Source organism: Methanoregula sp. (assembly GCF_050010295.1).
Taxonomy (GTDB): domain Archaea; phylum Halobacteriota; class Methanomicrobia; order Methanomicrobiales; family Methanospirillaceae; genus Methanoregula.
On sequence record NZ_JBEKLH010000015.1, the window covers coordinates 1 to 41,475 of the forward strand.

43 protein-coding genes and 1 rRNA gene are annotated in these 41,475 nt (G+C 57.8%); 23 read left to right on the forward strand and 21 right to left on the reverse strand.

All coding sequences use genetic code 11. The annotated features are described in order from the left end of the window. A 16S ribosomal RNA gene (locus ABSB80_RS12895) occupies positions 1–1,360 on the reverse strand; the annotation flags it as partial. A 909-nt stretch (positions 1,361–2,269) separates the two neighbouring features. Then, entirely contained in the window at positions 2,270–2,686 is a 417-nt protein-coding gene (locus ABSB80_RS12900; protein WP_428371039.1) for a hypothetical protein, read from the reverse strand. A 417-nt stretch (positions 2,687–3,103) separates the two neighbouring features. On the opposite strand from ABSB80_RS12900, the gene ABSB80_RS12905 reads away from it, so the two are divergent. Next, the gene (locus ABSB80_RS12905; protein WP_428371040.1) at positions 3,104–3,841 is read left to right on the forward strand and encodes a hypothetical protein; all 738 of its coding nucleotides are present in this window, start codon (positions 3,104–3,106) and stop codon (positions 3,839–3,841) included. A gap of 832 nt (positions 3,842–4,673) precedes the next feature. Next, a complete protein-coding gene (locus tag ABSB80_RS12910; RefSeq protein WP_428371041.1) occupies positions 4,674–5,177 on the forward strand; it encodes a YegP family protein in 504 nt (167 codons plus the stop codon). Between the two features lie 43 nt (positions 5,178–5,220). Here ABSB80_RS12910 and ABSB80_RS12915 read toward each other — a convergent pair whose 3' ends face one another. Beyond that, positions 5,221–5,556 (reverse strand): DUF7557 family protein, encoded by a 336-nt coding sequence (locus tag ABSB80_RS12915; RefSeq protein ID WP_428371042.1) that lies wholly within the window; start codon positions 5,554–5,556, stop codon positions 5,221–5,223. A 60-nt stretch (positions 5,557–5,616) separates the two neighbouring features. On the opposite strand from ABSB80_RS12915, the gene ABSB80_RS12920 reads away from it, so the two are divergent. Genes ABSB80_RS12920 through ABSB80_RS12930 form a run of 3 tightly spaced genes read left to right on the forward strand, consistent with a single transcriptional unit; the run spans position 5,617 to position 8,126 of the window. Then, positions 5,617–6,102, forward strand: coding sequence for a GNAT family N-acetyltransferase (locus ABSB80_RS12920; protein ID WP_428371043.1), 486 nt, complete (start codon positions 5,617–5,619; stop codon positions 6,100–6,102). Next, entirely contained in the window at positions 6,099–6,659 is a 561-nt protein-coding gene (locus tag ABSB80_RS12925; RefSeq protein WP_428371044.1) for a cysteine hydrolase family protein, read from the forward strand. The genes ABSB80_RS12920 and ABSB80_RS12925 overlap by 4 nt, the downstream gene beginning before the upstream one ends. Before the next feature lie 36 nt (positions 6,660–6,695). Beyond that, positions 6,696–8,126, forward strand: coding sequence for a glycosyl hydrolase family 18 protein (locus ABSB80_RS12930; protein ID WP_428371045.1), 1,431 nt, complete (start codon positions 6,696–6,698; stop codon positions 8,124–8,126). A gap of 235 nt (positions 8,127–8,361) precedes the next feature. Here the strand turns inward: ABSB80_RS12930 and ABSB80_RS12935 are convergent, their stop codons facing one another. The 3 genes from ABSB80_RS12935 to ABSB80_RS12945 are packed head-to-tail and all read right to left on the reverse strand — an operon-like array spanning position 8,362 to position 13,282. Then, positions 8,362–9,291 (reverse strand): segregation/condensation protein A, encoded by a 930-nt coding sequence (locus tag ABSB80_RS12935; protein ID WP_428371046.1) that lies wholly within the window; start codon positions 9,289–9,291, stop codon positions 8,362–8,364. Continuing rightward, a complete protein-coding gene (gene smc, locus ABSB80_RS12940; protein ID WP_428371047.1) occupies positions 9,278–12,727 on the reverse strand; it encodes a chromosome segregation protein SMC in 3,450 nt (1,149 codons plus the stop codon). Before smc ends, ABSB80_RS12935 begins: the two co-directional genes overlap by 14 nt. Positions 12,728–12,739: 12 nt before the next feature. Continuing rightward, entirely contained in the window at positions 12,740–13,282 is a 543-nt protein-coding gene (locus tag ABSB80_RS12945; protein ID WP_428371048.1) for a DUF7518 family protein, read from the reverse strand. 415 nt (positions 13,283–13,697) lie between these two features. Here ABSB80_RS12945 and glyA point away from each other — a divergent pair, with 415 nt between their 5' ends. The 4 genes from glyA to cofE are packed head-to-tail and all read left to right on the forward strand — an operon-like array spanning position 13,698 to position 17,371. Beyond that, on the forward strand, positions 13,698–14,936 hold the full coding sequence (gene glyA / locus ABSB80_RS12950; protein ID WP_428371049.1) for a serine hydroxymethyltransferase: 1,239 nt from the start codon (positions 13,698–13,700) through the stop codon (positions 14,934–14,936). Between the two features lie 19 nt (positions 14,937–14,955). Beyond that, positions 14,956–15,804, forward strand: coding sequence for a bifunctional methylenetetrahydrofolate dehydrogenase/methenyltetrahydrofolate cyclohydrolase FolD (gene folD, locus ABSB80_RS12955; protein WP_428371050.1), 849 nt, complete (start codon positions 14,956–14,958; stop codon positions 15,802–15,804). Next, positions 15,786–16,598, forward strand: coding sequence for a dihydropteroate synthase (gene folP / locus ABSB80_RS12960; protein WP_428371051.1), 813 nt, complete (start codon positions 15,786–15,788; stop codon positions 16,596–16,598). Before folD ends, folP begins: the two co-directional genes overlap by 19 nt. After that, positions 16,595–17,371, forward strand: coding sequence for a coenzyme F420-0:L-glutamate ligase (gene cofE, locus ABSB80_RS12965; protein ID WP_428371052.1), 777 nt, complete (start codon positions 16,595–16,597; stop codon positions 17,369–17,371). The genes folP and cofE overlap by 4 nt, the downstream gene beginning before the upstream one ends. Positions 17,372–17,855: 484 nt before the next feature. Here the strand turns inward: cofE and ABSB80_RS12970 are convergent, their stop codons facing one another. After that, complete coding sequence (locus ABSB80_RS12970) at positions 17,856–18,062, reverse strand: hypothetical protein (protein ID WP_428371053.1); 207 nt, start codon at positions 18,060–18,062, stop codon at positions 17,856–17,858. Positions 18,063–18,133: 71 nt separating this feature from the next. On the opposite strand from ABSB80_RS12970, the gene ABSB80_RS12975 reads away from it, so the two are divergent. From ABSB80_RS12975 to ABSB80_RS12985, 3 genes are read left to right on the forward strand one after another with little or no spacing between them, the layout of a single operon-like run. Beyond that, positions 18,134–20,116: a cation:proton antiporter domain-containing protein gene (locus ABSB80_RS12975; protein WP_428371054.1), complete on the forward strand. Its 1,983-nt coding sequence runs from the start codon at positions 18,134–18,136 to the stop codon at positions 20,114–20,116. Next, a complete protein-coding gene (locus ABSB80_RS12980) occupies positions 20,116–20,703 on the forward strand; it encodes an MFS transporter (RefSeq protein WP_428371055.1) in 588 nt (195 codons plus the stop codon). The genes ABSB80_RS12975 and ABSB80_RS12980 overlap by 1 nt, the downstream gene beginning before the upstream one ends. Before the next feature lie 25 nt (positions 20,704–20,728). Next, positions 20,729–21,154, forward strand: a complete 426-nt coding sequence (locus ABSB80_RS12985; RefSeq protein ID WP_428371056.1) for a universal stress protein — start codon at positions 20,729–20,731, stop codon at positions 21,152–21,154. A gap of 15 nt (positions 21,155–21,169) precedes the next feature. Here the strand turns inward: ABSB80_RS12985 and ABSB80_RS12990 are convergent, their stop codons facing one another. The 4 genes from ABSB80_RS12990 to ABSB80_RS13005 form a co-directional block, all read right to left on the reverse strand. After that, complete coding sequence (locus ABSB80_RS12990) at positions 21,170–21,565, reverse strand: hypothetical protein (protein ID WP_428371057.1); 396 nt, start codon at positions 21,563–21,565, stop codon at positions 21,170–21,172. Positions 21,566–21,696: 131 nt separating this feature from the next. Then, entirely contained in the window at positions 21,697–22,407 is a 711-nt protein-coding gene (locus tag ABSB80_RS12995) for a ribonuclease III family protein (RefSeq protein ID WP_428371058.1), read from the reverse strand. Between the two features lie 32 nt (positions 22,408–22,439). Continuing rightward, a complete protein-coding gene (gene cofC / locus ABSB80_RS13000) occupies positions 22,440–23,066 on the reverse strand; it encodes a 2-phospho-L-lactate guanylyltransferase (RefSeq protein WP_428371059.1) in 627 nt (208 codons plus the stop codon). A 107-nt stretch (positions 23,067–23,173) separates the two neighbouring features. Further along, complete coding sequence (locus ABSB80_RS13005; protein WP_428371060.1) at positions 23,174–23,938, reverse strand: sensor histidine kinase; 765 nt, start codon at positions 23,936–23,938, stop codon at positions 23,174–23,176. Between the two features lie 166 nt (positions 23,939–24,104). On the opposite strand from ABSB80_RS13005, the gene cofG reads away from it, so the two are divergent. From cofG to ABSB80_RS13025, 4 genes are all read left to right on the forward strand, one after another. After that, entirely contained in the window at positions 24,105–25,094 is a 990-nt protein-coding gene (cofG, locus tag ABSB80_RS13010; protein WP_428371061.1) for a 7,8-didemethyl-8-hydroxy-5-deazariboflavin synthase CofG, read from the forward strand. Further along, the gene (purC, locus tag ABSB80_RS13015; RefSeq protein ID WP_428371062.1) at positions 25,091–25,852 is read left to right on the forward strand and encodes a phosphoribosylaminoimidazolesuccinocarboxamide synthase; all 762 of its coding nucleotides are present in this window, start codon (positions 25,091–25,093) and stop codon (positions 25,850–25,852) included. Before cofG ends, purC begins: the two co-directional genes overlap by 4 nt. A 142-nt stretch (positions 25,853–25,994) precedes the next feature. Then, the gene (locus tag ABSB80_RS13020; RefSeq protein WP_428371063.1) at positions 25,995–26,282 is read left to right on the forward strand and encodes a ferredoxin-thioredoxin reductase catalytic domain-containing protein; all 288 of its coding nucleotides are present in this window, start codon (positions 25,995–25,997) and stop codon (positions 26,280–26,282) included. A 24-nt stretch (positions 26,283–26,306) separates the two neighbouring features. Next, the gene (locus ABSB80_RS13025) at positions 26,307–26,831 is read left to right on the forward strand and encodes a DNA-deoxyinosine glycosylase (protein WP_428371064.1); all 525 of its coding nucleotides are present in this window, start codon (positions 26,307–26,309) and stop codon (positions 26,829–26,831) included. Positions 26,832–26,838: 7 nt separating this feature from the next. On the opposite strand, the gene ABSB80_RS13030 is transcribed toward ABSB80_RS13025, so the two are convergent. The 4 genes from ABSB80_RS13030 to ABSB80_RS13045 form a co-directional block, all read right to left on the reverse strand. After that, the gene (locus ABSB80_RS13030) at positions 26,839–28,500 is read right to left on the reverse strand and encodes an ABC1 kinase family protein (protein WP_428371065.1); all 1,662 of its coding nucleotides are present in this window, start codon (positions 28,498–28,500) and stop codon (positions 26,839–26,841) included. A 99-nt stretch (positions 28,501–28,599) separates the two neighbouring features. Beyond that, the gene (locus tag ABSB80_RS13035; RefSeq protein ID WP_428371066.1) at positions 28,600–29,034 is read right to left on the reverse strand and encodes a hypothetical protein; all 435 of its coding nucleotides are present in this window, start codon (positions 29,032–29,034) and stop codon (positions 28,600–28,602) included. Next, positions 29,034–30,095: a hypothetical protein gene (locus ABSB80_RS13040; RefSeq protein ID WP_428371067.1), complete on the reverse strand. Its 1,062-nt coding sequence runs from the start codon at positions 30,093–30,095 to the stop codon at positions 29,034–29,036. Before ABSB80_RS13040 ends, ABSB80_RS13035 begins: the two co-directional genes overlap by 1 nt. Before the next feature lie 148 nt (positions 30,096–30,243). After that, complete coding sequence (locus ABSB80_RS13045; RefSeq protein ID WP_428371068.1) at positions 30,244–31,488, reverse strand: DNA methyltransferase; 1,245 nt, start codon at positions 31,486–31,488, stop codon at positions 30,244–30,246. A 107-nt stretch (positions 31,489–31,595) separates the two neighbouring features. Between ABSB80_RS13045 and ABSB80_RS13050 the strand changes: the two genes are divergently transcribed. After that, a complete protein-coding gene (locus ABSB80_RS13050) occupies positions 31,596–32,384 on the forward strand; it encodes a SagB/ThcOx family dehydrogenase (RefSeq protein ID WP_428371069.1) in 789 nt (262 codons plus the stop codon). On the opposite strand, the gene ABSB80_RS13055 is transcribed toward ABSB80_RS13050, so the two are convergent. Continuing rightward, positions 32,381–32,917, reverse strand: a complete 537-nt coding sequence (locus ABSB80_RS13055; RefSeq protein WP_428371070.1) for a GNAT family N-acetyltransferase — start codon at positions 32,915–32,917, stop codon at positions 32,381–32,383. The two genes, ABSB80_RS13050 and ABSB80_RS13055, sit on opposite strands and share 4 nt — an antisense overlap. Before the next feature lie 33 nt (positions 32,918–32,950). Here ABSB80_RS13055 and ABSB80_RS13060 point away from each other — a divergent pair, with 33 nt between their 5' ends. Genes ABSB80_RS13060 through ABSB80_RS13070 form a run of 3 tightly spaced genes read left to right on the forward strand, consistent with a single transcriptional unit; the run spans position 32,951 to position 34,357 of the window. Beyond that, a complete protein-coding gene (locus tag ABSB80_RS13060) occupies positions 32,951–33,226 on the forward strand; it encodes a UbiA prenyltransferase family protein (protein ID WP_428371071.1) in 276 nt (91 codons plus the stop codon). Between the two features lie 46 nt (positions 33,227–33,272). Continuing rightward, positions 33,273–33,923, forward strand: a complete 651-nt coding sequence (locus ABSB80_RS13065; RefSeq protein WP_428371072.1) for a flavodoxin family protein — start codon at positions 33,273–33,275, stop codon at positions 33,921–33,923. Positions 33,924–33,958: 35 nt separating this feature from the next. Next, complete coding sequence (locus ABSB80_RS13070; protein ID WP_428371073.1) at positions 33,959–34,357, forward strand: GNAT family N-acetyltransferase; 399 nt, start codon at positions 33,959–33,961, stop codon at positions 34,355–34,357. 185 nt (positions 34,358–34,542) lie between these two features. Here the strand turns inward: ABSB80_RS13070 and ABSB80_RS13075 are convergent, their stop codons facing one another. From ABSB80_RS13075 to ABSB80_RS13090, 4 genes are read right to left on the reverse strand one after another with little or no spacing between them, the layout of a single operon-like run. After that, positions 34,543–35,214, reverse strand: coding sequence for a M48 family metallopeptidase (locus ABSB80_RS13075; protein WP_428371081.1), 672 nt, complete (start codon positions 35,212–35,214; stop codon positions 34,543–34,545). 58 nt (positions 35,215–35,272) lie between these two features. Next, positions 35,273–35,968, reverse strand: a complete 696-nt coding sequence (locus ABSB80_RS13080; protein WP_428371074.1) for an ABC transporter ATP-binding protein — start codon at positions 35,966–35,968, stop codon at positions 35,273–35,275. Between the two features lie 4 nt (positions 35,969–35,972). Further along, on the reverse strand, positions 35,973–37,187 hold the full coding sequence (locus ABSB80_RS13085) for an ABC transporter permease (protein WP_428371075.1): 1,215 nt from the start codon (positions 37,185–37,187) through the stop codon (positions 35,973–35,975). After that, a complete protein-coding gene (locus ABSB80_RS13090; RefSeq protein ID WP_428371076.1) occupies positions 37,169–38,491 on the reverse strand; it encodes a COG1361 S-layer family protein in 1,323 nt (440 codons plus the stop codon). Before ABSB80_RS13090 ends, ABSB80_RS13085 begins: the two co-directional genes overlap by 19 nt. A 143-nt stretch (positions 38,492–38,634) precedes the next feature. On the opposite strand from ABSB80_RS13090, the gene ABSB80_RS13095 reads away from it, so the two are divergent. Then, positions 38,635–39,228: a TetR/AcrR family transcriptional regulator gene (locus ABSB80_RS13095; protein ID WP_428371077.1), complete on the forward strand. Its 594-nt coding sequence runs from the start codon at positions 38,635–38,637 to the stop codon at positions 39,226–39,228. Between the two features lie 116 nt (positions 39,229–39,344). Here the strand turns inward: ABSB80_RS13095 and ABSB80_RS13100 are convergent, their stop codons facing one another. Next, positions 39,345–40,271 (reverse strand): cation diffusion facilitator family transporter, encoded by a 927-nt coding sequence (locus ABSB80_RS13100; protein ID WP_428371078.1) that lies wholly within the window; start codon positions 40,269–40,271, stop codon positions 39,345–39,347. A 699-nt stretch (positions 40,272–40,970) separates the two neighbouring features. Between ABSB80_RS13100 and ABSB80_RS13105 the strand changes: the two genes are divergently transcribed. Continuing rightward, a complete protein-coding gene (locus ABSB80_RS13105; protein WP_428371079.1) occupies positions 40,971–41,240 on the forward strand; it encodes a hypothetical protein in 270 nt (89 codons plus the stop codon). After that, positions 41,237–41,475 (forward strand): hypothetical protein (locus tag ABSB80_RS13110; protein WP_428371080.1); only part of this gene is annotated, 239 nt, incomplete at its 3' end. The genes ABSB80_RS13105 and ABSB80_RS13110, both read left to right, overlap by 4 nt.

Sequence of the window (41,475 nt, forward strand, 5' to 3'; positions counted from 1 at the left end):
TCATCAAGACCTCACTCGGGTGGTTTGACGGGCGGTGTGTGCAAGGAGCAGGGACATATTCACCGTGCCATTTTGAGACACGATTACTACGGATTCCAGCTTCATGTGGGCGAGTTGCAGCCCACAATCCGAACTAAGGATGGGTTTAGGAGATTGCCTTCACCTTTCGGTGTCGATACCCATTGTCCCACCCATTGTAGCCCGCGTGTAGCCCGGACAATTCGGGGCATGCTGACCTACCGTTGCCCATTCCTTCCTCCTCTTTAGCAGAGGCGGTCCCAACAGTGTCCCCTCCATCCCGGAGGACGAGCTGGCAACTGTTGGCGTGGGTCTCGCTCGTTGCCTGACTTAACAGGATGCTTCACAGTACGAACTGACGACGGCCATGCACCTCCTCTCAGCTAGTCAAGTAGAGTCTTCAGCCCGACTATCATTCAGCTGTCTTGTCCGGTGAGTTTCCCGGCGTTGAGTCCGATTAAACCGCAGGCTCCACCCGTTGTGGTGCTCCCCCGCCAATTCCTTTAAGTTTCAGCCTTGCGACCGTACTTCCCAGGCGGCACGTTTCACGATTTCTCTTCGGCACCTCGGTGACTCGTGGTCACCGATACACCTAACGCGCATCGTTTACAGCTGGGACTACCCGGGTATCTAATCCGGTTTGCTCCCCCAGCTTTCGTCCCTCACTGTCGGAGCCGTTCTGGTGAGACGCCTTCGCCACAGGTGGTCCCCCAAGGATTACAGGATTTCACTCCTACCCCTGGAGTACCTCTCACCTCTCCCGGTCCCTAGTCTGCCAGTATCCCTGAGACGCCTTCCGGTTAAGCCGGAAGATTTCCCCAGAGACTTAACAGACCAGCTACGAACGCTTTAAGCCCAGTAATAGTGGCCACCACTCGAGCCGCCGGTATTACCGCGGCGGCTGGCACCGGTCTTGCCCGGCCCTTTCTTCACCTGTTATTTAAACAGATGGACAGCCCGATTTAACGGGCACTCGGAGTTCCCTTATCACGGTTTCCCGCATTGTAAAGTTTTCGCGCCTGCTGCGCCCCGTAGGGCCTGGATTCGTGTCTCAGAATCCATCTCCGGGCTCTTGCTCCCACAACCCGTACCGATTACAGGCTTGTTGGGCCGTTACCCCAACAACAACCTAATCGGCCGCAGACCCATCCTACGGCGGCGGACCTTTCGACTACAGAGCATTCCAGCTTCCATAGTCTATGGGGTATTATCCCCAGTTTCCCGGGGTTATCCCCCTCCGTAGGGTAGATTGTCCACGTGTTACTGAGCAGTATGCCGAGGTCTTGGAATTAGCGGTTACTAAACAAATTTCCGCATTGCCAGTATCAACGTCAGAACCAACACCGGTCATGCCGGGTATCGTTGGATCTCCATCAAAGAAAATTTGTGTTACGCTTCGTCGTGTTGTTTGATTGAACACGGGCTCATAACATATGTTTCAAGGCTATTTATACCTTGTTACCTGAGCCATTCCCGTCGGAACCAACGCCGTGAAAACCGGCTTAGTTGGTTCTTCATAAAGGATGCCTGATTGGGTGAACATCGTCGTGATTTTTCACGCGTTCACGGGCTTACAATGTAGGTTACAGGATTATTTATACCTTGTTGCCTATCTTGTATTTTCCGTCGGAGCCGGCACCGGTCCCTTGCGGGGCGGTCTTCGTCGGTTTGTCATCAGATTTTGCAGGACATATTATAGGAGAGCCGGACACTTAAACATTCTCTCTGGCGTCCCGCCGGTATCACCTGCCGGATCTATCGACCCGGAAATATACCCGGGCCGGATAGAGCAGGAATGGCTCCTGAACTTTTCTTTTGGGGTGATTTTGGGAGATTCCGTACATTTTTCCGGTCCGGCTGGTTGGCTCAGCCTGAGTTCCCGGAAATGGCTGATTGTTTCGAGAAATGCTCAGAGCGCGGAGCGGGAAAGATCCTTGTTCGATGGTACGCACGAAAGATGTGGTGGTTGGGAGTGGGGGCGGTGCCCGCAGGAGGGCAGGGTAACAGGCATCACTTGCTGTGGAAACATTAGCCAAATACTAGAGTCGGAATCCGGCTCTGCTGTTGTCGAAGGATTACGAGGATCACCGCCATAATCTGGCAGATAAAGAAAGTGATATGACGAGACCCGACAAGGAATATTATGAAGCCAGTCCAGTAGCAAGAAGGCGAAGTATCGTCGCCTTCTGCAATGCTGTTGAAAAAAAACTCAACAGGCTTCCGGAACCCGGAAAAATTGATTATTAATATGTTAACCCGACAGCTCAACTTTTGAGAGAAATGTTAAAAGATATCCAACGATTGTCCCTAATAGAAAAGTCAGTGAACCTCCGTCAAGCTTTCCACTTTGCACTAATTGAGAAGCTGACCAAATAATCGCACCAAGCAGCAATATAACAATTAAAATTCGAATAACAGAATATTTAAGCGTCGTTATTTGGGATTTAACCATCGCAGTCGCGGCGGAATCAATGATTTCTTTGGCCGCTTTTGCTAATTTCTCTACACCTTCCGGATTCTTTAAAGCATCCGACCAAAAGGAGGGACGATCATAAGCTTGCTCTTTGAGAGCAATTAACGCGTCATATTCTTGCCTGCTAATTGTAACTTTGTCATCCTCACAAGGCGTCGTCTCTCCTTCTTCAGGATGATCGGCAGTTTCGGACATAATACATCCATTATATTGGCACACGTTTAATTTTACCGTCCTGAAACCCCGGTACATCGATTTCCGGAACCCGGAAAATATCCATATTATAGAAATTTTACAAAAGACGAGTTATTACCACTAAATATTTACTATTTATAAATATAATAGTGAATCGTGAAATCTCAATTGGAAGTTAATTCAGAGGAGCAAGACGTTATAATACAACGTGTTTTAGGGAAAAATCCAGTTTTTTTTATTCTTGTCTCTTTACTTGGGTTATCAGCCGCCATCTATTCAATATATTCAACATATTCAGCAAACACCTTATCTCTCACAGAATTTATTTATTTTATTTTTTTGAATACACTATTAGACGTTCGCAATCCATGTTTATTATTATTAATTTTGATCTCGGTTTTTTTGTATTATAAATGGATGGGTTATGATTCGCCACTGAGATTGCTCGGAGTAAATTTCGCCTTTTTCGTATATATCGGATTTATTTTTTTAATATCTGCATCAGTTATGTTGTCCTTACCCCCTTCAGAACCTGGTGTTGTGAATGTAAATTCTACTTCGTTGACTGAAATTAACTTTCATTATTCAAATACAACAGATCCACACAATTTCACTCTAATATCATCATATAATTTTTCAAATATTACTAAAAGCGAAGGAGAGAATAACTTAATTAATAATAGTTCTTCCTCTGTAAATGAAGGTATAAAGAAATTAAATAGTGGAATATTTGGCAATGGGATAGGAATAATTGCAGTGGCATTAGCGTTAATTGGATTAGGCATATCAAGTTACGACAAAATTCAAACATCGAGAATGGAAGAGGAAATTTTATTACGTCAACAAAAAAAGGAATATCTCCTAAAAAAATACAAACCATCTCTCATCCCGGTCCAGATCAAAGCTCTTGGAATGATTTGGATATTAGGAGCAGTTGTGATTGATTTCATTCTTGGTTTGTCCATTGGTTATTTTAACTTTTTACCTTTCTTATCAGCAATTTCTTTAATGTTTTCCGGGGTTCTGATTGAAATTTTTGGATTAATATTGTTATTATATGCAATTTTAAAATCCAAAGAACACCCATTAGAATTAGAACCCTACACGTTTGACGAATTAATTCAAAAGATCAATGATGAGTCGAGATTAAAATAGGAATAAATTCTTCTATTTGGCACTATAGGAAGCACCGATAATGTTCACTCATTTTGGTTTAGAACCATATATTTGGACATCAGTTTTAGGAAATCTACAAATAAAGTTAGTACGAGAATCGAAGAAATGGTGGTGAAGGTGATGTTCCCGATATTTTGCTATTCTCTTTTTTTCAAAAAGCTTCCCTTCAATTTGACGAAATAACTTTCAGAATGGTAGAAGCGATTGCAATTCTAAAAGGGCTTTTTCCGGATAAAAATGGATTGGGCATCATTCTGATAACTGATTCAAGCCTGCATACCAGGTAGGACACTCATCTAATCCCAAGATCGGGGGTGCGTGCTAATTGATTGAGGGTCCCATTTTTTTGTGCCCGACCCCCCCCTCACAATTTTAGTTGTTACAAACCAGGTTCAGTGAATTATTACCGTCGTTATTTTCAGGAAAAACGCAGGTAAAAATCGTACCGGAAACAATGGGAGGTTGGAGGGGTCGGACAACTTTTTTCTACTTGAACGTCCCTTAAGGCGCGTACCATCCCCCACACTAATCCTGTCATGCGCCAAATTTTAACGACAGTAATCTGGAAGAACTTGAGGTATGGATAAACTATGAATGCGGTTGGGTGTGATACGATTTTTTGCTGTCAGACCCCCTCCTGCTCCCGTATAACCAACCACCAAGGATTTATCGGGACCTCTCATTTGTTAATTATGGAACGAACACCTGCCACTCCCCCCATTATCACTCCCGGATGGGATACCGGGCATCGCGGAATGAGACCAGTTCAATGCCGGGACTGCGGCTGTGCTCCGGCCAATTGAGGTATACCATGGCAGTTTTCAAGGAAAAAACCGGAACAAAAAGTGCCACCCGGCACCTGAAAAACCCGCTCCCGGATGCTACAGCGTTCGATGCCGTCGTCCAGTCGCTCGTCATGAAGAATCCGCTCGGGTGCACGTCCTATATGAAGGCGAAAAAGAACCATCGGCCGGTTGAGAGAGTGCGGGAGATGTATACCGCGAAATTCGTGTATAAGAATAATAACGGAAAGCGGATCGGCACTGGCCTGGACATGTACAACTCCATTGAAGGATACGAGAATGGTATTGCCGCCGTCATCTCGAACATGGCAAACCTCGCGGCGCATGGAGGGAAAGTCCGGCATATTCCGGATGCCGATCTCTTCTCCGTCACGCTGAAATGCCATGATCCGGAACTGGGGATGTACTTCCTGAGTATCGCCCGCGACCGGGTGACATTGTCATCCTATAGTGATGAAAGGATCCGGAAATGGGTCGAGATGTGGGCAGACGGAGTGCCAGCGTTGAAGTGATAAGAATCTCAAAAGAGGGTATTGGCTAAAGTCCGCAAACCCCTCATTTAACCCCATATTCTTTCATGATCCTTGATTCCGGAATGAGCCTTCCCCGTTTCACGTCTTCAAGGGCTTCTTCCAACCCTTGAATCGCTTCTTCGCTGAGAGGTTCATCATCAATTGCTAAAGATACAAGGCGGCCGATGACGTCGTTATACGATTCTTTCGGGTGGCATTTCAGCTCATCCAGCTGGCTTTTGATATCTTTCCGGATGTCAATCGTTGTCCCGGCCTGCATAGTAGTAGATTTTGCACCCAGAAAACATAAACCGGATTGTTCTGCCACATGAGAATTCAAGCAATCAGATGATGGAAGGGTATGGGAATTCGTTCTCATACCGGAGTACTACCTATAAAAAATCGAAAATCATACGATTTCCAGACAGGTTCGTGATTAATGCTCACCCTCCGCCCCATAACCAGCGACGACATCGCCATCATCCGGGGATGGCCTCCCTACCCTCAGGAATTCCGGGATCTCGACTACGCTCTCCGGGAGGGTGGCTGGCTCGATGAGTACCACCAAAAGACCGGCGCGGATATCCTCATTGCCGACGATGACGGGGAGATGACCGGTTTTTCGATCATCGCACGGGAACCCGGCGGCAGTGCGGAGTTCCGGATCGCGCTTCACCCGGAGAAACTTGGGCAGGGCATAGGAAAGACCATCGTGCACCTTTCCCTTGCATACGGGTTTTCCGATATCGCAACCACCACCATCCGGCTCATCGTAAGAAAGAATAACCCGCGTGCAAAAAGACTGTATGAGCAGCTGCATTTCCGGCAGACCGGTGGGTGCATGGAAGAGATCCAGGGAAAACCCGTGGAGTTCGATCGGATGGAAATTGACAGGAATACATTTTTTGAGGTGGATATGAGATGAAGGAAGCATTACTGGTTATCGACGTCCAGAACGAGTATTTCTCCGGGAAACTGCCGGTCACCTACCCGCAGGGGAGTCTGGTCAATATCCTGCAGGCCATGGATGCCGCACGCGCTGCGGAGGTCCCGGTTGTTGTCATCCAGCACGCCAGCCATGCACCGGACGCTGCAACGTTCCGGCACGGGACCTATGGCTGGGAACTCCATCCTGACGTGAAGAAACGGCCCCACGATCTGCTGATCGAGAAAACCCTGCCGGGGAGTTTCACCGGTACCGCCCTCGACACTTGGCTCAGGAATCGTGGCATCAGCTCGCTGACTATTGCCGGCTACATGACCCAGATGTGCTGCGACACGACCGCACGGCAGGCATTCCATAACGGGTACGGCGTAAAATTCCTTTCGGACGCGACCGGGACGCTGAACGTCACCAACCAGGCCGGGACGATCCGCGATGCCGACCTGCACCGTGCAGTTCTCGTGACCCAGCAGATGCGGTTTTCGCAGGTCATGACGACCGCGGAGTGGATCCGGTCATTGAATCTCGTATACAGTTAGCGGGCAGGGCAGAAAGAGAAATATCCCGGACAACGAATGAAGATTATGCACCGGAAACGAATCTGCCCTCCAGACCGTTTCCTCCTGATTACTATAGTTTTCCTGATCGGATGCTTTACCATAGCCGCTTTCCCGGCAGCGGCAGAATCGGACGGCAGTATCCGGATTTATTCGAATCCTCCCGGCAGCGGCGCATGCCTTGACAGCACCGATAGCTCCGGGAACTGCATAGCATTCGACAGCAGCGGGTTTACTGAATTCTACAATATCGCCGGGGGCAGTTCTCATACCGTTTCCGTCTTCCTTGACGGCTACCAGACTTTCACAACGACGGTCTATGTACCGGAGGGCCAGGAGGTTGAGGTACATGCCGAGCTGCAACCGATGCTGTCTGCAACAACCTCCCCCACCCAGACGCCGGCGACCACAACGACCCCGGATTTCCTGCAGGGCCTCATCACCGCGATCCGGAACCTCTTCTCCGGTGGCAGTTCCGGCAACACCAATAGCCAGTCTCAGGCCGGGAGTTCCGGGACCCCAGGAAGCGGGAGCGGAACCTTTTCCGGAACTGCGACTACCCTTCCGACGCCCGCAATCCCGGGAGAGGGGCCGAGGGTGATCGCCGCCTACTTCTATCTCTTCGACCCTGCCTACGATGCCGCGATCTCGGTGCAGGACCAGATCCCTTGGAAGAAGGTCAACCGCGTCTATATCGGTTTTGCCACGGTCCGGGACGGCGTACTGGCCGATTTACCGGCTGGCAGCTCGGCAGAAGAGACCGCACAGCGTGAGGTAAACGAGGCAAAGATCCGGAATGTCATCGCATTGTGCCGGCAGGGCAACCCGGAGGCCGAGATCTTCATCACATCCAATTTCGGGGAGGGCATGGACGACCAGTACCTCCAGGCGGCACAGGATCCCCGGAAATTCGCCGACAGCGTCGTTACTTACCTGAAGGAGTACGGCCTCGACGGCTACGACATGGACTGGGAGAGCCGTCAGATCGACGACTACGCCCCCCAGCTGACCTCGCTCCTCTCGACATGCCACGCCACCTTTGCAGCGGCAGGGAACAACCCGCACGGCCGGCCTTTCGGGCTGACCCACACGGTCTGGCCCGGGGTCGAGTCGGCGCAGACGGTTGCCGGCCTGAAAGACAGCGTAGACCAGATCAATATCATGTCGTACGGGCCCGGGGACACGTATGACCTCGCATCCTGTGCAGATACGTATTACCAGGCCGGATTCCCCTACGGGAAGATGATCGGGGGCGTAGAGAGCGAATCCGGGTATCCCGAGAGCGGCGGACCGGATACCCAGGCATCAGTGGCCGCGAAATGTGCCTACGTAAAGGAGAACAACCTGGCCGGCCTGTTCGAGTGGCGCATGGACAATGATATGCGGATAAACGATGGCCCGCCGACATTCCAGGTGACGGGATGGATGAGCGATTGCCTGGCGGGGTGATTCCAGATTATCATGATGGGGGTTGAGACCCCCATACCCCCGGTAGTGATGAACGCCGCCGCCCCCGCGGGGCGCCCCCCGCGGCGGTTCAACCTCCCAGCCCCGCCGTGCCTCGGAGAGGCCCTGAGGCGGGGAACTCTCACAAATAAAAAACGGGTCTCCCGTTTTTCGGGTTCCTGGAGTGAACTCAATAGTTTATGCCCGTTTCTACAGATTATCGAAAAAACCACTCATATTATTCCGCAGCAGACCCGTGGCTGGATTCCCCTTCCACCCGGCATATCTGCACAAAGATATCCCCGAAGAACTCCTCCTGCCGCAACGAGCACCGCCCGTCCAGCGCGAGGAACAGGAGCGGGATGTACACTTCGGGAATCCCCCACTCCATCTGCCGGCACAACTCCGCGAGGGTCATCTCCTCGTCGATCTCCAGCCCTTCGAGATATTCCGCGAGCCGCACCATGGACGACTCCTGGAACCCTTCTTCGTGGGCGATGCTGACGACATCGTCCGCATCGATCAGGAACGCCTCGCCCGGGTCCGCAGCCATCCGGCGCCGCCGGCGCTCTTCCTTTTCGATATTTTTCAGCTCGGTGATGAGCTCGAAGAGCGTGATCGGACTCTTGCGCATGTTCTTCCGGTCGAGGCGGCGCTGGATCTCGTGCTCAAGCCGCTCGATAGGGCCGAGCCTGCCGCCATAATCCATATCCTCCGGCAGGCCGCCCCCGAAGTCATCGCCGAACAGGTCGTCCCCGTCACCGTCGCCTTCGTCTTCAGGAGCTTCCACGACCACGAGCTGCTCCGATTTCAGCCGCACGAGGGTTGCGGCATAGAAGAGCGTCCGTCCCGAGAGCTGGAGGTTCAGCTCCCGCCGCCGCTCCAGCTCGTTGAGGAAGCGGTCGGTAACCTCGATGATATCGATGTTCCAGGGATCGATCTCGCCCCGCTCCGCCAAGCCGACAAGGATCTCGACCGGGTCCTCGACAATCCCTTCGGTCCGGGGGAGATCCGCAGTGCTCCCGCCCGCCGGGACCGCCCCGTCTGTCGGGCCGTGCTCCGGTTGAGGGGGAGCAGCCGGCGTACCCTGCTCGCCGTTTCCTGCATCACCGGTATGGAGATCCGGGTTATTCCCCTTCCCCGCTGCCGGAGGTTCATCCGCCGGCATTGGCCTTTACCCCGGTAACGAGCGTGCTCTTGTCGGACCGCAGGGTGACCCCCATGATCCGCTGTGCCGCCCCGATCATCGGCTTGCGAAGGGATACGATGACGAACTGGGAACTGGGGGAAAGTTCGGTCACCATCGATGCGATCCGCTCGACATTCGAGCCGTCGAGGGACATGTCCACCTCATCGAAGGCGTAGAACGGGGCCGGGATATAGCGCTGGATCGAGAAGATGAAGGCGAGCGTGGTGAGCGACTTCTCGCCACCGGAGAGGGAGGAGAGGAGGTGCACCTTCTTATCCCGCGGCTGGACCGCAAAGGTCATCCCGCCGGCGAACGGGTCCTCTTCGTTCTCGAGCACGAGGTGCCCGCTCCCGCTCGTGAGCCGGGCGAAGATCTCCCGGAAGTTCGCGTCAATAGCACGGAACGCCGTGGTGAACGCCTCGTACTTCATCTGCTCGAACTTCTCGATCCGCTCGATCAGGGTCTCACGCTCGCTCGAGAGGGTCTCCTTGCGTTCAGTCCGCTCCGTGACCTGCCGCTGTACCTTCTCGTACTCTTCGATCGCGAGCATGTTCACAGCGCCGATCTTCCTCAGGGCGCCGTCAGCCTCGGCAATCTTCCCCTCGATCTCCGGGAGCGTGAGGTTCGTGTCCATCTCCCCGACCTGCTGCCTGAGCATCCCGACTTCGATGCCGAGGGTCCGGGCACGCTCCTCGATCGCCCCCATCTGGACCGCGATCCGCTCCTTTTCTGCATCGAACTTCATGAGGTTCAGTTCGGAGTTCTGGATATTTTGGGAGACCTCGCCCCGCCTGGCCCGGAGCTCGTCAAGTTCTCCGGAGAACTCCTTCTGCTTCTCCTCAAGCGCAGCGATCTGCAACCTGTTGGCCGCGATCTGTTCGTTCGAAGCCGCAATGTCGGTATCGATCTGCCGGTTGCTCCCCTCGTACCGCTCCCGCTCCCCGCCCAGCTCCCCGAGCCGTGCCGAGAAGTGCTGGCGCTCGCGCTGGGCGTCGTTGATGTCGCCGTCCTTGTTCCGCAGGCGGCGTTCCGACTCCTCGATCTCCCGGCGCTTCTTCTCCATCTGCTCGGTCAGCGCCGGGATGTTGGTATCGTCGAGGCGCTTCTTGATCCTCTCGATCTCCGCGTTGATCCCGTTGATGACCTCCGTGGTCTTGTCGAGCTCTGCCTCGAGCTCCGCAAGCCCGGAGGCCCTGTTCCTCGTCTCCTCCTGCTGGCGTGCGACTGCCGCCTCGATCGTCTGCTTCTCGACCGTTATCGCTTCGAACCGGCGGGAGAACTCCCCGGTGAACATTTCGAAGCGGGCGACCTTCTGGTCGATCTCGTTCCGGGCCGCCCGTTTCTTATCCACCTCCTCGGTCTGGCGTTTTACTCCCGCCTCGATCGTAGATGCTTCTCCCTGCAGTTCCGAGAGGTGCGCCCGGATGCGGTGGATCTCGTCGTCGACCGCGGCACCGAACCCCCGCCCGCCCTGTTTCCTGGTTGCGCCACCGGTCATGGCACCGCTCTTCTCGAGGAGTTCGCCTTCCAGCGTCACCATCCGGTACTTGCCGATCAGCTTCCGTGCCCGCTCCAGCGTGTCGACAATAACCGTTGCACCGAGGACAACCCCGAACGCCCGGTCGTACTTCGGGTCGTACTCGAGCAGGTTCACGGCATAGTCGACGATACCCGGTTCCTTGATGGGGGGCAGGGCCGGGGGCCTGAGCTTGTTTAACGGGAGGAACGTGACTCTGCCCAGCCGCTCCTCCTTGAGGTACCGGATCGCGTCTGCCGCGATCTGGTCGTCGTCGCAGACCACGAACTGGAGCTTGTTGCCTGCGGCGATATTGAGCGCGGTCGAGTATTCTGCCGGGGCCTTCCCCAGCTCGGCGATGGTGCCGTGCACCCCATCCATGGCCGCGACCGCCTCGATCGCCCTGCCCCCGGACTCGCCCCGGGCCTGCTGGGCGGCCTCGAGCCGGATCGCGTCCTGCTCGTTCTCGCGGATCTCCGAGCGGAGGCGCTCGAGGGTCGTGCGCTGGGCAAAGAGGGAACCCTCCAGTTCCGAGAGGTTCCGGTCCAGCTCCTTCTTCTCGTCCAGCAGCCCGGCTACGCTCGTCTCGCTGTCCCGGAGCTGCGACTGTTTTGCCGTGTATTCCTCGTCCAGCTGCCGGAGCAGGGCGGTGAGGCGTTCGAGCTCGGTCGTGCGCATCCGGCTCTTCTCGATCAGCATGTCCTGCTGGTGGAGGATGGCCGAGCGCTGCCCCTTCTTCTCCTCTGCCTCCCTGAGGAGGGAGAAGAGCTTCTCGCGGGCTCCCTCGGTGTCCTCGCTGTGCTGCCTGAGCCCGGTCTCGATCTTTTCGAGCTGGGCCCGGGACGTGGCGACCTCCATCGCGATATTGGTCCGGTCGATGGTCAGCGTGCGGATCTGGTCGGTGCACTCGGCCACCCGGGCCTCCGCACGCTTGGTGTCCATGTACACCCGGTTGATGGCCTCGAGGTTCGTCTCCTTCTCCCTGCGCAGGCGCACGATGGTCTGCTCGGCGAGCTTGATCCCGCTCTTGGCTTCTTCAAGTTCTGCGATCAGCTTGAGATAGTCCGAACCGCTCTTTTTGTTGATGAGGTCGTCGATGTCCTTCAAATCCGCTTTCACGTAGGAGAGCTCGTTCTCTTCGAGGCCGCGGTCGGATGCGATGCGGGTGAGCTGGATCCTGTGCTCCTCGGCGGACTGCGTGAGGGTCCTGAGCTCCTTCTCCCGGTCATGGAGCTGGGCCGCGGAGCGGCAGTTCTGGAAATAGGAGAGCTCCTTCTGCCATTTCTGGTATTCGAGGGCATGTTCCCTCTCCCGCTTCAGCTCGTTCGCCCGCCGTGACAGTTCGATGAGGAGGAGCTCCTCGCGCTCGATCCGCTCCCTCACGATGTCGAGCTCGGCAAGCGACTGCTGCTTCTTGGTATCGAACTCGGATACCCCGGCGATCTCGTCGATGATCTTCCGGCGCTCGAAGTCGCTCATCTCCATGATGCGGGTGACGTCGCCCTGCATCACGACATTGTAGCCATGGGGCTTGATCCCGTGTTTTGCGAGGTGATCGACGATATCGCTCTGTTTGCAGAGCCGCTCGTTGAGATAGTTGTAGCTGTAATACCCGTTCCCGGTCCGCTTGATCCGCCGGCGGATCCTCGTCCCGTCCGAGAACTCGAGCGAGACCTCGGCGGTGTTCCTGCCGGAGTTCAGGTTGATGAGGTCCGTCAGTTTTTCCGCCCGCAGGTTGCGGGAACTCGACAGGGCAAGGACAAAGAGGATGGAATCGATGATGTTGCTTTTGCCTGAACCGTTGGGCCCCGATATGACAGTAAAGCCCTCTAAAAAGGGAATTTTTGTCTTTTTTGAAAAAGACTTGAAATTATCGATCTCCAGTCCCGTGATATGCAAAGATCCGGCTCCTTACTTCTTTGCAGGATCTGACTTGTCTTCTTCTGCGGCATAGATCAGGTCGCTCTGCTTGGCCTTGACAGACGTCCCCTTCTTGTTCCGCCCGTAGCCTGCCGATGCGACGATGTAGTTCTTGTCCCCGCGCCGGGGCTCCAGCTTCATGGTGCCGTCCGACTGCATGATCATGTCCATCGCGGGTTCAGCCGGTTCCGCGGGGACCTCGGGCTGGCGTGCGCTCTTGGGCCGGATCACCGTGCTCCCGCTTGCGGAAGGGCCTGCCGGAGGCGCAGCCGGGGATCCGGGCTGTGCGCCCTGGACGATCGGCCCGCGCCTGAGCTCCTGCCTGCTGCGCTCTTCGGTCTGCTTGGACAACTTCATGGCTATGGACTTGAGGTCGAGCAGCTCCTGGGTCAGCCCCTTGACAAGCGCTTCCATCTCCCGTACCTTCTTCTCGAGGGCTGCAATGCGGTCCTCGCTCCCTCCTGAACTTTCCAACATCGTAATCAGTCTCTCCTCTCCAAAGTTCGTGCTCACGACTCCACGTGATCTTTGCATCAGGCCGCACCCGGTTCCGGTTTTTACCGCCCCGGTGCGGCTTACTCCTTACTATTAATAGTAATGATCGCCTGATAAGGAAAAAAGGTTTGTGCTTGCGAGTGGTCTATAAAGACCACGAGCAGGAGAAGGGAGGCTTCAGCCGACCTTCGACCCGAAAAAGCCCGTAAGGGCTTTGATGACGAGAAGAATTGCGTAGCAATTCTTCGCTGTCCCGAAAGTCCGTCAGGACTTGAGGGTGGGAGTGGTTCATCAGAACCACGAGCACGAGAAGAATTCCTGCAGTACGTTCATTTCCGGGAAAATGCGGGGATCTGGTCGAAGAATCCTTACGGATTCTTCTCCTCCTCGCGGCCCTTACGGTCCGCTCGGATAAAGAAAACCTATTACCTGATCGGAACGAACCCTTCTCCATATGTCGTATCTGTCCAAAACGGATCCGGAAATAGCAGATATCATCGAAAAGGAGCGGCTCCGCCAGCTGAACGGCCTCGAGCTGATCGCTTCCGAGAATGTCGTCTCCCATGCAGTGCTCGAAGCCATGGGGTCGATCATGACCAACAAATATGCCGAGGGTTACCCGGGCAAACGCTATTACGGCGGCTGCGAGTTCCACGATATGGCAGAGAACCTCGCCCGCGACCGGCTGAAAAAGCTCTTCGGCGCCGAGCATGCCAACGTCCAGCCGCACTCGGGCACCCAGGCAAACATGGCGGTCTATTTTGCATTCATGAACCTGGGAGACACCCTGATGAGCATGAAGCTGACGCAGGGGGGCCACCTTTCTCACGGCTCCCCGGTCAGCTTTACGGGCAAGTTTTACAAGGTAGTCCAGTACAGTCTCGACCCGGAGACCGAGATGCTTGACTACGGGGCAGTCGAAGAGATGGCGCGCAGGGAGAAGCCGAAGATGCTCGTCTGCGGTGCGTCCGCATACCCGAGGACCATCGATTTCAAGGCGTTCCAGGAGATCGCGGACAGCGTCGGGGCATACTGCATGGCAGACATCGCCCACATCGCCGGGCTCTGCGCGACGGGCGTCCACCCCACCTCGGTCGGGGTCGTCAATTTCACCACCACCACGACCCACAAGACCCTCCGCGGCCCCCGCGGCGGCGCGATCATGTGCAACAGCGAGTATGCACCGGCGATCGACAAGGCGGTCTTCCCGGGCATGCAGGGCGGCCCGCTCATGCACACCATAACGGCAAAGGCCGTCTGTTTCGAGGAAGCCCTCAGGCCCTCGTTCACGGAATACAGTAAGCAGATCGTCAAGAATGCAAAGGTCCTCGCCGAAACCCTCCTGGCAAACGGCCTCCGCCTCGTCTCCGGTGGCACCGACAACCACCTCATGCTCCTCGACCTGACGGCCCAGGGCATCACCGGCCTGGAAGCCGAGACTGCGCTCGGCAGGGCCGGCATAACTGTGAACAAGAACACGATCCCAAACGAGACCAAGAGCCCGTTTGTCACGAGCGGCCTCCGGGTCGGGACCCCGGCGGTCACCTCGCGGGGCATGAAGGAGGCCGAGATGCGCCTGATAGGCACCTGGATCGCCTCGGTGGTAAAGGACATCCACAACGAGGCTGCCATAAAGGATATCCATGCCAGGGTCAGGGCACTTGCGGGCCGGTTCCCGCTCTACCCGGAATAACGAGCAGGAGGAATTCCCGATGGCCACGATCCTCGACGGCAAAAAGACTGCGGACCGGAAGCTTGCGGTCCTGAGGGAGAAGATCGAGGACTCCGCCCTCTCCCCCCACCTTGCCACGGTCATCGCCGGCACCGACCCCGCCTCCCTGATGTACGTGCGGATGAAGCACAAGGCCTGCGAGCAGGTCGGCATCACATCGGTGGGGATCACGCTTCCTGAAAACGCACCTACCAGGACTGTCGTGGATACGGTGTTGGAGCTGAACCGGGACGCGGACATCGACGGCATCCTCGTCCAGCTGCCGCTCCCGGCCCAGGTGGACTCCAGACGGGTGATTGCGGCAGTCCACCCCGGGAAAGACGTGGATGGGTTCCACCCGGAGAACCTCGGGCTCCTATTCTCCGGAAGGCCGAAATTCACTCCCTGCACACCAACAGGGATCATGGCCCTCCTTGCGGAGTACACTATCCCGGTCGCGGGTTCCCGGGCGGTCGTAGTGGGCCGGAGCATCGACGTCGGGCGGCCGATGTCGGCCTTGCTCACCAATGCCGATGCGACCGTGACCGTCTGCCACAGCAAAACCAGAAACCTTGAGGAAGAGATCAGGCGGGCTGATATCCTCGTCTCTGCGATCGGCAAAGCGCATTTCATCACTCCTGCAATGGTCAGGCCCGGGGCGGTCGTGGTCGATGTAGGTATCAACCACTTGGACGGTAAGCTGGTCGGTGACGTGGACTTTGAGGCGGTCAAAAAGATCGCCTCGGCGATCACCCCGGTGCCGGGCGGCGTCGGCCCCATGACGATCGCCACCCTGATGGAGAATACCTGCCGGGCGGCAAAGGAGCGGACATGCGATCGTGCGTTGTGAACAAACTCATCATCGGGGGCGACGCGCCGCCACGGGTCATGGGCGTCATCAACTGCAGCCCGGAGTCCTTCTACCACGACTCGTTCATCCCGACAACCGAGATCCACAAAACTGCGGTCGGGATGGTGGAGGCAGGAGCGGATCTCCTCGATGTCGGGGCCCGGAGCACCGCCCCCAATGCCCAGGCGATCAGCGGTGCCGAGGAGGCGAGCCGGATCGATGCGGCCCTGAAGGAACTGGACGGGACCGGGTTCACGATCTCTGTCGACACCATGAACCCATGGGTGCTGGACGCATGCCTGAAGCACGAGATCCACGCGGTGAACGACATCGCAGGTTTCTCCTCGAACGCTTATACCAAGCGTGTGGCGGACGCAGGACTGCCGGCCTTCGTGATGGCCACAGATTATACGCCGGGCGATGCTGTCGGCCCTGATGCCACGGAGAATACGCTCGGAACCGTCGTCGCCCGGTGCGAGTCCGCAGGGATCGACAACTACGTGCTCGACCCGGGTATCGGGATCTGGACGCCATTCCGCTCCTATGACGACAACTGGGAGCTCTGCCGGCACTTCGACCGTTTTACAAAATTCGACCGCCCGCTCCTTGCCGCAGTCTCCCGCAAGAGCTTCATCGGCAATCTCATGAACCGGGAGCCCGAGGAGCGGCTCGCAGGCAGTCTCGCGGTCACCATCTTCCTTCTCCAGAAAGGCGCCGCCATCGTACGGGCTCACGACGTGAAGGAGACCGTGGATGCCGTCAGGGTCTACAACCGGATGGTGAAGATGCCGTGAACGCCTCATTTGAGGTGTTCGGGCTTTCCACGGGGCTCATCCGCGATGGCGATCCCATTACAGCACGCGTTCTTGAAGCAGCGGAGCGTGCGTGCGGCGGGTTTGAGGAGGGAGACGTCCTCGTCCTTGCCGAGACAGCCGTTGCGACATCGGAGTCCAATATCATCGACCTCTCGGCAGTCACGCCCTCCGCGCGGGCGAAAAAACTCGGGGAGAAGTACCGCATGGACCCCCGCACCGTGGAAGTCGTCCTGCGGGAGAGCGATTCGGTTGTCGGGGGCATACCGGGGTTTCTCCTCTGCATGAAGGGAGGGACTCTCCTCCCGAATGCCGGGGTGGACGCCTCGAACGCCCCGCCCGGGTGCGTGACGCCCCTGCCGGCCGACCCGGACCTGAGTGCTGTCAGGATCCGGGCTGCGATAGAAGAGCAGTGCGGGGTACACGTGGGGGTCATCATCGCGGACAGCCGCACCCATGCGATGCGCCTCGGGTGCAGCGGCGTTGCCATAGGATCTGCCGGCATCCCCTCGGTCATCGATGACCGGGGCAGGAGCGACCTGTTCGGCCGGAAACTCGAAGTGACCAAACGGGCGGTCGCGGACAACATCGCGTCCGCCGCAGAACTGGTGATGGGCGAGGCGGACGAGTGCATGCCGGCAGCAGTCATCCGCGGGATCGGCCTTCCCATCGGCGATTATCTCGGCGTGGAGACCATCGATGCCGATGAGTGCCTGTTCATGGGCGTATTTGCCAAGAACCGGGTGCAGGAGTAAGGTTTTCTTACGGTTTTGTGGCGCGGGTTCTCCTCAGGGGGATCCAGGATTCCTTGGTTTTTCTGATTCGCTTGAAACACACATGAAAGGATCGAGTCCCCCCGGAACCTTAAAAATCGTTCAGTTATGAGGGCTCCCCGCCTCAGGGTCTCTCCGAGGAGTCAATCGTCGCGTCAGCGAGGATTGACTGGAGAAGAATCCGCAAGGATTCTTTGACTTGCTTCATCCTGTGCGGATGCAGCAGAGAAAGTTTGAAAAAAACTTGCCGAATCTCATGAAAGATAAGGCACGGCGGGGCAAGGAGGTTGGACCGCCGCGGGGCGAGTTGAAAATTCTCTTTCAGAGAATTTTCTCCAGCCAGTCCTGACCATCTGGTCACGGCTGGCTCCCCGTTGGGGGCAGCCGAAGGCTGTGAAGAAGATTGTCGCCAGAAAATCTTCGAATTCCGAAGAGGCCATCAGACCTCGAGGATGAGAAGAACTCATCAGAGTTCTTCGACCGCGGCGGCGTTCATCGCAATGATAAAAAGAGGGCTCATCTCGTGTGATATCTGAATAAGATGATTTTCATTGGAAATCCGATGAACATCAGCCTGAAAGCCGGTTTCGGGTAGCGTGCGGAAGCGGGGGTGCCATATTTCTCCTTCATGCAGGAAATGAACGCAGGCCCGGATACGGGCCACCCGTCGCATCGCATAAAGTATAATATCCGGCGTGTGGGTAATTCTATATCGGCTCGCCATTAAAACCGGAGGATTCTCTTATGGACCTGCTGCTTGCCAGTGTAAGTATTCTGACGCTCACCATTGCCCTCCTGTATATTGGCCAGCGCCTCAGAATTCCGAGCATTGTCAGCTTTCTTATCATCGGCATGCTGGTCGGGCCATATGGGTTTGGGCTCATCACCAACCAGAATGCCATCGACACTTTCGGCAATATCGGGATCTTGCTGCTCCTCTTCACGATCGGTCTTGAATTCTCGTTCCAGAAACTGCTGCGCTCGTGGCGGACGGTGATCATCGGCGGGATAGTCCAGGTCTGCACCACGATCGTTGCAATCACCCTCATCTCCGCGTACTTCGGCATGCTGTCCAACGAGGCCCTGATCTTCGGTTTCATCGTTTCCCTGTCGAGTACTGCCATCGTCATGAAGATCCTTCAGGAGAAAGGTGAGGTGGATACCCTCCATGGCCGTACTCTCCTTGGGATCCTGATATTCCAGGACCTTGCCATCATCCCGATGATACTTATCGCCCCCCTTCTCGTGGGAAGCGGGGGTCCCGATCTGAACGCGCTCCCCCTCCAGGCGGGAAAAGTCGCCCTTATCATCCTTATCATCATCATCATGGCCCGCTGGGTGATCCCTGCCTTCCTCTTCCGGGTTGCCCAGGAGAAGAACCGCGAGCTCTTCCTCCTCACCCTCGCCGGCATCTGTATCATCATCGCGTGGCTGATAAGCGAAGCCGGGCTCTCGTTCACGCTCGGGGCATTCATTGCCGGGCTCATTATCGGTGAGTCCGACTACAATATCGACGCACTGGGCCATATCATCCCGTTCCGTGACGTCTTTGCAAGCATCTTCTTCCTCTCTATAGGAATGCTTCTCAATACGCGGACCGTCTTTGTCAATTTCTATTATGTCGCCATGATCGTGGTCATCATAATCGCGGTAAAGATCCTGACCGGCGTGACCGCGGCAGCCATCCTCGGGATGCCGGCCAGGATCTGTGTCTTCACCGGTCTCGCGCTCTGCCAGATCGGAGAGTTCTCTTTTGTTCTTGCAAAGAACGGGCTCGATACTGCGCTCATACCGGAAGGGGTCTACCAGGTCTTCCTTGCCGGGGCTATCATCACCATGGCCCTGACGCCCTTTGCCATGAATGCCTCGCCGTGGGCGGTTGACCTCATGTACCGGATCGCGCCTGGCCTGATTTCCCGTGGTAGAGAGGAGCCGGAAGCGGAGCGGGAAGAGAAACTCTCCGATCACATCATCATTGCCGGCTACGGGATTACCGGTAAGAGCGTTGCACGGGCAGCCACGATTGCCGGCATTCCCTACATGGTCATTGAGCTGAACCCTGAGATCATCCGGCAGGAACGATCGACTTTCCGCCCCCATTTCATGTTCGGGGATGCAGTCCAGGCAGAAATACTGGAACATGCCGGCATCCGCCGTGCCCGGACACTCGTCATCGCGGTATCGGAGGATGAAGCCGTCCCGAGAATTATTCATACCGCACGACAGCTTGCGCCGGACCTGCATATTCTTGCACGGACACGGCGCGTGCGGAATGCCCGGCACCTGCTGGAACTGGGCGCAGACGAGATCATCTCGGAAGAGTTCGAGGCTGCGCTCGAGATCTTTTCCCGGGCACTCAGAAAGTACCAGCTTCCGGACGAAGAGATCGGCTATATCATCAAAAGGGTCAAAGAGCTGGGTACCACCCTGTTCACGAAGAGAGCCGATGGAGAGGCGCAGCTGGAAGACCCAAAGATCGTCTTCCACAATCGGCACGTGCACACATTCCGCATCGAACCCGGGTCTCGCGCTGAAGGAAAGACCATCAGAGAACTGGAACTCCCCACCCGTTTTGGCATCGCGGAGGTCGGGATTCGCAGCAAAGGAAAAACCACACGAGAGATCCAGCCTACACGTACGTTGCAGGCAGGAGAGGTCCTCATCACGTTTGTAACGGATGAGACAGCAGGGGATCTGGCCCCTCTCTTTGCGAAGAAAAAACAGTGATGGTGCACCGTTACGGGAATGATCCCCGCAGACCTGACCGGCCCCATATACATGTTCAGCCTGATGCCGTCCCGCCGTCAGAGCGGGGCGTTGCTTCCGGCATGATGTCGACCCTGATGAACTCCGGTTTTGTCATCAGCATGGGGATGTTCTTCACCATCATCGTTGTCGGCCTGACAAAAGAGTTCCCCCATGCACTCTCGGCCTCACTCACGGGCGCCGGTGCCGCCTCGCTCATCCCGTCGATGAGCGCGATCCCCCCGACCGGTGCACTCTTCGCCGCATTCCTCGGGTACAACCCGGTCCAGATGATCCTCGCAGGCCTGCCCGTCGCCGTGACCGCCGGGATTGGAGCTGCAACCATCGCCACCCTGACCGGGGCCACGTGGTTCCCGACAACGCTGGCCGGGGCCTTCATGCCCTCGCTCGCGCTCACCTTCTATGTCGGTGCAGCGCTCTCGGTACTATCCGCGGTCTTCTGCTTAATGAGGGGAGAGAGATACGTGCATGAACTCCATGGAACAGGTGCTGCCACCATCCCTGCCGGGACAGATCCGCAAGAGGTATCAGGAAAGAGCGAGAGATGATGGCGTACCGGGAGCGGGATCTGAAATGACAGCAGGACTTTTTGGAACGATCCTCGTTGCAACGGACGGATCGGAGAAGAACCGGGCAGCAGTGGAGGAAGCACTCCGGATCGGCAGGACCTCCGGGTCAGCCGTCCACGCGGTCTACGTGGCCGACACCCTCGAGTCGGCATCAGCGGACGTCGTCATCAGGGACACGTGGGAGCTGTTGCAGCGCGAGGGAGAGCAGGCGCTGGACCGGGTCCGGGGCATGGCAGGCGGTGTACAGCTCGAGACCGTGATCCTCGAGGGAAAACCTGCGGCAGAGATCGTGAAGTATGCCGGGGAGAAGGGGATCGACCTCATCGTGATCGGCACGCAGGGAAAGCGCGGGATCGAGCGTATCCTCCTCGGGAGTGTTGCGGAGAGCATCATCCGGGCCGCACCCTGCAAGATCCTCGTGGTAAAATAAGGAGGAGCGGACTGCCTATCTTCTCCGCCTCTTCGCAAACGCGATCTTATCCTCGAGAGCCTTCATCTTCCCGCCGATGAGGCCGGGCTGTGCACGGTCCTCCCTGAGCGACGCGATCTCTGCAAAGTCCCGGATCATGTCTGTCTTTTCCGGGTCGGTAAAATCTTCCCGGGATATCCGGTCCATGAACTCGGCTTCCCCGTCAACCGCCCTGTCGGGCCTCGGGTAGCACACGCGGAACTTTGAGCGGCAGTACCGGCACCGGGTATCGTAGCGCCCTGCATTCCGTTCTCCCCGGGTGAGGATCCTGAAGTTCAGGCCTTCACAGTCCGGGCATTTCCATTCGAGGGTAAGGGCTTTCAGCGTCCCTGCAGTATCGTGCCTGAAGAACCTGTCAAGCATCAGTGCCACTGCTTCATTCCGGATTACTCAACGGTTTGCTCCGGGAGCCTCATTAATCCTGTGTCAGAGGCAAAAGGGGATGATCTCTCCGATCCGGGATACGGTGTCCCACGCGGCCCGGGTGAACGGAGGGCGTGAGTTCAGTGATTTTCCCCGATATTTTCGAGAGCTTTCCTTGCGGCCGCCTGTTTTGCCAGATGGATGCTCTCGCCGCTCCCCTCGCCGAGGACTTCGTGGTTGAATACGACCTGACAGGTGAAGAACGGTTTATGGTCCGGGCCTTCCCTTGCCACTTCCCGGTATTCCGGAAGAACTCCGCCCTTTTTCTGGAAATGCTCCTGCAGGATGCCGACCGCGTTCTGGTCCGGTGCGGAAGTACTGATGGCATCCCCCATGATCGCGTTGATGAAGAAGGCGACCTCATCAATCCCGGCCTCGCAGTACAATGCACCGATAAACGCCTCGAACGCCCCGCCGGTCACGCGCTCCCCGTACGTCTTCTGCTCCGCGATGGATTCGGGGATGAGCCGGGCAAAGGTGTCGCCGTACTGGCGGGTCAGGCCACCAAGCGCCCGGTTTGATACCACGGAACTCAGGATCCGGGTCATCTCGCCCTCGCTGAGCACGGAATCCCGCTGGGTAAAAAGGGTCTGCGCGACGATCAGGTTCAGGACACGGTCGCCAAGGAACTCATAGCGGTGCCATTCCTCCTTTGTTATGTCCCACTGCTTCCTGCCCGGCACCCCATACGCGGCGTTGAACCGGGTGACAAAAGTACTGACTATGCGGGGGACATCGGGACGGGAAGAGCGGAGGAGTTCGATCAGCGAGAGTCGGGGCGGGTCACTCATGTGTTGCCATTCCGTCGAATATCCTGATAATCCTATCGTTTCCTGACAACGCCAACCCGCCCTTTCTCGACCGAGAGGGAAAAACCGAGCCCTTCAAGATATTCCCGGCTCTTTCCCGTACCGTGGATCAACAGCTCGGCAAGGTCCTCCACCTCGTCGATGTCCGTGTGGAGCCGGAACGAATCGATGACGTCGACCGAGAGGCCGGCTTCCTCAGCGATCTTCATGTGCTTTAAGAAACTGGTCCCGTAATAATCGACATGGAACTTCGTTGGTTCCCTGACGTAGATCACGTTGGTGCCGCCGCCGCGTCCCGGCACGATGGCCATATCCTTTTTCGTCGAGATAACCCGCCGTATCGACCCGGCATCGGCCAGCGGCAGGTCGGCCATGATGATCAGGCAGTCCGTGACCGACTGGGGGAGGATGGCATTCAGCGTCCCGTTCAGGTCGGTATCCAGGATGGTGACCTGGACGTCTTCGCTGTCGAAAAGCTCCGAACATACGAGGACCGGGCTGCACATGGCATCTTTTGCCGCGGCTTTCACATCCTCGAGCATCACCCGTGCAAACTGCTCCCGCTCTTCCTGACTGAGGACAGCGGAGAGACGGGTCTTCGGGTTTCTGGGTTTGAACGGGATGAGGGCCGGAGGACACATGGTATACCGAGGTATGCCGGCCGATAAAAAAAAGGTGCTGATATGGATGCAGCGGGCGGGGGATGGAGAAGATCGCGGTGATGACCGACTCCTGTCGTACTCCCGGTTCACGCCGCCATCTGCAGATCCCAGCCGTCCATCCGGAACATCCCCTCCGGTATGCGGATCTCGAACCGGGCGCCCTTTCCCGGCTCACCGCTCTCTTCGATGGTCATGCCGGTCACGGCAAGGACCTCGCGGACCAGGAAGAGCCCCCAGCCGGTCCCTTTCCCGTACCCGCGTTCGAAGATCTTCACTTTTTCTCCGGCGGGGATGCCGGCCCCATTGTCTTCCACGGTCATGACCGCGCCGGGCCCTTCTCTGCGGAGGGTGATGCGGATCTCGGTCGCACCGCTGCCGTACCGGAAGGTGTTGTCGATCAGGTTGGAGAGTGCCCTGCCAAGAAGGGGGTCGGCGTACACGGCAGCGTCACCGCTCTCGCAGGTTATCCGTATCGCAGTGGCGTCGAACTCTTCCCTGACGCGGGAGACGGTATTCTTCAGGTGCTGCCAGCGGGGGGGTTCCGTCGCGAGGTTCTGGTAGTCCTTGGCAAACTGGAACTGGCGGCGGATCTTGTCGATGGCCTGTCGCTCCTTCTCGAGGAACGATCTGACCTTAGGGTCCTCGACCATCATCGCCAGCAGTTCGTTGTATCCCAGAACTGCGGTCAGCTGGTTGAGGACATCGTGCCGGGTGATGCTCCCGACCAGCTGGAGTTTCTTCTGTAAGAACGCGATCTCTCCCATGAGCCGCGCATTCTCTGCCTCCGGCGTGACCGGCTGCCCGCTGCCCCCTCCCGCCGGATCCGCTTCCTGACTCCTGCGATCTCCCAAAGACGTACACCTCCCGGATACCGTGTGGCAGAACAACCTGTCCTGTCTGGAATGGTGAACGTTGATCCGCCTGGCTCTTTATGCTTGCTCTCTGCCCGTGCAGCGGCAGGCCTGCGGCCTGCACAGAGCATTAACTTTCAATAGATACAAAAGAGAACCTCTCTCCATGCACCGCCGCACGATCACCTTCTCGCGGAACGTATTTCTCCCCCTCACCACGGTCTGCAGGAACCGTTGCGGCTACTGCTGTTTCCGCACGCCGGTGCAGGAAGGCTGTATCCTGCCGCAGGAGGACGTCGAGCGGACGCTCCGGGCCGGGGCTGCGCTGGGGTGCACCGAGGCCCTCTTCACCTTTGGCGAACGCCCGGAAGACGAACCGGGTTTTTTGGAAATGCTCCGTCCGCTTGGCTATGCAACGATTCTTGATTACTGCGAGGCCATGTGCAGGAAAAGCATCGGGTACGGCGTCCTCCCGCACACCAATGCGGGCATCCTGACGTTCGGGGAACTCGAGCGGCTGCGTGAGGTGAACGCGAGCATGGGCCTGATGCTCGAGACCACCGCGGCGATACCGGCGCACGCGACATCAACGGGAAAGGACCCGGCAACCCGCCTGGCCATGATCGAAGATGCGGGAAAGCTCCGGATACCGTTCACGACCGGCCTTCTCCTCGGGATCGGGGAGACGATGGCAGACCGGGAGGACTCGCTCCTCGCGATCCGGGACCTCCACAAACGGTACGGCCATATCCAGGAAGTGATCCTCCAGAACTTCTGCCCGAAGCCGGGAACCCCGCTTGAGGGGGCACCCGTGCCGCGGACCGATGAGATCTGTGCAACGATCCGCCTGGCGCGGGATATTCTCCAGCCGGAGATTGCGATCCAGATCCCGCCGAACCTCACCGACGCGTCCCTGCTCATCTCCTGCGGGGTCGACGACCTTGGGGGCGTCTCCCCGCTCACCATCGATTACGTGAACCCCGAGCACCCGTGGCCTGCACTGGAAGAGCTGAAAACGATCGCGGGCGGTGCAGAACTCAGGGAACGGCTCTGCATCTATCCCCGGTACATCGAACGCGGCTGGTACCCTGCGGATTTGCAACCCCTAATAAACCGGCTCGGACAAACAGTTAAAGCAAGGAGAAGTGGACGGTGAAGCAGAAGGGACTCCTCTATACCGGCAAGGCGAAATCGGTCTACCGGACGGATGTGAAGGGAAGACTGATCGTTGAGTTCCGGGACGACATCACCGCGTTTGACGGCGGGAAGAAGGACGTCCTGGTGAACAAGGGCAGCTACAATGCAGAGGTCTCGGCCTTCATCTTCGGGTACCTGGAAAAGAACGGCGTGAAGACGCATTTTGTCACCATGCTCGATTCAAAAAGGATGGTCGTGCGCGAACTCAGCATGATCCCTCTCGAGGTCATCGTGCGGAACGTGGCTGCCGGGTCCATTGTCCGGAACTACCCGTTCGTGGAGGGGACAAAACTCAACCCCCCGGTCATCGTGATCGACTACAAGGACGATTCGCGGCACGACCCGATGCTCAACGACGACCTGATCGTGGCGCTCAGGCTCGCGACCCGGCACGAGCTTGAGAAGATCAAAAAGACCGCGCTCGGGATCAACCGGCTGCTCGTAAAACTCCTTGCGTTGCAGGGGATCACCCTTGTGGACTTCAAGATGGAGTTCGGGAGGGCGGGCAGGACGATCTACCTCGGCGACGAGATCAGCATGGACTCGATGCGCCTCTGGGACAGGAAGACCGGTGAGTCGCTGGACAAGGACGTGTACCGATTCAGCAAGGGGGACGTAATGGCCACCTACGACCGGGTGGCCGGCAGGATCACAAAAAAGATGGTCGTAAAGGCCAAACCTGCAAAGGCAGAGCCGGAGCGGACACCAAGACGCTGAGGCGACAGTCATGGGGTGGCAGGGGTCGGAGCCAGAGCTTCCCGGACTGCCCAAGCGGATCTCCCGCTCTCCCTCCGTTCAATCGCAAAGAATAATGATAAAGATGCGCAATCTATCCACACGAAAGACCTGATCGGGTACCATGTCAGATGTTAATTCAGAGGAAGCGGATATGCTCAAGTGGGCAAAGGCCTATGCGCACAAGCACGGCTGGTCCCTCAACACCGAAGAGAAACAGCTCTCTACCGTGATACGGGGGCTTGTGCGGAACAAGACCAAGTTCGGGAGACCCTACTGCCCCTGCCGGCTCCGCAGCGGTGACGAGGAGAAGGACAGGAAGATCGAGTGCCCGTGTATCTACCACAAGGACGAGATCGGAAAGACGGGACACTGCCACTGCAACCTCTATTTCAAAGAGCCGGAGCCCTGAGGGTTTCCGTTTTCCTTCCTTTGTATGACCGGTCATTCGCTCTGTTCCCCGGCTCCGTCCTCCGGCCTTGGCCCGGTTACCAGTAAAGAACCCTTTGTCCTTATTCTCGGAAGTTTCCCCAGTATCCTGTCCCTTGAAAGGCAGGAGTATTATGGGAATCCCAAAAACCGGTTCTGGGCGGTCATGGAAGAACTCTTCGCCGTCCCGGCCGGTCTCCCCTATCCCGGCCGGATTGCTCTTCTGGCACAGTACGGGATTGCGCTCTGGGACGTGATCCGGACCTGTGAACGGGCGGGCAGCGCAGACCGCCGGATCCGGAACCCCCTGCCCAATGATATCGGAAGGTTTGTCCTGGCTCACCCGACCCTGCGGCTCGTAGCGCTGAACGGGAGCACTGCCGGGCGGTACTATGAGCGGTTCAACGAGATCCCGGGCGTGCCATCCGTGGTTCTTCCCTCGACGAGCCCGGCCAATGCACGGCTCCCGTTCGCGGAGAAAGTGAGACGGTGGGAGGCCGTAAAAATCCGGGCTACCGCCGAGCAGGAATAAAAAACCGTTACCGTTCCATCCGGAACCTGAGGAAGATCACATGGTAGATGGCATAGAACCCGACGAGCACTGCTGCCGTGTAGCCGGCGATCGCGATATAGGATATCTCTTTGGGCAGCACGAACTGCGATGACTGGAGGACCAGCGATGAGCCGACTACCAGCGAAGCTACGACAAGGCCGATCATGATCTTGTCGCTCGCCTTGTCCAGTGCCATCTGCAGTTTCTGGAGGTCGGTGTCCACGATCTCGAGCTTGAAGGTCCCGGTCGAGAGCCGCCGGAGCATCAGGTTGACATTGCGGGGCAGGTCCAGGATGGCGTCCGCTGCCTCGAGGAGGGACATGGACGCCCGCTTTACGTAGCCCGCGGAGAGGGTATTGGCATCGGCGAGCCTGGAAAGGTACGGGGTGACCTCGGTGCCGAAGTTGAACTTCGGGTCGAGGCGGACACCGATGTCCAGCACCATCATGAAGACCTTGAGTAGGAGCATCAGGTTCATCGGCACCTTGAGCTGGTACCGCCGCATCGTCTCGGTGAGTTCGTTGACCACCAGCCGGAAGTTGAGCTGGGAGACGCCTTCCCCGCCTCCCCCGCTGAAATCGTGCATCATGAGATAGAGGTCGTCCCGGAGTCCTTCCCGATCCGCTTCCGCGATCACGATGCCGAACCCCTCGAGGGACCGCAGCATCAGTTCGATATCGTCGTTCACGAGGGCAAAGAGGAGGTTGATGAAGTTCTGGCGTTTCTCCGGGCGGAGGACGCCGACTATCCCGAAGTCGAGGAAGACGATGTCCCCTGCAGCGGTGACCAGCAGGTTGCCCGGGTGGGGGTCGCCATGAAAGAACCCGTCCTCGAAGATCATCTTGAGGTACGCGTGGAACCCCCGGACGCCAATCTCGTGCGGCTTGTGACCCATCGCCATGATCGACTCGGGGTCGTCGATCCGTACCCCCTCGATAAACTCCATGACGAGCACACGGGAGGAGGAATATTCCCAGTATATCTTCGGGAAACGGATGCCCGGGACGTCCCGGAAGTTGCGCGCCATGCGGTCGGCATTGCGGCCGTCACGGGCGAAATCGAGTTCTTTGACGATCTGGTGGGAAAAGTCCTCGACCATGCCGACAGGGTTGTAGACCCGGGTCTCGGGAAAGACCGTCTCGATGCGCTCGGCCATCGACTGAAGGATGCCGATGTCGGTCTCGATGAGCTCTTCTATCCCCGGCCGCTGGACCTTCACGGCGACCCGGGTCCCGTCCTTCAGGACGGCGCGGTGGACCTGCCCGATCGATGCGGATGCGACCGGGGTCTCTTCAAACTCGGCAAACCAGTCGTCGAGGCTCACGCAGCTCTGTTCGATGACCGCGCGTATTTCAGAGAACGTGACGGGTTTTGCATGGTCCTGCAGTTTCTTGAGCTGGTCGATCATCTCCGGCGGCAGCAGTTCGGTCCTCGTGCTCATGATCTGCCCGAACTTCACGAATGTCGGGCCGAGTTCCTCGAGTGTCAGCCGTATCCGCTCGTAGATGGTCGAGGTCTCGGGCGTCTTCCCTGCCGTCGGGAGCCGGAATCTCGCACGACCGGGGAATAACTTCTCAAGACCTATGCCGAAACCATACTTACTCAGCACGTCTACGATCTGCGCATACCGCATGATACGGGTGACCATGGGTACACCTTGGATGTCGTGATACTTAATGCGTCCTTTTCTCCGCAGTAACCGTGGAGGTCAGGCGGAGAAAACAGGCCGGAAAAGAGGATGGTTGATTCATGGGACTATGCTGCCCAGGTCGTCATCCATCCGAACGCTCAGGTCCAGAGGTTCGACCGTAACCGGGGGATTGGTGGTAACGATCGGGACGGGTTGTACCGAACAGCAGCTGGAGGTATCCGTGGCCGGCAGCCATACTCCCGGGCACGTCAGCCCCGGTGTCACGATGACTCCTCCCTGCATGGCGCAGGTCTGGTTCACGGAAGATGCAACCGGAGGAGCGGCTGTCGGTTGCCGCATGGGAAAATTCCCGGTCATGGGTACAGTTTGTACCGGGGTGGCCTGCACGGTCTGGACAGCTGCCGGAGGAGCGGTTGTCGCCGTTGTCCCGGGCCCGGATCCGGGGCCGGGGATCGACGTGCACCCGGCGGCTGCCAGGCTGCAGACGATAAGGATGGCCGCAAGAAGGCACAGGCCGGATCGATCCTCCATCATACTATCCCCCCCATCTGGACGGTCATGTTATCCAGCTGTACCGCCATGGTGCCGAGCGAGGCCGAGAGGTCCGGGGGCAGGTCGGCACTGTGTTCCAGGTCGCGGTAGGCTCCTGCCAGGTCTGTCAGGTCCTTTTTTACCAGTCTGAGGGGGGTTTTTGCCGACTCGAAGTTTCCGTTGTTCTGTAATGCCCTCGCAGATGCAAGGTCTTTTTTGGTCTGTGCAAGGATGCTGTCAGCCGGGCTGATATCGAGCAGGATGACCGTAAGGTTGTAATTGATCGTATCTGCCCTGGCCACCGCCCGGTAGCCCTGGTCGATGAGAAAACCGGTTGTGGTATCGTCGCTGACCTGCCCCTGCACGTCATCGACCTGCTGCCCGAACTGCTGTGACATCGAAAGAATTTCGCTGTTCATGGACTGGATCTTGAGCTCATTTCTTGACCCAAGGGCCGCAACCACGTCGGGACGGCGGAACGAGATGAGATCAAGACTCCTCTGTGCACCGGTGGTATCGTACCCTTCATTCTTCAGCGTGTCCAGGGCCTGCTGCCCCTGCAGGATCCAGGCATCGAAATCACCCATAAGGGTTGTTTTCCGGGTATTCCAGTAGTTGTCCTCTTTGGCGGCAATGTACGGGTTTTTGTTCTTTGCACCGGAGATCTGCTTGTTCAGCGTGTCCCAATCCCCCTGCCCCTTTGTCATCCGGGCTATGGTCTCGTTCCGGAACTGGCTGGTGTTGGACTGCAGGTCAGCGGTAATTGTGTCGAGACTCGCCGGATCCGTGGCGGAGGGGATAAGGGATTCCTCGTTCCGGAAACCGGCCAGAAACCCAGCCATGTTGCTCGTGTCCGTGCCGAAGAGCGTCATGCAGTACGTGATGGCAGTGTTCATCTCCACATCGGTCTGGAGCGCAGTCCACTCGAGATGAGCCTGCCGGATGGCTGTTGTGCTGTCGGAAGGAGGAGCGCCCGCGCCGGCGGCACTGGCAGGTATGAAGAGAAGGGATGCGATGACGAGGGCAATGAACAGCGGAATGCAGCTCCGTCGTGATACCATTATCGGTTACCCCGGAAATCGCCGTGCGCACCTGCCATGTAAAAGTCCGTCTCCATCCTGATCACTCGTAAAATGAATTATTTTTCAATTAATATCAAGATTTGCAGGTTTTTTTCAGTCCTGCGGGAACCGGGGCATCCCATGCGGGTCAGTCTTTCCGGAATACCACGATCCGGTTGGTATTGGTGCCGCAGGTGTTGTTCTCCACCCCCCAGATATTCGAGGTCTTGGTGAATACCTGCTGGTTGATCAGCACGCACTCGCAGGAGAACCCGGAATCGGTGCCGAGGGGGACGACATGCTCCTCCAGCCGGATCGTCTTCTTTCGTACTTCACCCACCTCGAATGCAACGTGCCCCCCGGGGCGGGTAACCCGGAAGAGTTCGGCAAAGACCCTGCCCATGGCCGAGGTCCACTCGTCAACGGTCCTTGCCATGGTTATCCTCCTGCCGATCGCTTCCCCGTCAAGCCCGTTGAACCAGCAGCGGAGCCAGTTGTCCTCGCGGTACTGCACGATGTCGAGAAACGGTGGCGAGGTCACGGTCAGCTGCACGATCTCATCAAGGATCTCCCGGGTTTTTCCAGCATCTTCCACGAGGAGCATTGCCTGCCTGCCGGCACGTGTCAGGCTCTTCTCCTCCCCAGGAAGGAGCGTCCGGAGGAGACTTTTGGTCTTGTTCAGGATTATCCTGCAGGTGTCCCGGTACTCGGGGGCCTGGCCGCGTTTCTCGTTTATCTTCTGCTGGCTCCGGGGCGAGACTGCCTGATTGGGCGGGAGGGTATAGACAGAGAAGAAGCCCTTTGAATGCCCGGTCAGCCGGTTGGTCGCCACCATCGCGATCCAGCGGTCGATCATGTCGTCCGGTGCGATACGTTTCCTGCCGAGGAGGTACTCCCGCAGGGCTACGATCTCCTGTGCGGTATCCGGGTGGTAGAACATGGAGAGGTCGATATCGGAACTGCCCCCCTCCCGGGGGATCGAGAGGAGACGCTTTTCTACTGCCGCAATTTCGGGCGGGAAGAACCGCGGCTCGGTCATGATCCGTGAAAGGGGGTTTGCGTCATTCGCAATGACATTGCGTCCCATGAGGCCCGCTTCAATGACGGTCGTCCCCCGCCCGCTGAAGGGGTCGTAGACCACGTCCCCTTTCCGGGTCAGGAGACCGATGAAGAACCGGGGGAGCTGCGGCTTGAAACACGCACGGTAGGAGATCTCGTGGATCGATCCTGCCTGCCGCTGCCGGGATGTCCAGAACTCCCCGGTAAACTTTCTGAACGTATCCGATCCTATCCGTACTTCCTCGCTCTGCGTGGGAAGTCCCTCGGGATGCGTATTCATGCGCAGGAACCCGGGGAGGCCTTCGTCGCCAGGTGTGCGGGATCTGGTCGCCATACCTCAGGGTACGTTGGCGAGCGAAGGTATAATCCCGTACGGTCCGTTCCCGCCGCACCGACAGCCTGACATGCCGGGTGATGTACATTGAGTGCTGAGGAACAGAGATGATGCCGTCATCGCCGCCCGGTCCCGGTTCTCCCGGAACCGGGCAGGAGTTCATGGAGAGGACGAAATACCGATCTATCGGGAAGAGCGACCAGCAGAAGGGGGTGCCCCAGCCGCTGCTCGAGGTCCCGCCGGAACCGGACCGGCCGTGTATCGAACTCAGGCGACCGGAACTGCTTGAGATCCCCCCGCTCGATCTCAGGACCGCCATCGAACGTCGCCGCAGTGTCCGGGCGTATCTCCACGAACCCGTGGCCCTCGACGAACTTTCCTTCCTCCTCTGGTGCACGCAGGGGGTGAAACAGACATTTGGCTCGCAGGCCACCTTCCGCACGGTCCCCTCGGCGGGCGCCCGCCATGCTTTCGAGACCTTCCTGCTGGCAAACGACGTGGAAGGCCTGGAACCCGGGCTGTACCGCTACCTGGCGCTCTCCCACCGCCTCCAGCAGCGGGATACGGACCCCGCCCTCGCCCGCCGGGTCGCATCCGCCTGCTTCGACCAGCAGTTCATCCTGCGGAGCGGGGTGGTCTTCCTCTGGACAGCGGTCCCGTACCGCATGACATGGCGTTACGGCGAACGGGGATACCGGGACCTGCACCTCGACGCCGGGCACGTCTGCCAGAACCTCTACCTAGCGGCCGAATCGGTGGGCTGCGGGGTTTGCGCCATCGCGGCATTCGACGACGACGTTATGAACGGGCTGCTCGGGATTGATGGAACGGATCAGTTCCTCATCTATCTCGCAACCGTGGGAAAAAAGGAGGAGGGGATCCCGGTTGCCGTCTAGGAGGTATGGGCGCCTACGGCATCGAACGCCGGGGGATACCGGACCACGCCTCCGATATCATCGAGGGCGCCGGGCTTCAGCGACAGTGCCATGAATGCATCGTCCGGACAGGGGAACGGGGCCGTGATCCTTGAATCCTTTGCAGCGGTAAAGCCGAAGCGGGGATAGTATCCTGGGTGGCCGACCACGATTACGATGCGGTGGCCGAGACGTCTGCACTCGCCGAGCCCTGCTTCAATAAGGGCTGCGCCGATACCCATGCACTGGTAATCCTGGTGGACCCCGAGCGGGGCAAGCGCAAGAGCGGCTGTCTCAACCGTGCCGGAGACAATGGCGACAGGACAGAACAGGATATGCCCGACAATCCTGTCGCCATGCACGGCAACAAGGGAGAGATCCGGGTTGATATTGCCATCGTCCCGCAGGGCATTCACGAGCCGTGATTCCCCGTCCTGCCCGAATGCCTGGAGAAGGACCTCGGATATGGCGGAGGCATCCTCCGGGAGTTCCTGGCGGATGAAAAAGGAATCCATCCTGTTCTTTTGGACGGCTGAGGTGATAAGGCAGTGTTCCGTCCCGTCCCGCTCCTCACCAGCCTGGACGGTGCAGCGTACTGGATCGCAGGTTTCACCGCGGTCCACATCGTGACGGCAGCGATCTTCATGGCCAGATTGGGGTGGATCGCCCGTGCGGGTATCATAGCAGGACTGGTCCTGATCCTGTACGCGAATTCGGTCATCCTGAAAGAGCGGACGCCGGATGCGGCGCTCCGGGTGCTCCCCTGCTTCCATGCCGCGATGGTGCTGTACGCGGGCGGAATTGTACTCGGGGCGCTCGTGTAAGAGATTCCCTTTACATTTTTATTCCCCGCTCCCCCAAAAAGATGCTATGAAAGTCCTCGCGTTCAACGGAAGCCCCCGGAAAACATGGAACACCGCTACGCTCCTCGTCCATGCACTGAAAGGTGCTGAATCCGAAGGGGCCAGAACAGAACTTTTCCATCTTTACGATCTGGATTACAAGGGCTGCACCAGCTGCTTCTCCTGCAAGCGGATCGGCGGGGAATGGTATGGCCATTGCGCAGTGAAGGATGACCTCACGCCGGTATTCAGGAAAGTGGAAGCAGCCGACGCGATCCTCATCGGCTCCCCCATCTATTACGGGATTACAACCGGAGAGACGCGGTCTTTCCTCGAACGCCTGATGTTCCCGTACTCGGTCTACGACCCCCAGCGGTCCACGCTGTTTGGCAGAAAGATCAGGACCGGCTTCATCTACACGGCGGGTGCCCCCGAGGAGGCAGTGAAGGAGAGGGGGTTCGACCGGAACGCCCAGGGTACCGAGCAGGCGATGGAGAGGATCTTCGGGTCGTGCGAGACGCTCTTTGTCACCGATACCTGCCAGTTCGACGATTATTCCCGGTATGTCTCCACGGCATTCGACCCGGAGGAGAAGAAGAAGCGGCGGGACGAGCAGTTCCCCGTAGACTGCAGAAAGGCATACGAGCTGGGGGCGAGGCTGGTCCGCAGGGCGCCATGAATCCCGATATTTCAGCGGACCCGGCCCGTCTCAGGATGGATGATATCCAGGGCATGCTCGTGAAGACCTACTGGAGCCCGGGTATTACGAAGAACGAGGTTGCACAGGGCATCCGCAACTCCGCGCTCGTGGTCGGGGCGTATGATACCAGCGGGCGGCAGGTCGGGTTCTGCCGGGTCATCTCCGACAAGACCCGGTTCGCGTACCTCCTTGACGTGATCGTTGCGGAGGACTGCCGCCACCGGGGAATCGGGCAGGCCATGGTCAGGTTTGCGATGGCGCACCCGGACCTCAGGAACGTGTACCAGTGGCTGCTGAAGACGAGCGATGCCCACGGCGTCTACGGGAAGTGCGGGTTTGCTCCTATCGAGGATCCGGAACGCTGGATGGGGCGGATGCAGCCGCGGCCGGAGAGAGGGGAGTGGGAAGGGTAGAGTTTCAGCCAGGGTTGTTACGGTCGGGTAAATTATTCGTTGCGATTGCCCTGCGCGCAAAACGCCTCGTCGGGTTTTGCGCTACCCGGTACGTTGTCAACTCCCAAGACAGGTAATACAGCTCCATCATAATGCGCAGGGGAGGGCCGGGGAGGGGACAGGCACTGTCCCCTCCCTTAATACCTTTAAATCCTCAACAGCCGCTCGTTCTCCCGCAGCCATGTCCTGCGCCGCTCGTAGTCCGGCAGGATCTCCCGCACCTTGTTCCAGAACTTCTTCGAATGGTCCGGCTGGCTGATGTGCACGAGCTCGTGGACCACCACGTAATCGACGATCTCTGGCGGGGCCTGGATAAGGCGCCAGCTGAAGTTGAGCCCGCCCTTGTGGGTGCACGACCCCCAGCGCTGCCGGGCATCGGTGATCCGGATTGACGCCGGCACATGCCCGGTGGTCATGGAGAACCACATGCACCGCGCCCGGATCTCCTTTGCTGCCTCGTCCATGTACCAGCGCCTGAGCCGCTGTCGGATCTCGGGTACGAGACTGCGGGAGACGTTGAGCCGGTCCATCCGTTCGATGGTGCCGTCCTCGTTTTCAGCAATATGCAGGGGATACGATCTCCCGAGGAACAGGAACAGTTCGCCCTCCTTATATTCGTGCACTGAGGCGGACGGTCGCTTCTTCATCTCCTCCAGTTTCCGCTGGATCCACGCGTGCTTCTCCCGGATCATCTCCTCGATATGCACGGCCGGGGTGCGCAGGGGGGCCCGGACGATCAGGGTGGCATCATGGGTCACTTCGAGCGCGATGGTCCTGCGGCGCGAGCGGATGAGTTTTTCAATCCGGATTTCGTGCATGGTCACGTATACGGTATTGGCCACCGGGAAAGAAAAGAATGCTGCCGGAGTTCCTTCGTCAGCGAATGGAAGACCCGCTGGTGCCATCGCTGATGACTTTGCCGTCCTTCAGCCGGACGATGCGGTGGAAATAGTCCTTGTGCCAGTCCTCGTGGGAGACCATGACGATAGTCTGGTGCATCTCCTCGTTGATCTCGCGGAACAGGTCAAGCACCAACCGGGAGTTCTCCGTGTCGAGGTTCGCGCACGGCTCATCGGCAAACAGGATGTCGGGCCTGTTCACCATCGCCCGGGCGATCGAGACCCGCTGCTGCTGGCCGCCCGAGAGTTCTCTCGGGAGGTGGTCCTGCCGGTCGAGCAGGCCGATCTTCCTGAGGATGTCGATGCTTGCCTCATGGTACTGCTCTTCGGTCCGGTCCTTCCGGAGCATTGCCGGCAGCGAGACATTTTCCATTACCGTGAGATCGGGGACCAGCGCGAAGTCCTGGAAGACGTACCCGAGCTTGTAGAGCCGGAACATGGTCTTCTCGTAATCGGTGAGGGTGTCAACATCGGTCCCGTCAATCACGATCCTGCCGGAGGTGGGTTCGTCCAGAAGTCCCAGCATGTGCAGGAGGGTCGTCTTACCACTGCCGCTTGCCCCCATGATGCCGAGGAACTCGCCTTTCCCTATGTCCAGCGTCACGCCGTCCAGCGCCCGCACCTCGACACTCCCCATCCGGTAGATTTTCGTCAGATCCTGGATCTCGATCATGGCATCAGGCCCTCATGGCAGTCTGGATATCCTCGCGCGACACCTGGTAGGCAGGGACGTAGCCGGCAACGACCGCTGCGACGAAGAGGATCAGGGAGTTCATGAGGATGTCCATGGGTGTCAGGTACAGGGTTGCCGACCATGCGGGAGTCACGACAGGGTGAATTGCCATGTACACTGCGAGCAGTATGGTGAGAAAGATCCCGAGGATAATCCCGAGTATGGCGAGGATGATGACCTGGAAACCATAGTTGTGCATGATGACCTCCTTGTCCACGCCGATTGCCTTGAGGATCCCGATCTGCCGGCGGCTGTTGAGGGTCTTGATCGTGATGACGATGAAGAGGACGACCGTCGTGATGATAATGCTCACGATGAGTGAGACCAGGTTGATGATCGCAAAACTCTGGAACGCCGTTCCCAGGCTCTTGGAGAGCAGGTCGGATGTGGTCTGGACCTTGTCCGCCACCCCGTACTGGATCAGCTCATTCTTGATGAAGGTCTCGGAGTAGCCGGGTTTTGCCTTGACCGTGATATCCGCCGCATGATCAAGTGGCTTGCCAATGACCTGCTCCATATCAGTCCAGGATACGTATGCGGCACTGTCAGCCTGGCTCCAGCCGGTGGAGTAAATACCCTTCACCCGGTAATTCCTCGTGTAGCCGTTTGCGTACTCGACCGTGACCGAGTCCCCGACCCGGACCCCGCCGAGCGAGGGCTGGAACTCGTCCTCCTCCCGGATAGTTGGATCGCCTGCCACGGGCTTCCCGATGATGATCTCGCCTGTGTCACTGTTACCAATGTAATCACCGGCGATTATTTTCGTGTAGAGAGGGGAGACATACTTCTCGTCATCGGGCATGATCGCCCGCACCGAGACCCCGAGAATACGCTTGCGGTACGTGAAGGTCGCCCCCTCGGTATAATGGGGAGTGGCCCGTTCCACGCCGGGCAATCCGTTGATGAGGGCGAGCGTTGCACCAAGATTGTTGACATACTGGTCGCCCGACTCGGGGCTGACCAGTACGTTCCCAACCTCGTAGTCCACGAGCTGCTTCGTTATGCTCTGCTCGATCCCGTTGAAGAGGGAGGGCAGGAAGATCATGTTGGTGAAGCACATCCCGATGATCAGGACGGTCAGGATCACGCTCGACCTGCTTCCCCGCTGGAGCGACCGCAGGGCAAGGAGGAACGCGACCTTCAGTTCTTTTTTACCCATGGGAAGGTTCCGTCCCCTTTCTTTGAGGGCAGGTACCAGTACCGGTAGGCGAGGAATCCGAGGATACCAAGGACGATGAGCGCGAGGATGATATTCCCGGACCTGTCAGCCGGCGGCACCCGCATGTTCATCTGCCTTGTGAGCGTGTGGGCACCCATGTCGTCCACATAGGAGACCGTCAGGTTGTACGGGTAGTCGCCCCCTTTCATGCCCTCGAGAAGGAAGAGCGCCGGGGCATCGTTGCCCGGCGTGATCTTGCCGATGAATGCCTCTTTTGTCCCTTCGGCCGGCAGGTCGACCTTTGCAGAGACCTGCTTTGCATCGCCGGTACCGGTATTCTCTATCCGGATCGTGAGGTCGAACGGGTCGTTCTCGGTGAGCCGGGGGGGACTGGTGTCAACCGATACGAAACCCAGCTCCGCCTTGCCTTTCAGCATCATGTCGATATCTGCAGTCTGGATGGTGGGGGTTCCGTCAATCGTGGTGTAGCCGATCGTCACCGGGACCTGTACAAGGCCGGGATTTGCCGTTTTGTCGGTGAGCAGGACGAGATTGAGGGTCTTCTGCCCGCCGGGGCCGATCGTACCGAGATGGTAAAGATCGCTCGTTTTCGGGGCCACGGTTCCGCTTACATTGGCTATGCTGAGGGTAACATCATCCGCCAGGAACTGGCCCGCGTTGGTGACCGTAAGGTTCACCGGAGCCTCATCACCGGGATTGACATCGCCGGTGAGTGAACTGTCCAGGATCAGGATCGCCTTTTTCTGGATGCCGATTGCGGTATCGACGTTGACAGGGATCGGGTATTTCGTGCTCCTCCCGCCGTCTGTATCGATCCAGACTTCAGGAAAGTATATCCCGCTTTTGTCCGGGGACTCTATCGAGAAGGTGATGGGGATCGACTGGCCGGGGCCGATCTCCCCCACCTGGGAAAAATCCTTCGTCAGGACATCGATTCCGTTGCCTTCAAGGTGGACATTCTGGATATTGACATTGATGTCCGTGGTTTTTACGGTCTGGAAGGTGTTCGTGGTTATCGGCCCCGAGCTCTCGCTCACCGAGGCACTCGATGCCGTATTTTCTATCGTTATGGTGATCGTCCCGAGAGTGTCGGGCATGAGCACCGAGGGGCTCACCTTGTAATCGGAGATCGTGACGGTCGGTGCATCTGCAGATACCGGCAGGATGCACACGGCAAGGATTGCGAGCACCATGATCCCGGATATGAGGAGTGCCTTCCGCGGGAGGTGATCGTCCTCCCGACCCGGTCTGTTTCCATCTGGTGATGACATCGGTTTTGTCATGAACATTCTCCGCGCCGGCCTTGACCGGGAGTTGGTTGGTATAAGGTGAAATACCCAAAGGTATTAAACTTACCATGGGTAATGTATCCATACTATAAGTATAGCGTAAAAGCGCAGCGGTTTTTTATCATCCGCGCGGGAAGGTGAACACCCTGCCGAGAATACTGCCGGGATACCGGGATGAAGTCAGGAAGAAGATCGTGACCTCAGCCCACAGCCTCTTTCTCCGGAAAGGTTACCACGGGACCACGATGGAGGAGATTGCCGACAGCCTTGGCGTGACCAAGCCGGCGCTGTACCAGTACTTTCCCGGCAAGGAGGACCTGTTCGCGGCGGTTGCCGAGCACAGCCGAGAGGAAATGGCGGCGATCCTCAGGCGGTCGTATAACAAAAAGGATCTCAGGACAGGAAGTGCCATACTTTTCGATTCCCTCGTGGGGTACATCCCCCAGTTCAATGGCATGTACGCGGAGCTGATGCTCCTTGCGGTTCATAACACCGAAATCCAGAAGATCCTTGCACGCGACAGGGCCGAGGACCTCCGGGTCATCGAGCAGTTCGTCGCAGGCCAGCAGGAGAACGGGCTCGTCTCGGGAAGGCTCAATGCCCGGACGCTCGCGGTTGCCTGCGATGCCCTGATCAACGGCCTCCTCATGGACATCATGATGGGCATGGACACGGAGGAGGCCAGGGGCATCTGGCTGGATGCTGTCACAAGACTCGTACGGGTGGAGTGATCCCCCTCCGGTAACCACATTTTTTTGACCTGAAAATTCAGGACTGCAAAACCTGTCTTCAGTATCGCACTGGAGCGGACACGAACTGTTCAGCGGTTGTTCACGGATCAGTACGATCATTTCCGGGCAGATGCTTCGCTGGTCGGAACGATACAAACGATACTTCCGGGAATCTTGGCCTCAAGCGACCCTTTCAGGGAATCGGTGAACACCTGTACCTCTCCCATCCTCTGCTCCGGGTCGAACCCGAGGAAGATCTCGATGTAGATAGTACTCCCGGACCGGCGCGAGCGGACGCCATGGAAATCATGGTACTTGTGGAACGAGGAGCTCAGTTCCCGGAGGATGACAAGCTGGAGCTCTTCCTCAAGGGTCTGGTCGAAGAGATCCGGGAGGGAGGAGGAGATCTCCCGGTACCCCGCGAGCAGCAGGAACCCGATGATGATAAACGAGAATGCCGGATCGATATACTCCGCCCAGCTGTACTGGACGAGGAGAACCGACAGTACCAGCGTAATGAGGATCAACACGTCGGAGAAGGTCTTGGCCCGCCGGAGCCGCCACTGGGCCTCCATGATGGGGGTGGGATCCTTCTGCGCACGCCGGTAGTTTTTCTGCCAGTGGTACGAGTCCGCGATGCTGGCAAGGACCATGAGGGGGATACCGATAAAGGCGGCATCCATATCGAAACGTTCGGGAACAAGAAGCCTCCGGACGGTGAAGATGATGAGGATACAGAGAGATACGAACATCACGCCACCGGTGATGATCCTCGTGAGGGTCTCGAATTTTCCCATCCCGTAATCGTACGTGAACTTCCCGCCCCGGGTCACCCTCCGTATGATCAGGAGGGCAAAGGAGGTGGCCAGGATCTCGTTCGCGCACTTGATGGCATCGGCAAACAGGGTGGCAGACCCGGAGAGGATGACCGCTGCGATCTCCGGTACCAGGATGATGATGTCAAGGCAGAGCCCGGTAAAGACCAGCTGCTCCCGGGATTCTTCGGTACCTCCTTTTCGCTGATCGATCTTTTCGCCGGACATGTATATTGGTAAATGTATGACGGGAATGGTAAAAAAACTACAGTGAGACAGATCTATCTCAACGGAAAGAGCCGCATTGAGCTAAACTAATGAGGAACTCTACCAACCGGGGGGACACAAGAGGGAGACGAAAATTGAGAAGACGGGATAAAAGATTCGGCAGAAACAGACAAGAACAACGCTCGGACCCGAATCAGGAAACTTAATTAAAAACTGCGATGGTTTCCCGCCTCAGGGCCTCTCCGAGGAGTCAATCATCGCGTCAGCGAGGATTGACTGGAGAAGAATCCATAAGGATTCTTCGACTTGCCGAATCTCTTGAAAGATGAGGCACGGCGGGGCCGGAATGAATCCTGGCATCCCGTCCAGTAGAGGGTTGCGTTAGAATCGTTATATATCGCGTAACGAAATCCCAATTCGTGGACAGCCGGGGGTTGTCCCGAAAAGAAAGGACGGGTTCACCAGGCGACGAACTTCGTTGAACCCTGTCCCACCCGTAGGCACAGGATTATTATCGTACATTCTTATGAGGATTTTCCCGTGCCCGGGTTGACAGCAAGGGAAGTGATAGCATAGACTCCACATACGGAAAGCAGAACGAAATTGACGATATCCGGCAGGATATCGTCCTGGTTAACGAAGAAGAGCGGCTATTTACACTGACCGGGATGTACTCCGGAAGACGGAGGCGGGCACAGGATGCCGAAGAGTAAATCCGTGACTGAAGGTAGTATTCCGCTCTATCTCCTGCCCCGGGCAATCGCCCGGCAGATCGCCCGGATCGGGGACTCGGTGTACCGCATCAGCGTGAAACGGACGCACTGGCATCATTACAACATATCCGTCAGGACAAAATCCCTGCCAAAGGAGCTTGCCCCGGCACGGGTTACGAGACTGGATGGTGACAGGGATTCCGTCACGGGACACCGGCATAGTACCCGCGAGCCGGGCCCGGGGTGCGATGCATGACACGCGGGCCGCTACCGACAGAGGCGATCAGGCAGGCGATAAAGAACGCGGCAGGACGCGGGACCGTGATGGACCGTGACCTGCTCCGGGAATCCTGGCTTGAATTCCTCCTCTTCTGCCACGGCCTTACGGTCTTTGTCCGGGTCCGGCGGTGCCGTTCGCACCTCATGAGTCCGGAGGATTGTGCCGCGGAATGTAAACAGGATATCCTGCATCTCCGCAGGGTGCCACTGAC

Coding starts and splice junctions, on each gene's coding strand:
- ABSB80_RS12900 (WP_428371039.1), bottom strand. CDS start 2,686: ATGTCCGAAACTGCCGATCATCCTGAAGAAGGAGAGACGACGCCTTGT.
- ABSB80_RS12905 (WP_428371040.1), top strand. CDS start 3,104: ATGGGTTATGATTCGCCACTGAGATTGCTCGGAGTAAATTTCGCCTTT.
- ABSB80_RS12910 (WP_428371041.1), top strand. CDS start 4,674: ATGGCAGTTTTCAAGGAAAAAACCGGAACAAAAAGTGCCACCCGGCAC.
- ABSB80_RS12915 (WP_428371042.1), bottom strand. CDS start 5,556: ATGAGAACGAATTCCCATACCCTTCCATCATCTGATTGCTTGAATTCT.
- ABSB80_RS12920 (WP_428371043.1), top strand. CDS start 5,617: ATGCTCACCCTCCGCCCCATAACCAGCGACGACATCGCCATCATCCGG.
- ABSB80_RS12925 (WP_428371044.1), top strand. CDS start 6,099: ATGAAGGAAGCATTACTGGTTATCGACGTCCAGAACGAGTATTTCTCC.
- ABSB80_RS12930 (WP_428371045.1), top strand. CDS start 6,696: ATGAAGATTATGCACCGGAAACGAATCTGCCCTCCAGACCGTTTCCTC.
- ABSB80_RS12935 (WP_428371046.1), bottom strand. CDS start 9,291: ATGCCGGCGGATGAACCTCCGGCAGCGGGGAAGGGGAATAACCCGGAT.
- ABSB80_RS12945 (WP_428371048.1), bottom strand. CDS start 13,282: ATGCAAAGATCACGTGGAGTCGTGAGCACGAACTTTGGAGAGGAGAGA.
- glyA (WP_428371049.1), top strand. CDS start 13,698: ATGTCGTATCTGTCCAAAACGGATCCGGAAATAGCAGATATCATCGAA.
- folD (WP_428371050.1), top strand. CDS start 14,956: ATGGCCACGATCCTCGACGGCAAAAAGACTGCGGACCGGAAGCTTGCG.
- folP (WP_428371051.1), top strand. CDS start 15,786: ATGCGATCGTGCGTTGTGAACAAACTCATCATCGGGGGCGACGCGCCG.
- ABSB80_RS12970 (WP_428371053.1), bottom strand. CDS start 18,062: ATGCGACGGGTGGCCCGTATCCGGGCCTGCGTTCATTTCCTGCATGAA.
- ABSB80_RS12975 (WP_428371054.1), top strand. CDS start 18,134: ATGGACCTGCTGCTTGCCAGTGTAAGTATTCTGACGCTCACCATTGCC.
- ABSB80_RS12980 (WP_428371055.1), top strand. CDS start 20,116: ATGGTGCACCGTTACGGGAATGATCCCCGCAGACCTGACCGGCCCCAT.
- ABSB80_RS12985 (WP_428371056.1), top strand. CDS start 20,729: ATGACAGCAGGACTTTTTGGAACGATCCTCGTTGCAACGGACGGATCG.
- ABSB80_RS12995 (WP_428371058.1), bottom strand. CDS start 22,407: ATGAGTGACCCGCCCCGACTCTCGCTGATCGAACTCCTCCGCTCTTCC.
- cofC (WP_428371059.1), bottom strand. CDS start 23,066: ATGTGTCCTCCGGCCCTCATCCCGTTCAAACCCAGAAACCCGAAGACC.
- cofG (WP_428371061.1), top strand. CDS start 24,105: ATGCACCGCCGCACGATCACCTTCTCGCGGAACGTATTTCTCCCCCTC.
- ABSB80_RS13020 (WP_428371063.1), top strand. CDS start 25,995: ATGTCAGATGTTAATTCAGAGGAAGCGGATATGCTCAAGTGGGCAAAG.
- ABSB80_RS13025 (WP_428371064.1), top strand. CDS start 26,307: ATGACCGGTCATTCGCTCTGTTCCCCGGCTCCGTCCTCCGGCCTTGGC.
- ABSB80_RS13030 (WP_428371065.1), bottom strand. CDS start 28,500: ATGGTCACCCGTATCATGCGGTATGCGCAGATCGTAGACGTGCTGAGT.
- ABSB80_RS13035 (WP_428371066.1), bottom strand. CDS start 29,034: ATGGAGGATCGATCCGGCCTGTGCCTTCTTGCGGCCATCCTTATCGTC.
- ABSB80_RS13040 (WP_428371067.1), bottom strand. CDS start 30,095: ATGGTATCACGACGGAGCTGCATTCCGCTGTTCATTGCCCTCGTCATC.
- ABSB80_RS13045 (WP_428371068.1), bottom strand. CDS start 31,488: ATGGCGACCAGATCCCGCACACCTGGCGACGAAGGCCTCCCCGGGTTC.
- ABSB80_RS13050 (WP_428371069.1), top strand. CDS start 31,596: ATGATGCCGTCATCGCCGCCCGGTCCCGGTTCTCCCGGAACCGGGCAG.
- ABSB80_RS13055 (WP_428371070.1), bottom strand. CDS start 32,917: ATGGATTCCTTTTTCATCCGCCAGGAACTCCCGGAGGATGCCTCCGCC.
- ABSB80_RS13065 (WP_428371072.1), top strand. CDS start 33,273: ATGAAAGTCCTCGCGTTCAACGGAAGCCCCCGGAAAACATGGAACACC.
- ABSB80_RS13070 (WP_428371073.1), top strand. CDS start 33,959: ATGGATGATATCCAGGGCATGCTCGTGAAGACCTACTGGAGCCCGGGT.
- ABSB80_RS13075 (WP_428371081.1), bottom strand. CDS start 35,214: ATGCACGAAATCCGGATTGAAAAACTCATCCGCTCGCGCCGCAGGACC.
- ABSB80_RS13080 (WP_428371074.1), bottom strand. CDS start 35,968: ATGATCGAGATCCAGGATCTGACGAAAATCTACCGGATGGGGAGTGTC.
- ABSB80_RS13085 (WP_428371075.1), bottom strand. CDS start 37,187: ATGGGTAAAAAAGAACTGAAGGTCGCGTTCCTCCTTGCCCTGCGGTCG.
- ABSB80_RS13090 (WP_428371076.1), bottom strand. CDS start 38,491: ATGACAAAACCGATGTCATCACCAGATGGAAACAGACCGGGTCGGGAG.
- ABSB80_RS13100 (WP_428371078.1), bottom strand. CDS start 40,271: ATGTCCGGCGAAAAGATCGATCAGCGAAAAGGAGGTACCGAAGAATCC.
- ABSB80_RS13105 (WP_428371079.1), top strand. CDS start 40,971: ATGCCGAAGAGTAAATCCGTGACTGAAGGTAGTATTCCGCTCTATCTC.